A 56,564-nucleotide genomic window follows, 5' to 3' on the forward strand; every position below is an offset into this window, starting at 1 on the left:
GGAGCCGGCTTGCTGGTGATCGCGTTCTGCCGGTCGATGAAGATATTGCCGTAATGCCGCTATCGCCAGCAAGCCGGTCCCACATCAGCCCTGTATTTGCAGCGGGGGACTGAATCAACTCGATTCATGTGGGAGCCGCTGTTGTGGGTCTGATCCTTATTGTGGGACCGGCTTCAGCCGGGAAGGCGGCGGTGATTGCAACGGCCTATTCCCGGCTAAAGCCGGTCCCACAACATCCACTTCGGACTTATGGCCACCTGACAATAAAACTCGTGCCACCCTCGGCATTCGACACCACGCGCACATCGCCCTGATGCGCCTTGGCGATTTCCCGCACGATAAACAGCCCCAGCCCTACGCTACGAGCCTCGTCTTTGGCTTCGACGCCACGGACCATGGGCTCGAACAAACGGCCCAGTACAGGCTCGGGAATAGGTTCGCCCGAGTTGTGCACCGCCAGGCTGAAGCCGTTGTCGTCGATGGTTGAAGTCACCCGCACCACACCATCCGGCGCGCCATAGGCCATGGCATTGCCGACCAGGTTGCCCAGCAACTGGAACAGCCGGTCACTGTCGGCAATGCAGGGGCCCAGACCGCTGGCGGCATGGACGATCTGCCGGTCGGCGAAGGTCATGCGCAACTCGTCCAGGCACTGACCGACCAGAGCATGCAGGTCAATGGGCGCAGGGTTGACCGAAATACCGCTGCCGACCCGGGCCTGGGTGAAGTCCAGCAGGTCGGTGATCATGCGCTGAGCGCGCTCCGCAGACTTGGCGATATGGCCCAACAACCGGCTTTGCTGCGGCCCCGGGTTGTCCTCGTTCAGCAGGCCCGTGGCCATGCGAATTGCCGTCAACGGGTTGCGCAGGTCATGACTGACGATGCCCACCATCTGCTCGGCGAACGACGCCCTGACCTGTGCTTCGGCGTGGGCCACGCGCAGGCGGGTCTGGGCCATGGCCAGTTCTTTCTGCACCGCCAGTTGCTCGGCCAGGGCAGCCTCGGCCTGTTTGCGCGCCACCATCAGCTCGCGTTCGTACTTGTCACGGTCTTCGGCAATGAACAGCGACAGTTCGTGGAAAACGCCACCGGCATGCTCACGACGCAACACATTGAGGATCATCGGGATGCTGTGTCCATCACGGTGACGCAGGTCCAGCTTGACCTCGGCCACGGAGCCCTGGATCAACAGCAGGGGCGCCCAGTGAGTCTGATGGAAAATCTTGCCGCCCATGGTCAGCAGATCCTGGATGCGTCGCCCGAGCAGCGCCTCGCGCGCCATGCCCAGCCAGGTGCAGAACGTCTGGTTGACGCGCTTGATCTCGCCGCTGGGCAGGGTCAGCAACAGGCCGCAGGAAGCATGCTCGAACAGGCTTTCACTGTCCGGCAACTCTTGGGTGTCAGGCATCATGCCGGCCCGCTGCGAGGGTATCGAGAAACTCGTTCATCGCCTCGATACAGGCATAAGGGGCACTCATGTGCGGGCAATGGCCGACGTTGTCGATCAAGCGTAGCGTGCTGCCCGGCAAGGCCTGATGCAGGTAGTCGCCGACTGGCACAGGCGCGATCAGGTCGTCACTGCTCTGCAGAATCAGTGCCCGGCTATGGAAGTACGGCAGATCCCCACGGTTGTCGGAAAGAAAGGTAACCCGGGCAAACTGCTTGGCGATCTGTGGATCGGTGCGGCAAAAACTGTTGGTCAGTTCTTCGCTCAACTCCGGTTGCCCCGGCGCGCCCATGATCATCGGTGCCATGGCGCTGGACCAGCCCAAGTAGTTATTGGACAGGGTGTCGAGCAATGAATCGATATCGGCGCGACTGAAGCCGCCCTGATAGTCGCCGTCGTCGAGGTAACAGGGCGACGGACCGACCATGACATGCCCGACAAAGCGCCCAGGCATCCGACGCTCGGCCAGCACGCCGATCATGCTGCTCACCGAATGACCGACATAAATCACCGGGCCGGGCCCGGCGAACTCGTCGACTATCTCCAGCAGATCCGTGGCGTAGCCTTCCAGGGATTCGTACTTTTGCGGCGTATAAGCCGACAGATCGGACAGGCCATTACCGACCAGATCGAAGAGCACCAGGGTGCAGCGGTCCACAAAATGTGGCGCGATGAAACGCCACATATGCTGGTCACAACCAAAACCATGAGCAAATACCAGAGTCAGCGGACCCTTGCCCGAAACCTGGACGTTATTGCGCAATTGAACCGACATCCGTGCTCCCAAGACAGGTGCCCCCGTCCGGCACGGTGGTGCAGGCGAGAATCAATACAAACAGCGAGATTAGCATCGTTCGTGCAGCAACGTCCGTACAGGTGATCGGGGGCTTGCACGTCAGCGGCCATTGCCCCTCAAAATACGCATCGCCCTTGGACAGCCCGGGAACCCTGGCATGACTCAGATTTACGACGCACGCGGCAACCTCTACGCGGTCACCACACCTTCAGCCCTGCGCGAGCTGGGCATCGCCCTGCCGGAAAACGCCGCCGACGCCGCGGCAACCCGCAGGCAGTGGGCGCAAGCGGCCATCGAGGCGCTTTGCCTGTGGCCGGACAACCAACCACCTGCCGGGGCCAAGGCCCATCGCTCGGACGGTTTATTGATCGGACCGTTCCAGAACCAGGCACCGTACGACGTACTGATCGTCAACACCGACGGCACCCTGGCTGAACGCAGCGGCAACGGCCTGACGATCTTTTCGCAATTCCTCAAGGACAGCGGCGTGTTGCAAGAGCGAACCTTCGCCCTGCGCGTGCATCACAACAATGCCGAGTTGCCGAACCCGCTGCAGACGCTGGCCGAAAGCGCCAGGGTCGAGGGCATCAACGGTTTCTGGCTGGACCTGGGCACACCCTCGTTCGGCCCGGAAGCGGTGGGCGCGCAGGGCGTGGCCGGGGCCACTCTCAACGAACGCCCGGTCAGTCGGGTGACGCCATTGGTGCAGCTCGATCAGGCCTGGAATCACAGCCTGTTCGTACGCATCGGCAATCCGCACTGCGTCACCCTGGTAGGCAACGTCGGTGCACTGCCGTCGTTCGCCGCTCTACATGACGAACCGCTGCACACTGAGCTGACGCGCATCGCCTTTGCCGCTGGAGAGCTGGGCGCGGGCGATCCCTGTCCGGGCGGGGTCAACCTGCAATGGGCCTGCGCCGTGGCTTCGGATCAGATCCTGGCCCGGGTATTCGAGCGCGGCGAAGGTCCTACGGCGTCCTCGGGCACCAGTGCCAGTGCGGTGGCCAGTGCCTGTTGGCGCGCTGGCTGGATTCAGGCCGGGCGGGTCAAGGTGACCATGCCTGGCGGCACGGCGCCGGTGCGGTTGATCGAGCAGGACGGCTTGTTGCATCAGGTGCTGCTGTTCGGCGTGGCCGGACTGCAAAGAGCGGGCGATGGCATTACACCCGCTTGAAAGAGGCCGCCTGGCCCGTAGCACCGACTCCAGCCGAAGGGGCTGCGGGAGCGAATTCATTGGCGAAAGGGGTATTTGCAACGACGAAGATGCGTCGAATGTACCGACCTCTTCGCGAATGAATTCGCTCCCACAGTAGCGCGTGCATATCGTCGGATCTGTGTGCGGATTCATCCGCGAAGGGGCTGCTCCGGCTTTACAGCAAACATGGAATCTCCCACAAAGCTCGCTTGCCCCCTTCGAACCTTCAATTATCGAACGCTGCTATTCACCGATATCCTCGTTCCACAACTCAGGCTTGGCGGCGATAAAACCGCGCATCAGGTCGACGCAGGTCTGGTTGTGCACCACATCGACCTGCACGCCGCGCCCGCGCAGCAGTTCTTCCTCGCCCATGAAGGTTTCGTTTTCGCCGACGATCACCTTGCGGATGCCGTACAAAAGAATCGCGCCGCTGCACATCGCGCAGGGCGACAGGGTGGTGTAAAGGGTGGCTTCACGGTAGATGCGTGCGGGCTGGCGGCCGGCGTTTTCCAGGGCGTCCATTTCGCCGTGCTTGATGGCGCTGCCTTCCTGCACCCGGCGGTTGTGGCCGCGGCCGATGATCTTGCCGTCGTGAACGATCACCGAACCGATGGGAATGCCGCCCTCTTCCAGCCCCTTCTGAGCTTCGTCAATCGCTGCCTGCATGAATGGGTCCATGGTGCTGCCTCCTGTCAACGCGTAGCTGCCTGAAAGTGTGGGACCGGCTTTAGCCGGGAAGAGGACCTGACAGACGATAGAAATGTATCGATCCTGTCGACGGCTTCCCGGCTAAAGCCGGTCCCACGTGGCCGAATATAACCGCGTTTAGAGCGCCTTGCTCACTTTGTCGGCGACGTCGGCGGGCAGCCACTGCTTCCAGATTTCCGGGTGATTCTTGAGGAAGGACTGCGCGACCGCCTTGGGTTCCTCACGCTTTTCGCTCATCTCTGCCAGGGTGGTGTTGAGCAGGTCGATAGGGAAATCGACTTTCTGGAAGAAGGTCACCAGCTCCGGATACTGCTTGTGAAACGGTTCCGACACGCCAATGGCCAGATGCGCCGCCAGGGAGCGGGTACCACGCGGGTTCGGATTGCTGGCATCGGCCAGGGTTTTCCAGGCTTCAGCGTCAAATGGCGGCTCTTCCAGTTTGATCAGTTTGAAGCGGCCCAGTAGCGGGGTCGGTGCCCAGTAGTAGAACAGCACCGGCTTGCCACGCCGGATCGACGAACTGACCTCGGCATCCAGGGCCGCGCCGGAGCCGGTGCGGAAGTTGACGTAACTGTCGTTCAGGCCATACGCCTTGAGCTTCTGGGTGTTGACGATTTCCGAAGTCCAGCCGGACGGGCTGTTGAGGAAGCGACCTTTATCAGGGGACTCGGCGTCCTTGAACACGTCTTTGTACTTGGGCAGGTCGGCCACCGACTTGAGGTCCGGCGCCAATGGTTTGATGCCTTTGGCCGGATCGCCCTTGATCACGAACTCCGGCACCCACCAGCCTTCACTGGCGCCCTTGACGATATCGCCCAAGCCGAACACCTTGCCTTCGGCCTCGGCCTTGATCCACGCAGGGCTGCGCCCGGCCCACTCTTCGCCGATCACCTGAATGTCGTTCTTGGCCAGGGCCGCTTCCAGGCTGACGGTGCTGCCCGGCAGGGTATCGGTCGGGTAACCGTAGCCTTTCTCGACGATAGTGCGCAGCACCTCGGTGATCAGGCTGCCGCTTTCCCAAGTGATGTCACCGAAGTGAATCGTTGCCGGTTTTTCTGCTGCATGGGCTGACTGGGCGAGCATGCCCAAAGCCAGCAACGAGCCGCCCAATAGCTGTTTGATCTTGTTCATGGTCACCTCGGGGTTATCTCAGGGGTTAATCGACGCCAGCCCCAAGGCTTGCGCTTCGCGTTCATAGTCCAGTAACACGTGGTAGTCGGCCTCAGAGGCAGGCAGGACCTGCTCGATGGCCAATATTTCTGCGACTTCCGGCAAGGCCAGAAGTGCCGAGTTCATTGCCTGGCGAATCGGTTCAGGGTCGACGTCCCGGGCAGTGATATAGGGCAGGCAAGGACTCGCCGCACTCTCGATGAGAATGCGCAGGCCCGTGACCTCTTCGCTGTGATCCCGGGCCAGATAGTCGTAGGTCACGCTGTCGATGGCCGCCAGGTCGCCGCGCCTGGCCTTGAGCAGGCGCAGGCTGTCGCGATGGCCGCCGCTGAACGACACCTGGGCAAAGAATCGTCCGTCGCGCTGTAACGGTGCCAGGCGCTGGCGCAGCAGGTTCATGCCAGAGTTGGAGTCGGCGCTGTTGAGCAGGCCGTGGCTGCCGTAAAAATCGGCGAGGTTCTGCCGTGGATCGTCTTCGCGAACCAGCAGCAGGCTGCAGTGGTTGCCGTCTGCGCTATGGGGCAGGTGATACACCGGCCGGCCAACGACTTGTACCTTGCCTTGCAGGCGAGTCATCAACGGGTAGCCGCAGGTCTGGGTCAACAGCAGGTCCGGGGACAGCCAGAGCCGGGGCAGATCCAGGCCGTCAGCGCTCAAGCGCTCTGCGTTCAGGCGCCGCAGTATTTCCCGCAGCCACGTCTGCTGGGCCTCGCACACACGGGGTGGCGCAACGTACATCAGTAGTTCGGCAAGGCCATGGATCATGGGTGGTCTCTATGCAAGGCTGGCGAATCAGGCATGGGGGTGCCGTGGGCTGTCGATGGGTCTGAGGCTGTGGCGCCGGAAGAGTTCACCATAGCCGCGCACCAGAAAACCACCACTGCGTGCCAGCCATTGCTCACGCCGGGCCTTGTACACCCGTGGCAGGAAGTACCAGGCCAGGGCAATCAACGCCAGCGGCGCGCCGAGCAGAAGACGCCCAGGCAGGGTCTTGTCCAGCCAGCGCACGAGCCGCGTCCATGGGGTCACCCGTTGCCAGTGCCGCCGGCTCAGGTAGCGACTTTCGGGGTCGATGCCCGGCAGCGTCAGGTCTTCGTCGCGATGATGCAGCAGATGGCTGTCGCGATAGAGGGTGTAGGGATACCAGAGGGCAAACGGCGCATAGCCGAGGATCTAGTTCAACCAGTTCAGTCGCGTCGGATGGCCATGCAGCAGCTCATGCTGCACCGACAGCCACAGCACCACCAAGGGGATCATTAATAGCGTTGTCGGCCGAAGACCCAATGTCGGGCTGAGCAGAATCAGGGCAAACCAGCCGCCAAAAACGCTCAGCCACAGCAGCCACGTCGGCCATTCGGTATGACCGGTGAAGCTATGACGCAGGTGCAGCAGTTCTTCGCGGTGGGCCTCGTCGAGATAGTTGGGCATCGCATCTTCCACTTCATGGCGCATACCTGGATGTGCAACGGGACCTGGATTTCTTGCAGATCGTTTGGCTATATCCTTAGGTTCTAACGCTCTATGCAAGAACACAGCCCATCGTCACGCCCTGTATGATGCTGCCCTGCCATCGCCGACATGAGGTCACTGTGCGCAAGGACTATCTGGCATTTTTCCTGTCTTTGTTTCTCTCCCGACTGGCCGATCAGATCCTGCTGTTCATCGTGCCGCTGATCGTGTTCCAGACCACCCAGAGCGCATCGTGGGCCGGATTGGCGTTTTTCGCCGAATCCCTGCCCCGTTTTCTCGCATTTCCGTTCTGCGGCGCCCTGTGCGACAAGTTCTCGCCGACACGCATTCTGCATGTCAGCCAGCTGTGCCGGGCACTGGCCTGCGCGTTGGCGCTTGGCCTGGTGCTGACAGTGGGCGGGATTGTCTGGATCGTACTGCTGTCGGCGCTGTGCGGCGTGCTGACGACTCAGGGGATCATGGCGCGGGAAGTCCTGCTGCCACATGTCTTCAAGCACTACAGCTACACCAAAACCCTGTCCTATTCGCAGATCGCCGACCAGACCGGCCTGGTATTGGGACCATTGCTGGCGGCGCTGTTGCTCCACGCCATGGCGTGGCAGTGGGTGTTGTTGGCGATTGCCGTGCTGTTTGTGCTGGCGGACCTGGCCATGACTGTCTGGCAGCGCCACAGCACCATCGTCCTCGAGAGTTTCGAGCAGCATGAGGATATCTGGCTGCAACCACTGCGCATTGCCTTCGGCCATATCCGCGCACTGAGTGAACTGCGCAAGATCATCAGCCTGGCCGTTGGGGTCAATCTGCTGGTCGGCGTCACCCTCGCCACTTCAGCGGCCATGCTCATCGGTCAGTACGCCCGGCCCGAGGGCGACTATGCCGCGCTGCAAGCCGCCGGGGCCGTGACCACCATCGTTATCCTCTTGCTGTTAGCCCGGCTGACGCTGCCTGGACGTCTGCTCGGCGGCCTGGCGTACATCGCCATTTGCCTGGGCGCCCTGATCACCGCCCTGAGCCCGGGCGCAGCGGGCTATGTGACGGGTTTCCTGCTGATCGTCGGCTTCGACAAGATGTTCAATATCTACATCCGCACCACGCGCCAGCGGGTTATTCCGGTGCGGGACTTTGGCAAGACCGTGGGCGTGATCACCTTGCTGAACAATCTGTCGCAGCCATTGGCCGGGTTGCTGGTGGCGCTGTTGGCCGCGCCGTTGGGCACTCAAGGCGTAATCCTGTTGCTGGCGGGGGCCAGTGTATTGATCGGTGCGATGACTATCTGGGCGTTCCGCACAGCGCAGATGAAACCGGCATGAGCGGGGCCATCACCTTCGGTATCCTGCCCGATGCCCTGCTGCCCCTGGTCGACAAGTTCTACCGCAGTCATCGCTCGCCCATGCGCGCCGTCAAAGGGGCGACGGTCTGGGTGGCGAAACAGCCGGAGATTATCGGCGCCCTGAGCCTGAGCGCCGTGGCCGACGGACATTGGTTGACCGGCCTGCTTGTCGCGCCGCAATGGCGGGGGCAGGCGCTGGCCGGGCGTTTGCTGGCGGAGGTTTTACAGGCACGAACGGGGCCGGTCTGGCTGTTCTGTCATCCAGAGCTGGAAGGGTTTTATCAGCAGGCGGGGTTTGCCGAATGCGGGGATTTGCCTGGGGTGTTGGCGGATCGATTGCGACGATATGGGCGGACGAAGCCTTTGATTGCCATGCGTGCAGCCTGAGCTGCAATACGCCCTGGTAGGAGCTGCCGAAGGCTGCGAAAGCGGAGTGTCGTGTAAAACCCGTTCGCAGCCTTTGGCAGCTCCTACACGATCGCATTTCAATTCAGATGATCATGTATTCGCGCTTTCAATCATCCGCATTCGGATCAAGATCCGGAAACAGCACGTCGATAAAGCCGAACTTGCTGTAGTCGGTGATTCGCGAGGGATACAGCCGGCCAATCAAATGATCGCACTCATGCTGCACGACCCGGGCGTGAAAGCCATGGGCCACGCGCACGATGGCCTCGCCGTCCGGATCGAAGCCTTCATAGCGGATGCTCTGGTAACGGTCTACCGCACCACGCAGGCCCGGCACCGACAGGCAGCCTTCCCAGCCCTCCTCCATCAGCGGGCCAAGGGGCGTAATCAGCGGGTTAAGCAGGATGGTGCGGGGCACGGCTTCGGCATCGGGATAACGTTCGCTATGGGCAAAACCGAAGATCACCAGTTGCAGGTCGACACCAATCTGCGGTGCCGCCAGACCGACACCACCAACGCTTTCCATGGTTTCAAACATATCGGCAATCAACTGCTTCAACTCAGCGGAGCCGATCATTTCGGCAGGTACCGGTGGAGCGATACGTAGCAGCCGGGGATCACCCATTTTCAGAATTTCATAGATCATGGCATGGCCTTGTGAAGTCGACGCGATAGCCTATCGTGCCACAGCTGCCATCAATGTGGATGTACAGGTGTGGTCTGGTGCCCAAGCCCGGACACGTGCTGTTTTTCGTGCAAGTCGTTCTCGCCAGCAACTTTTTCACCGGGGTCCTTGCCCTCGCTGGACATATGCTCGATCACCGCGTTCATCTCTGCCCCCAGCAGCAGCACTGCCGCCGAGATATAGAAATACAGCAACAAAACGATGATCGCGCCGATGCTGCCGTACATGGCGTTGTAGTCGGCGAAGGTCTTGACGTAATAACCAAAGCCCAGCGACGCGATGATCCACACCACCACGGCCAGCACCGACCCCGGCGTGATAAAGCGAAATTCCTGCTTCACGTCGGGCATGACGTAATAGATCACCGCCACCGCGACCATCATCAGGATGATGATCAGCGGCCAACGCAGGATGGTCCACAAGGTGACGATGAACTCTTCCATGCCGATCTGCGAGGCCAGCCAGCTCATGACCTGCGGCCCGGTGACCATCAGCCCGGCAGCGGCCAGAAGCATAATGGCGATGCCAACGGTGTAGATGACTGACAGCGGAATGCGCTTCCATACCGGCCGGGCCTCAACCACGTCATAGGCCGCATTCATGGCGCTCATCATCAGGCGTACACCCGCCGAAGCGGTCCACAGAGCGATGACGATACCCACCGACAGCAAGCCGCCCTTGGATTGCTGCAACTGATCGATGACCGGGTTGACCTGGTCCAGCGCCTGGGGCGGCAGCACAAGAGAGGATTGCATGCGCAGCCAGGAGAAGAAGTCCGGCAAATGCAGAAAACCGATCAGGGCAATCAGGAACAGCAGGAAGGGGAACAACGAAAACAGCATCTGATAGGCCAGGGCCGACGCATAGGTAGACATTTCGTCGTCGAGAAACTCTTTCACGGTACGGACCAGGACCTTGCCCATGGGCAAGCGCTTCATCTGCGGGAAAATCATGGTCTCTCCTTGCGCAACATCACTCAAACATCCGGTTAACGACGGGGCGTGGCGTTCTACAGTAGCTCAGTGGACTTGACGACCGATAAAAGGTTTCAGTTTTTATCCCCATAGAAACAAAAACGGCCATCACTTGATGGCCGCAAAACGGCCATCACTTGATGGCCGCCTTGTCTACACGTCAGACGCTGAATCGAGCCGTATGATCAAGCCCGATCGACGGTTTTTTTCACCGCGTCTTTGGCTTTGCCCACAGCTTGCTGGGCTTCACCTTTGCGTTCCTGGACTTTGCCTTTGGTTTGCAGTTGTGCGTTATCGGTGGCCTTGCCGACGCCTTGTTTCACTTTGCCGACTGCTTCGTTGGCCATGCCTTTTGCTTTATCGCTCGTGCTGCTCATGTGATGTCTCCTGGGTCTAAGGACCGCAATGAAAATCAAATGTCATAACCTCGACATATAGGTTGACCGGGCCTTTTTGCCGAGAGTTTCAATTATTTCGTCAATGGTTTGTGCCGTTCGTCGGGGCGCGCGCATGAGATTCGCACGAACATTTCGTCATTCCCTGCAACTTTGGCTTTGCGTTTACGCGGCGAGCCTTGAGAATGCGCAACGCTGTCGCGCTGAATGAACCGATCCACAGGACTTATATGAAACTCGATAAAAAGCAGGCTATCGCCCGTCGTAACCAGGAACTGGGCGGCGCCGTGCTCGGGGTCAACAACACCCATTTCGCCGTGCTGAACAAGAACCGCAATATCTGGTGGTTCGACCTGCCCGTGACCCGCCTGCAAGTCGGCCAGTACGAGTGGATGCACCTGTTGCTGCACACCCCGGAAAGCGACGAGCTGCTGCATTTGAAGATCACCACGGTGTTCTTGCGCGACCATTTCGAAGGCGTGACGGTGCGTAATGCGGGCAAGCGCAAATCCACGGTCAGCCTGGAATTGAGCGCCGACAAGGACTCCTATCTCAAGGATATGCGTCCGACCGGCGCCAATCTGAGCTTCGCCGGCTTCCTTCAGAAGTAAGGCGCAGCAAGGGCGGGCGCGTTGCTACAACACCCTGCGCGCCGCCCAATAGCCGACGCTGGCGGCTACCGCCGAGGCAAAGCTGCCCCAAAGCATGTCGACAATCGCCATCTGCGCAGGCCAGCCTTGCAGCGTGGCCCAGTTGCTCAGGTCATAGGTGCCATAGGCCACCAGCCCCAGCAACACACCACGACTGGCCGCATGCCCGAGGCGATGACGGCGCAATGCAGGCAGCACGACAAACGCCACCAGGCCCCAGGCATACAGCAGATAGAAAATCAGCGCCGGGCCCCAGACGGGTTTATCGAGCATCAAGGGGCCGAGCCAGGCCCGATAGGTCGGCGCCATCAGCACACCGAGCCAGACAGCATCCAGAATCAGGAACGCCAGCAGCGTGCTGATGTAAGCGGTGAGGGTTTGTTTCATGAGGTGAGCCCTGAGGATGCCAAGTCTCTATGACCCGCAAGAGAGGCGAAAGGGTTCAGCCTTTCATCCGGTCGCTGAAACCGCGAAATTCATGTGAATACCCTGTGGGAGCGGATTCATCCGCGAAAGCGGCAGTCCGGACGACGGATCGTCTTTGGATGTACTGGCCTCTTCGCGAATGAATTCGCTCCCACAGGGTTTGCCCTCCACAGATCTACCTCATCAGACCAGTTCGATCCGGTCGGCATGAATGACGATCAGGCCCTGCTTGTACAGGCCGCCAATGGCTTTCTTGAAGTTGCCCTTGCTGACGCCGAACAGGTTGCTGATCACTTGCGGGTCGCTCTTGTCGCTGACCGGCAGCGAGCCGTTGTTGTCACGCAACTTGCCGAGGATCTTGTCGTTGAGGCTGTCGGCCGCCTGGGCGCCGACCGGTTGCAGGCTCAGGCTGATATTGCCATCGGCGCGGATTTCCTTGATGAAACCCTTCTCCTGCTTGCCCGCACGCAGGAACTTGAACACTTCGTTCTTGTGAATCAGGCCCCAGTGCTTGTTATTGATGATCGCCTTGAAGCCCATATCGGTGGCTTCGGCGACCAGCAGGTCGACTTCTTCGCCGACCTTGTAGTTGGCCGGGGACTTGTCCAGGTAGCGATCGAGACGTGCCGTGGCAGTGATGCGACGGGTGTGCTTGTCCAGATAGACGTGCACCACGCAGTAGTCACCGGCCTGCAGGGTGCGCTTCTCCTCGGAATACGGCAGCAGCAGGTCCTTGGGCAGGCCCCAGTCAAGGAAGACGCCGATGCTGTTGACCTCAACCACTTTGAGGCTGGCGAACTCGCCAACCTGGACCTTGGGTTTTTCCGTGGTAGCGATCAGTTTGTCATCGCTGTCCAGATAGACGAAGACATTGAGCCAATCCTCGTCCTCGCTGGGAATATCCTTGGGGATATAGCGATTGGGCAGCAGGATTTCGCCGTCCTGGGCGCCGTCCAGATACAACCCGAAGTTAGTGTGCTTGACCACTTGCAAGCTGTTGTAGCGCCCGACTAAAGCCATTTCCAGATACCCTCATAACGAGGGCGGCATTCTACCCGAGTTTGCCCGCTTCGGTGGCCAGGCATGCCCAACCAATGGCGCCATTCGTCAATCGCCCAGGGTTTGCAGGGATATTTACCAAGCAATTATGGGGTCAATCCTATACACTGGCAGGCCGTATCAATTTTTATAGGTCTATGACTGCCATGCGTATCAAAGCATCCCACTCCAAGCCGAAACCTGCTCCAGCCGTTGAGACGAGCGATTCGATCAACGCCCAGATCGCAGCTTTCCTGAAGTCCGGCGGTGAGATCCAGCAGATCGAGAAAGGCGTCAGCGGCCAGACCTTCGCACCGTCGCGCCAGATCACTCTGGGCAAGAAGTAAGCCTGCGAACGAGTATTGCCCCGCAACATCGGTCGATCATCCAGCGCTTTGACCTTCAAAGCGCTCGACCTCCCCTGAACCACCCGCCCTCGCCCTTGTCCTACTCCCGCTAGCGCCACACCTGCTAGGCTCGTTGAAGAGCGACATGACCTTGGGCATGATGTGCCCGAAAGCCAGCCCTATCGCGGAATCCACAATGAAGAACTGGATGCTTCTCGGCGCAATGATCTACCTGGGCGGCTGCGCCTCCCACGGTTGCAACGATTCTTTCAACGAAAGCCACCTGACCGACAGCAAATGCCGGGCGGATCATCTGCTGTATCAGAACGACATGCTTCAGGCCAAGCTGCTGCTCAGCGAGAACGATCGCAAGCATGACGAGCTGACCATGGCCCTGTTGCAACGGGCGGCCAAACAGGATGCCTCCGGCGAAGCCGAGTTCTACCAAGCAGTGCTGCTGATTCGTCAGCACGGCGACCAACAGAAGATCGTTGACCTGTTGCAGGACGCCGCCGACCGTAAACACCCCCTGGCCATCGCCCTGCTCACCCAGCAATTGAGCATGACCGACCAGAAGAAATCGGCCCGTTATCGCGCCGAATATGACCAGCTGGATGTTGCCAAGAGCGGTTATCCGTCCTTCGAACAGGCGGTGGAAGTGCTCAACGAGCTGATCGCCCCAGCCTCGTAAAATTCTCCGAAGTTCAACCAATGTGCTGCGGATCGACCAACGGTCCGCCATGCTGCGCTATCGCCGGTATGCTTGCGAGGCTCTGATTCGCGGTTTTCAGCCGCAACCCCCGATATTTTTCACGTGATGTCTGCCGATCACACTCCTCTGCTACCCCAGGAGTGAGCCATGCTCAAGACCCTCTTGCCCTTTGGCCTGCTATTGGCTAGCCAGTGCACCTGCGCCCAGACCCTGGAACGGGAACTGGGCGCGTTCGATCTGAAACTCGCCACCACCCCTACCCGCAGCATGGCCCAGGGCCTGGTCAGCCCCAGCGGTACGGGCTCTTTCCACGGCGGCCTGGACCTGAGCCACGACAGCGGTTTCTACTTCGGCCAATGGGCGCCGAGCATGGGCACCACGTCCAGCACGGCCCTGGAAGTAGACTCCTACATGGGCTTCAAGAAACCCTTCGATAAAACCCTGGGCTACGAAGTCGGCATGATTCGCTACAGCTACCCCGACACCAGCCAGCTCGACACCCACGAGCTATATGCCGGCCTGCGCCTGCGCCAGAGCCGGATTGGCGCGGCGTTCAGCAACGATGTCGGCCGCCGTGACAGCACCCTGTTCGTCGACTTCGGTGCTGTCGAGGAAATCGGGCTCGGGGTGCGTGTGCAATATGCCACTCACCAGTTCGACCGCCCCCAGGAAGTCACCGACGGCGGCATGATCAGCGCATTCAATGACTGGTCACTGAACCTGTCACGTCCCTGGCTGGGCATCGACATGAACCTGATCTACAGCGGCTCAAGCCTGACCGGCAGCGATTGCAGCGTCTACAGCGGGCATAACCCGCAATGCGAAGGCATGGTGACGCTCAAGGCCGTGCGGTCGTTTTTCTGAACTCCGGCTGTTCTGCTGACTCTTTGAAATGGAATGCGGTTCTGTAGGAGCTGCCGAAGGCTGCGAAAGGATTCAAGATCTGTTCGCAGCCTTGCAGCTCCCAAGAACCCGATGTTTGCCTGGGGACACTGCTATCCTCCAAGGCCAACGCAAGCCATTCGAGGAGTTGACATGCGTGCCCTGCTTAAAGCCTTCATGGTGTCGTTGCTGGCTTTATCAATGCTGTCCGGCTGCACGCGCATGGACCTGGCGTACCGCAATCTGGACCTGATCATTCCCTGGTCGCTCAATGACTATCTGGGCCTCAACTCAGCGCAAAAAGACTGGCTCAACACCCGCCTCAAACAGCATCTGAGCTGGCATTGCAGCACCCAGTTGCCGGGCTACCTCGGTTGGCTGGATCGCCTGCAGCAGATGGTCGAAACCCGTCAGGTCACCCAGGCCGAGCTGCAGTTGCGCACCAACGAAGCCAAGGACGCCATCAGCCAGATTTCCCGGCAGATCACCCCCTCCGCCGTAGAGCTGCTGGCACAACTGGATGACAAACAGGTGCAGGAGATGCAGGAAGCCTTCGCCAAGGACATGCGCAAGCATCAGAAGGAATTCCTCGAGGAACCCCTGACCACCCAGATCGACGAACGCGCCGAACGCATGGAAAAACGTATTACGCCGTGGGTCGGCAAGCTCAGCCCGGTGCAACTGGCCCGGGTGAAGAGTTGGTCGCAGTCACTGGGCGAGCAGAACCGTGACTGGCTGGATAACCGCGCGCACTGGCAGGCGTTATTCGTCAAGACCGTACAGGAACGTCACTCGCCCGACTTCGCCGAGCGCATCGGCAAGCTGCTGCAAGACCGCCACACCTTCTGGACCCCGCAATACCGCGTCGCCTATGAACGCACCGAGCAGGCAACCATCGCCCTGCTGGTGGACGTCGTCGCGACCAATACACCGGAACAGCAGCAACGTCTGCTGAAGAAGATCGCCGATATGCGCGAAGACTTCACCAACCTGCATTGCCTGAAAACCGCGCTGGGCGGCAGTTGAACTTTTGTCGGCGCCCATGGCTCCACTTTCATATCCTCTATGAAAGTGAGGTCATTATGAAAACGCTACTCGGGCTGACCGCAGCTCTGACCCTGTTCTGCACGCTACCGGCCTGGGCAGAATGCAGCGCCGAAGATGCCGTGCACAAACGCGGCGAACTGGCTCAGGAGGTGAAAAAGGACACGCAACAGGACCCGGCCAAAGCCAAAGAGATCAACAAGGAGATGAAAGGCATGGACCTGAAGACCGACACCAAGGAGACGGCGACCGATCCTTGTGAGCGCGTTGATCAGCGGATCAAGGAAGTGGATAAGGCCACTCAGAAAACACAATAATGACTCGAGTCTGATGCTGAGTCGTGGTCTTTGTGGGAGCGAATTCATTCGCGAAAGCGTTAATACAGACGATACGATCGTGTCGAATGTACTGGCCTATTCGCGAATGAATTCGCTCCCACTGAATTCGCTCCTGCAACTCAAGCATCAAAGCTAAAGATTACTCAGCCGCCGGCGCCGGGGTCTTGCGCTTCTTCAGCGGTGCCAGACCATCCTGGCTGACCAGAGCGTCAGGCTTGGGGCGGTTGGCGCTCTTGCGGCGGGTCGGGGCCTTGGCGACGGCTTTTTTCTTGTCGCCCTTGGCATCGGTTTTCTTTTTCTTCACGCCCACGGCCTTGCCGGAGGCCTTGACCTTCTTCGGTCCGCCGTAAGTGCCTTTGACTTCCTTGATCACCCGGCGCTCGAACTTCTGCTTGAGATAGCGCTCGATGCTCGACATCAGGTTCCAGTCGCCATGGCAGATCAGGGAGATCGCCAGACCTTCGGCACCGGCACGACCGGTACGGCCGACACGGTGCACATAGTCGTCGCCACTGCGCGGCATATCGAAGTTGATGACCATGTCCAGGCCATCGACGTCCAGGCCGCGAGCGGCTACGTCAGTGGCCACGAGAATCTTCACGCCGCCCTGCTTCAGACGGTCGATGGCGGCCTTGCGGTCCTTCTGGTCCTTGTCGCCGTGGAGGACGAACGCCTTGTACTCCTGCGCGACCAGACGGCCATAGAGACGGTCGGCCATGGCCTTGGTATTGGTGAAGATAATGGCTTTCTGATAGGTCTCGTTGGCCAGCAGCCAGTTGAGGACCTGTTCCTTGTGCACGTTGTGGTCGGCAGTGATGATCTGCTGACGCGTGCCCGAGGCCAGTTCGCTGACGCTGTTGAGTTGCAGGTGCTGCGGGTCCTTGAGCACCTTGGCGATCATGTCGCGCAGGCCCGCGCCGCCGGTGGTGGCGGAGAACAGCATGGTCTGCTCACGGTTCGGGCATTCACCGACCAGACGCTCGACATCCTCGGAGAACCCCATGTCGAGCATGCGGTCGGCTTCGTCCAATACCAGCACTTCGACCTTTTTCAGATCCAGATTGCCCGCATTGAGCTGTTCCAGCAGGCGGCCCGGCGTGCCGATCAGCACATCCGGTACCTTGCGCAGCATGGCGGCCTGGACCTTGAAATCCTCGCCGCCGGTGATCAGGCCGGACTTGATGAAGGTGAACTGCGAGAACCGTTCGAATTCCTTGAGGGTCTGCTGCGCCAGCTCACGGGTCGGCAGCAGGATCACCGCACGGATATCGACCCGTACCTGTGCCGGGCCCATCAGGCGGTTGAGGATCGGCAGGACGAACGCAGCGGTCTTGCCGCTACCGGTTTGTGCCGTTACCCGCAGGTCACGCCCTTGCAAGGCCAATGGAATGGCCGCCGCCTGCACAGGAGTCGGCTCGACAAATTTAAGCTCGGCCACAGCTTTAAGCAGGCGTTCATGCAGGGCGAATTGGGAAAACACGGGTGCTACCTCGATGAAATACAAAAATACAGTCGCATAGCGTAACGGTTTCCGACGCCGGGGCCGAATTTCTTTACGTCAACGGGCGAATTTTGCGCAAGAAAAAGCCCGATGACCGCCCATGTGGGGGTCTATCGGGCTGTGCACCCAGGAGCAGGAAGGTGCCAAGGGAAGAGCAAAAATGCTGGGGCAAAGAGGGTCAGGCCACCGCGGCCAGCTTGGCGATCGCCTGGTTGATGCCTTTTTCCACGAAATCGCCGCCCATGTTCAGGCCTTCGGCGTGGATAAAGCTGACATCGTGAATCCCGATAAAGCCCAGTACCTGGCGCAGGTAGGGCTCCTGATGATCCAGGCTGCTACCCGCATAGATACCGCCACGGGCGGTCAGGACAAAGGCGCGCTTGCCGACCAACAGGCCCTGGGGACCGGTTTCGCCGTACTTGAACGTCACCCCGGCCCGCAGCACATGGTCGAACCAGGCCTTGAGGGTGCTGGGGATGGCGAAGTTGTACATCGGTGCAGCCAGGACCACGACGTCCGCGGCGACCAGTTCCTCGGTGAGGACATTGGAGCGTTCGAGGGCAGCCTGTTCGGCCGGGGTGCGTTGCTCGTCGGGCTTCATCCAGCCGCCGAGCAGGGTCGAGTCCAGATGAGGCACCGGCTCGCTGGCCAGGTCTCGCACAGTAATCTGATCGGCCGGATGCGCCGCTTGCCATTGGCTGATGAACTGGCGGGTCAGTTGGCGGGAAACCGAATCTTGCTGACGGGCGCTGCTTTCAATGATCAGTACGCGGGACATGGATATTGCCTCCATCGAAGGGTGTCTTGAGTCGATGGAGTGAAGCTTAAACAGGGATATATCGATTAAAAAGCTGAAAAATTTGCTTCTATCAATCGAATAATTTGTTTTATCAAAGTAAGCGCACTAATCTTCAACAACAAATTCGAATTGGAATGATTCTGTAGGAGCTGCCGAAGGCTGCGAACAGGATTTGACTGATACACCGCCTTCGCAGCCTTCGGCAGCTCCTGCAAAAATATGCGCGCCAGCAGCTATTTCGGCTCGCAACTCACATCAATGCGCAGCTTGATGATGCTGCGATTGAACTTGGCCGAAACGTCGGTGCTGCTTTTGGCGGCGACGGTGACATGACGATTGCGCGGAGATTCCGGGCCGTTGCGGAACACCAGGCTGCATTGCGCGTCGACGCTGCCGTAGTTGTTCAGGGTAATAGAGCCGGTGTCGTAGAAAGTGTCATGGCTGGTGTAGTCGACCTCGACGCCCTTGACCTGTTTCGTCACATCGATGGGATAGGCCCAGGCCCCCAGGGGCAGCAGCGCCAGCAGCACACAAAAGATTCTTTTCATTGGGCAGTCTCTTTGTTTTTTTAAGACTGCCAGAGTAGTTCAAACAGCCACTATGGAGCCATAGATGAAAGCCCCCCGCGTGACCCTCGATCAGTGGCGCACCCTGCAGGCGGTGGTCGACCATGGCGGTTTCGCCCAGGCCGCCGAAATCCTCCACCGTTCGCAGTCTTCGGTGAGCTACACCGTGGCGCGCATGCAGGATCAGCTTGGCGTGCCCTTGCTGCGTATCGACGGGCGTAAAGCCGTGCTGACCGAAGCCGGTGAAGTGCTGCTGCGCCGCTCGCGACAACTGGTCAAGTCGGCCAGTCAACTGGAAGACCTGGCCCATCATATGGAGCAGGGCTGGGAAGCCGAGGTGCGCCTGGTGGTGGACGCCGCCTATCCCAACGCCCGCCTGGTCCGGGCCCTGACCGCCTTCATGCCGCAAAGCCGCGGCTGCCGGGTACGTCTGCGTGAAGAGGTCTTGTCCGGCGTTGAAGAAGTACTGCTCGAAGGCGTGGCCGACCTGGCCATCAGCGGTTTCAGCATTCCCGGCTATCTGGGCACGGAGATGAGTTCGGTGGAGTTCGTCGCCGTCGCTCACCCGGAACACCCGCTGCATCAGTTGCACCGCGAACTGAATTTCCAGGATCTGGAAAGCCAGCTGCAAGTGGTGATCCGCGACTCCGGCCGCCAGCAGCCTCGGGACGTCGGCTGGCTCGGCGCTGAACAACGCTGGACCGTCGGCAGCCTGGCCACCGCCGCGACCTTTATCAGCAGCGGCCTGGGTTTTGGCTGGTTGCCGCGACATATGATCGAGCGGGAAATCTGCGAAGGCGTGCTCAAGCCCCTGCCTATGGACAAGGGCGGCAGCCGTAATCCGCAGTTCTATCTGTATTCGAGCAAGGACAAACCCCTGGGCCCGGCGACGCAGATTCTGATCGAGCTGATCCGTAATTTCGATACGGCGCCCTTGAGTGCGCCGTTTGCCGCACCGCAACAGGCCTGAGCACCGCACTTGCCGGTCCCACAGGGATTAACCCCAATAAGTCAGACAAGGACGCTGCCATGGCTTTTTTCGAACATGAAGACTGTTCACTGCACTACGAGGAATATGGTCAAGGCGAGCCGCTGCTGCTGGTTCATGGCCTGGGTTCCAGCAGCCGTGACTGGGAGCACCAGATCCCGGTGTTTGCCGCCCGCTATCGGGTGATCGTGGTCGATGTGCGTGGCCATGGCCGTTCCGACAAGCCTCGCGAGCGCTACAGCATCGCCGGATTCAGCCGTGATATCGAAGCGCTCATCGAGCACCTGGACCTGGGGCCGGTGCATCTGTTGGGCCTGTCCATGGGCGGCATGATCGGCTTCCAGCTGGCGGTGGATCAGCCCCGGCTCTTGCGCAGCCTGTGCATCGTCAACAGCGCCCCCGAGGTCAAGGTACGCTCGCGCAATGATGTCTGGCAGTACGGCAAGCGCTGGGTTCTGTCCAGAGTGCTGAGCATGGGCACCCTGGGCAAGGCCATTGGCCAGAACCTCTTCCCCCGCCCTGAACAGGGCGAGCTGCGACGCAAGGCCGCCGAACGCTGGGCACAGAACGACAAGCGCGCCTACCTGGCCAGCTTCGACGCCATTATCGGCTGGGGCGTGCAGGAGCGCCTGGGACGCATCAGTTGCCCGACCCTGATCATCAGCGCTGATCGTGACTACACCCCGGTGGCGTTAAAGCAGGCCTACGTCAAACTGATCCCCGATGCGCGCCTGGTGGTGATCGAACACTCCCGCCATGCCACGCCGCTGGATCAGCCGGAGGTGTTCAATCGCACGGTGTTGGAGTTTCTCTCACAGCACAATAATTAGAAATGAGGCCGCTCAGACTCAGGCTCACAGATACCCGTTGGAGCCGGGCTTGCCCGCGAAAAGGTTAGCGAGGTCCAACAGACAGTCCGCGTCGCGGCCTTCGCGGGCAAGCCCGGCTCCAACGAGACAAATCGAGTCAGCCTGAAGATTGCTTCACAGGCCAGGCATCGCCGCTCGAACAGTGGGCAAAAAATGCCAAACGTGGTTACCTTGCCCGCGCAAGCGCAACCCCCGCTCCGTGAATGGGTTGCAGTCGAATACATCACTCAGGATCAACCGAACATGTTGAAGAAAATCGCCCTTGCCGCCTGCTCCATGCTGTTCGCTGCCCAGCTGTTGGCGGCTGATGTCAAGCCGACCCACGTGGTGCTGAGCACCAGTTTCGGCGAAGTCGAACTGGAACTGGCCGATGCCAAGGCACCGATCAGCACCAAAAACTTCCTCGGCTACGTCGACAGCGGCTTCTACAACAACACCATCTTCCACCGCGTCATTCCCGGCTTCATGGCCCAGGGCGGCGGTTTCACCGCGCAGATGATGCAAAAGCAGACCAAGGACCCGATCAAGAACGAAGCCGACAACGGCCTGCATAACGTGCGTGGCACCATTGCCATGGCTCGTACTTCCGACGTGAATTCGGCCACCAGCCAGTTCTTCATCAACGTCGCCGACAACGCCATGCTCGACCACGGCAACCGCGATTTCGGCTACGCCGTGTTCGGTAAAGTGGTGCGCGGCATGGATGTGGTCGACCAGATTGTCAATGTCCAGGCCGGCAACAAAGGCGGTATGCAGAACGTACCGCTGGACCCTATTCTGATCAAATCGGCCAAGCGCCTGCCTTAACCGGCCAGGGTCCCCATGAAACATGGCTTGAACACTAGCGGGTTTCATGGGGTCTGACCCGGTGAGTTTTAATCGTCAGGAGAGCCCTCTAGTCGTGGGCGTCATAACCAATGTTCTATCGCCGTTTTGAAAAGCTGATCGACATCTTCCGTGACGCGCCCACCGCCGCGCCCCCCAAGCAAGTCCTGTCCTTCTACATTTACTATCTGCGCCAGGTCTGGCCCAGTTTCGTCGCACTGCTGATCGTCGGCCTGATCGGCGCGCTGATCGAAGTGGCGTTGTTCAGCTACCTGAGCCGCATCATCGACCTGACCCAGGCCACCCCGGCCAAGGATTTTTTCAGCCTGCACGGCAGCGAGCTGATCTGGATGACCGTGGTCGCCCTGCTGCTGCGCCCGATCTTCGTTGGCCTTCATGACCTGCTGGTGCACCAGACCATCAGCCCCGGCATGACCAGCATGATTCGCTGGCAGAACCATAACTACGTGCTCAAGCAGAGCCTGAATTTCTTCCAGAACGACTTCGCCGGGCGCATCGCCCAGCGCATCATGCAGACCGGCAACTCCCTGCGCGACTCCGCTGTGCAGGCGGTGGACGCCCTCTGGCATGTGCTGATCTATGCCATCAGCTCCCTGGTGCTGTTCGCCGAAGCGGACTGGCGCCTGATGATCCCGCTGCTGTGCTGGATCGCCGCCTACATTCTGTCGCTGTGCTACTTCGTGCCACGGGTCAAGGAGCGTTCGGTGGTGTCATCGGATGCCCGCTCCAAGCTCATGGGCCGCATCGTCGACGGCTACACCAATATCACCACGCTCAAGCTGTTTGCCCATACCAACTACGAACAGCAGTACGCCCGTGAAGCCATCAGTGAATCGAACGAAAAGACCCAACTGGCCGGGCGCGTGGTCACGGCCATGGACACCGTGATCACCAGCATGAACGGCCTGCTGATCGTCAGCAGCACGGGCCTGGCCCTGTGGCTGTGGTCGCAGTCGCTGATTTCCGTGGGGGCCATTGCTCTGGCGACGGGCCTGGCGATTCGTATCGTCAACATGTCCGGCTGGATCATGTGGGTGGTCAACGGCATTTTCGAAAATATCGGCATGGTCCAGGACGGCCTGGAGACCATCTCCCAGCCGGTCAGCGTCACCGACCGCCAGACCGCGCCGCGCCTGCTGGTGGACAAGGGCGGGGTGAAATTCGACAACGTCGAATTCCATTATCCGAACAAGTCCGGCAAGGGCGCCAGCGTGATCCAGAAGCTCAATCTGGATATCAAACCGGGTGAGAAGATCGGCCTGATCGGGCCTTCCGGTGCGGGCAAATCCACCTTGGTCAATCTGCTCCTGCGCATGTATGACGTGCAGGGCGGCAGCATCCTGATCGACAACCAGGACATTTCCCACGTCACTCAGGAAAGCCTGCGCGAGCGCATCGGCATGATCACCCAGGACACCTCGCTGCTGCACCGTTCGATCCGCGACAACCTGCTGTATGGCCGCCCCGACGCCAGCGACGCCCAGCTCTGGGATGCCGTGCGCAAGGCCCGGGCCGACGAGTTCATCCCGCTGCTGTCCGACGCCGAAGGCCGTACCGGCTTCGAAGCCCAGGTCGGTGAGCGCGGTGTGAAACTGTCCGGCGGCCAGCGCCAGCGCATCGCCATTGCCCGGGTACTGCTCAAGGACGCGCCGATCCTGATCATGGACGAGGCCACCTCCGCCCTGGATTCGGAAGTGGAAGCGGCGATTCAGGAAAGTCTGGAAACCCTGATGCGAGGCAAGACCGTGATCGCCATCGCCCACCGCCTGTCGACCATCGCCCGCATGGACCGCCTCGTGGTGCTGGAGAACGGCCAGATCGCCGAGATGGGTACCCATGCCGAACTGCTGGCCCATGGCGGGCTCTATGCGCGCTTGTGGCAGCACCAGACGGGTGGGTTTGTCGGGATCGACTGAGCCGTCAAAGCTATTACCCAAATACCGTGAGAGTGAGTTGTAGGGACGAACGTTGTGGGAGCGAATTCATTCGCGAAAGCATTATCTGCGACGATGGATATAGGGCGCGTGTACCGGCCTCTTCGCGAATGAATTCGCTCCCACAGAATCGCTCACACCGTGTTTGGGGTCCCATTGAATCAATGGCTGGGGTCTGCATCACTCTTGCCGATACGGCAACGCCGTCCGTGCATCCTCGGCATACGCCAGCACCCCGACCCGCTCCTGTTCAAGAAACTCGCTGACGGCATTCTTCAGCCCCGGATGGGACAGGTAATGCCACGAGCGGGTAATCACCGGTTCGAAGCCGCGAACCAGCTTGTGCTCGCCCTGGGCGCCAGCGTCGAAGCGCTTGAGGCCCCGGGCGATGGCGAAGTCCATGCCCTGATAAAAACAGGTCTCGAAGTGCAAGCGGTCAAACTCCGCCAGACAGCCCCAGTAGCGTCCGTAGAAACTGTCGCCGCCAATCAGGCTGAAGGCCATGGCCACTGGCCGTGAACCCTGGCGGGCCAGGACCACGCGAATGGCTTCAGGCATACGTTCGGCTATGAGACTGAAGAACTCCCGCGTCAGGTAAGGCGATTGCCCACGGACCTCATAGGTATTTGAATAGCAGGCGTAGACGAAATCCCACAACACCTCGCTGAGCTGATGACCCTCCAACCATTCGAACTCGATTCCCTGCCCCGCCACCTGCTCACGTTCCTTGCGCATCTGCTTGCGCTTGCGCGAGCTGAGCGCATCGAGGAAATCCTGGAAATCCCTATAGTCGCGGTTGCGCCAATGAAACTGGCAGCCATAGCGCTGCATCCAGGCAGGTTCTTCGGCGAGCAGGCTGTCGGCGAAGGCATCGGTGAAATTGACGTGCACACTCGACAGCTGCTCGCGCTCGGCATACTCCGGCAGAACGCTCAGCAGCTCCCGCCCGACCTGTGGCGTCGCCGCGAGAATCCGCGCACCGCCTACCGGGCTGAACGGTACGGCCGCCAGCAGTTTCGGGTAATAAGCGATGCCGGCACGGCGGCAGGCATCGGCCCAGGCATGATCGAACACGTATTCGCCGTATGAATGCCACTTGCGATAGGCCGGCATGGCCGCGATCAAGCGCTCGTCTTCCACCAGCAGCAGATGTTCAGGCCGCCAGCCGGAGCGCGGGCCGAGGCTGCCGCTGTCTTCCAGGGCACTGAGGAAGGCGTGACGCAGGAACGGCTGGTCATCCGGCAGGAGGGCATCCCATTGCGAAGGCGCAATCCTGCTCAGGCTGTCGGTGGTCTGTACGGGCATGCGGGGCTCCCCAGAAGCTGCGGACGTGCCCGCGAGTATCCCTTATTGCCGGTGATTGTTCACGGTCGCCCGGCGCATCTTCATGGAGTTTGTGTCGGCGATGCTCATATAGCCCCTCGAACGGCGGCGTGGAGGTGGCATGTACCTGAATCAGCGACTCGACATCGGACGAGCCCGCACCAGAGAGGCGTTCGTTGAGCCGGACGAAAAACTCCGGGCTTTGGTCATCCCGGATAAACCGCTGGAAATAGACCTGATAGCGCCGGTCCAGCAGCTTGGCCGCGAGCCGTTCGACAAACCGGCCAAGGCAGGGATATTCCCTCAGGGGATGCTCGGGCTCGCCAGGCATATAGACCAGACACGCCTGATTATCGGCATCGACGCGGTCCTGCTGCACCAACAGGACGCCGTGCAACAGGCTGCCGGAAAAGGCATAAGTGTCGAGCATACGCAGTTGCCGATAGCGCACGCCGTGTTCGTCCCAGCGTGGCGTACGCTCGGGCTTGAGCATATCCATCAGCATGGCATGGGCCGCTTCGCCGATATGGGCTTTCATCAGCGCAATATGCGCCAGGGTATCGACTATATCGCGCTCGTAGTTCATGCACGCCCTGGCGATGGGTTGCCCCGGCGCGGTGGATATCGACGGGTTGAAGGCCTGCGACGCCAGCATGCGCAGGGAAAACAGGCTGCATCTATGACTGTCACGCAGGCGTTTACGCAACGGCTCGGGAGCGGCCAGGTACCATTCAGGCAGCGGTTGCTCCAGCCATTGCGCATCGGGCCCGGCCATGCCGAAGAATCTGGCAGCGGGATGGGCTGACGTGCAAAGGGACGGCAGGGACGCGACGACCATCTGCGTGGATGTCTCTGACATAAGGGACCTCGAATACTGGATGAGAAGCATTCAAGGTACTGCCCGGACAGCCCGCAGATGATATAGCCGGTTATCGCCCTATGAGGATTGGATCCATTTATTTCGTAGGAAGCGCCTTCACTCAGCGCTTGCGCAGGATCACGCTACCAATGGAATAACCGGCACCGAACGAGCTGAGCACACCCAACGAGCCTTTTGGCAAGTCATCCTGATAGGTATGGAAGGCAATGACCGAACCGGCTGAACTGGTGTTGGCATAGGTGTCGAGAATCACCGGCGCCTCTTCGACGCTGGCTTCGCGGCCCAGCAGTTTCTTGACGATCAGGTGGTTCATGCTCAGGTTGGCCTGGTGCAGCCAGAAGCGCTGTACGTCGCTGACGTTAAGGCCGGTTTCCTCGATGTGCTTGCCCACCAGCTCCGCGACCATCGGGCAGACTTCGCGGAACACTTTGCGGCCTTCCTGGACAAAGAGCTTGTCCGGCGCGCCGATGCCCTCTTCCGCCGCGCGATTGAGGAAGCCGAAATTATTGCGAATGCTGTTGGAGAAATGAGTCAGCAGCTTGGTGCCAAGGATGTCGAACTGGTAAGGCGAAGTGGCCAGATCGGCACGCTCCACGACAACGGCGGTGGCAGCGTCGCCGAAGATAAAGTGGCTGTCGCGGTCGCGGAAATTCAGGTGGCCGGTGCAGATTTCCGGGCTGATCACCAGTACCGCACGGGCCTGGCCCAGCTGCACGCTGTTGCTGGCGGCCTGAATGCCGAAGGTCGCCGAGGAGCACGCGACGTTCATGTCGAAACCGAAACCCTGAACGCCCAGAGCGGCCTGGATCTCGATGGAAATGGCCGGGTAAGCCCGTTGCAGGTTGGAGCAGGCGACGATCACGCCGTCGATATCGGCGGCGGTCTTGCCCGCGCGTTGCAGCGCTTGTTCGGCAGCGGCGGCGCCCATCTGGCAGAGGATCGACCATTCGTCGTTGGAGCGCTCCGGCAGACGCGGCTTCATGCGCTGTGGATCGAGAATGCCGTCCTTGTCCATGACGAAACGGCTCTTGATACCCGAAGCCTTTTCGATGAACGCAGCGCTGGACTCAGTCAGCGCCTGGACTTCGCCGCTCTCAATGGCGGCGGCGTTTTCGCTGTTGAACTGGGCAACGTAAGTGTTGAAAGACTGCACCAGCTCTTCGTTGGAAATGCTGTTGGCCGGGGTATACAGCCCGGTGCCGCTGATGACGACGTTGTGCACGGTCGTTCCTCTCTTGTTTGATCAATGCAGGTAACGACCTGCCCAGGTACGGCACGTAAAATGGAACATACGTGCCAACACAAAATTCAAGAACCGCGAATGCGCGGTATTTAAGCGGCGAAGTGTGCCATAACGGCGGGGGTTTGGCGCTATCCGGGCGGCTGGAAATCACAGGATCAAGCAGGAAACACAGGGCTGTGTGGGACCGGCTTCAGCCGGGAAGACGATGGAACAAGCGCAGTAGATGCATCGGCAGTGCCAGCCCCTTCCCGGCTAAAGCCGGTCCCACAGCTGTCCTCAGCCCTCGACGACGCTCCACTGCTTGCTCAAGCGCTTGTCGGACACCGGCATTTTCGTCCCCAACTGCTGGGCGAACAGCGACACGCGGTATTCCTCCAGCCACCAGCGATAGGTGGTCAGTTCCGGGTCACGCTTGCCTTCCTGGGCATGTTTACTGGCGCGGGCCTGGTATTGCGCCCACAGGCCGCTCAGTTCGATGCTCCAGACCCGATCCTTCTGCACCTGGCCCGGCAGTTTTTCCAGGCGCAGTTCAACGGCTTTGAGATATCGGGGCAGCTCCTTGAACCACTGCGCCGGGGTCTCACGCACGAAGCCCGGGTAGACCAGATTGCCCAGTTGCGCCTTGATATCGTTGAGGGCCACGGCCTGTTGCAGGTCGATCTTGCCCTTGAAGCGCTTCTGCAGGCCGTGCCAGAGCTTGAGGGTTTCCAGGGTCAGGCGTGCCAGACGCTCGGCGTGCTCGGTCCAGTTGCCACGCTTGCGCTCGGCCAGGGACAGCAGCCCGGCGCCGTCGCGCGGCAGGTTGTCTTCGCCTTCGAGAATGCAGCTGTCGAGGCTGGCCAGGAGAATATCCTCTATCAGCGCATCGACCCGGCCCAGCTCGCGATGGAGCAAGGCCAGCTCGGTCTGGCCGGGCAATTTGCCACGCAGGAACTTGGCCGGCTCGGCAAGCTGTTGCAGCAACAGGCGCTGCAAGGCACGACGATGCTGGTATTCGGCCTCGGCCTGGGTCGAGAAGCGGCCTTCCTTGACCGCGCCGCCCTCTTCCACCAATGCCGGGTACACCGTCATCGACAGCCCGGCAATGTTCTGCTGGGTTTTCTCGGCCACGGCGGCGAAGACCTTGGCTTCCACCGGCTGCTGGCTTTTCGCAGTCTGCGGTACGGCAAGGGCAGCCTGACTCGCTTCAGCGAAGCGCGCGGTCAACTCGTCCAGATCACGCCCTTCGCCGAGGAACTTGCCCTCGCCGTCGACAATTTCCAGATTCATCTTCAGGTGGCTTTCCACCTGCTGCGCCGCCTCGGCCCAGGCTTCGTCGCTGACCCGCGCACCGGTCATGCGCAGCAGTTCCCGGCCCAGGGCCTGGGGCAGCGAGCCTTCGCCGAAGGTGATGCGTTGCAGGGCCGCCTTGATGAAGTCCGGCACCGGCACGAAGTTCTTGCGGATCGCCTTGGGCAGGTTGCGCACCAGGGCAATGCATTTGGTTTCCAGCAGACCCGGCACCAGCCACTCCAGACGCTCGGCGGGCAACGACAAGAGCAACGGCGCCGGCACCCGCAGGGTCACGCCATCGCGGGGATGGTTCGGCTCGAAATGGTAGGTCAGGGCCAGGGACAGCTCACCCAGGCGCAGAGTGTCCGGGTAATGGGCGGCGGTGACTTCGTTGGCCTCACGGGCCAGCACATCTTCCTCGCGCATGATCAGCAGCTGCGGGTCTTTCTGGCTGCCCATCTTGTACCAGCTGTCGAAGGTCGCGGTCTGATGGATCTCGGCAGGGATTCGCGCCTCGTAGAAGGCGTACAGCGTGTCTTCGTCGGCCAGGATGTCGCGACGACGGGCCTTGGCTTCCAGCTCGTCGAGTTGTTCAAGCAGACGGGTATTGGCCGTCAGGCACTTGGCCCGGGACTGGATCTCGCCGCGCACCAAAGCTTCGCGGATAAACAATTCGCGGGACACCACCGGATCGATCGGACCGAAGTGCACCGGACGACGACCTACCACGATCAGGCCGAACAGCGTGATCTGCTCGTAGGCCACGACCTGCCCGCGCTTCTTCTCCCAGTGCGGCTCAAAGTGGTTCTTCTTGATCAGGTGCCCGGCCAGCGGCTCGATCCAGTCGGAATCGATCTTGGCCACCATGCGCGCATAGAGCTTGGTGGTCTCCACCAGTTCAGCCGCCATCAGCCATTGCGGACGCTTCTTGCCCAGGCCCGACGACGGGTGGATCCAGAAGCGCCGTTGACGGGCACCAAGGTAGTCGCCGTCTTCGGTTTTCTGACCGATCTGGCTGAGCAGCCCGGACAACACGGCCTTGTGGAACTTGCCGTAGTCGGCCGGTTCCTTGTTGAGGGTCAGTTGCAGGTCGCGGCAGATGAGGCTCAACTGGCGATGGGAGTCGCGCCATTCACGCAGACGCAAATAGTTGAGGAAGTTCTTGCGACACCAGTTGCGCAGCGGACTGGCGGTGAGGTTCTGCCGCTGTTCTTCAAAACCACGCCATAGATTGACCAGGCCGGCGAAGTCGGAATCGGCGTCCTTCCACTGCGCATGAGCCTGATCGGCGGCCTGCTGGCGCTCCGGCGGGCGCTCGCGCACGTCCTGCACGGACATGGCACTGGCGACGATCAGCACTTCCTGCAGGCTGCCCTGTTTGGCCGCTTCCAGCAGCATGCGACCCATGCGCGGGTCCACCGGCAGGCGCGCCAACTGTCGGCCCAGAGGCGTCAGCTGATTCTCGCGGTTGACCGCCGAGAGCTCCTGCAACAGGTTGAAACCGTCACTGATGGCCTTGCCATCCGGCGGCTCGATAAACGGGAATGCGGTGATCTCCCCCAGGCGCAGGTGCAGCATCTGCAGGATCACCGCTGCCAGGTTGGTACGCAGGATTTCCGGATCGGTAAAGGCCGGGCGACTGTTGAAGTCTTCCTCGCTGTACAGACGCACGCACAGACCCGGCTCGACCCGACCGCAACGGCCCTTGCGCTGGTTGGCGCTGGCCTGGGAAATCGCCTCGATGGGCAGGCGCTGGACCTTGGCCCGGTAGCTGTAGCGACTGATCCGCGCAGTACCGGTGTCGATCACATAACGAATGCCCGGCACCGTCAGGGAGGTTTCCGCGACGTTGGTTGCGAGAACGACTCGACGCCCCGGATGGGACTGGAAAATCCGCTGCTGCTCGGCCGGCGACAGGCGCGCGTACAGCGGCAGGATCTCGGTGTGCTTGAGCTGAGCCTTGCGCAGCAGCTCTGCCGCGTCACGGATTTCCCGCTCGCCGGGGAGGAACACCAGCACATCGCCGGGGCTCTTGCGTTCGCTGCGTTCGAAGGCGGCCAGTTCGTCGAGGGTGGCGAGAATCGCCTGATCCACGGTCAGATCGTCCTCGACACTGTTGCCCTCCTCGTCCTGCTCACTGGTCAGGGGCCGGTACCAGGTATCCACCGGGAAGGTACGCCCGGACACTTCGATGATCGGTGCCTTGTCAAAGTGCTCGGAGAAGCGCTCCAGGTCGATGGTCGCCGAGGTGATGATCACCTTCAGGTCCGGGCGCCGCGGCAGCAGGGTCTTCAGATAGCCAAGCAGGAAGTCGATGTTCAGGCTGCGTTCGTGGGCTTCGTCGACAATGATGGTGTCGTAGCGCTCGAGAAAACGGTCGTGCTGGGTTTCCGCCAGCAGGATGCCGTCGGTCATCAGCTTGATCAGGGTATTGCTGTCGCTCTGATCCTCAAAGCGCACCTGATAGCCGACCAGCGCGCCCAACGGCGTGCCCAGTTCCTCGGCAACCCGGCTGGCAACGCTGCGCGCGGCAATCCGCCGGGGCTGGGTATGGCCGATAAGACCATGCTGGCCGCGACCGATTTCCAGGCAGATCTTCGGCAACTGGGTGGTCTTGCCCGAGCCCGTCTCGCCGGCAATGATCAACACCTGATGCTTGAGCAGCGCCGCCTTGATCTCATCGCGCTTGGCGGCGATGGGCAGGTTGTCGTCATAGCGAATCACCGGCAGGCTGGCCCGCCGCGCCGTGACCTGGGCGCACGAAGCCTGCACCCGCTCCACCCACTGAGCCAGACGAACTTCGTCGGGCTTCTTGCGCAGATCGTGCAACTGGCGACGCAGACGATGCCGCTCGCTGATCATCGCGTGGTCGAGGTTTTTCAGGAGTTGGTCGATAGAGGGCGATTCGTCGGTCATCTGGCGCGCAGGGTCTTCTTGGAATGCAAAGGCGGGGATTGTCGCAGATTGGGGCGGGTCGTGACGACTGTGTATCAACAGAGCCAAGAGGGAGCCCAAACCAATGTGGGAGCGAATTCATTCGCGAAGACAGCGTTACAGACGATGAAGATATATCGAATGTACCACCGCCTTCGCGAATGACTTCGCTCCCACAGTTCGATCTCACAGAATTCATGCTCAGCAACCCGGCCCAATATAAATGGCTGGGAGCCAGCAGGCGTTACTTCTTCAAACCCAGCTTCTTCAACTCTTCATCGCGCAACTCGCGGCGCAGGATCTTGCCGACGTTGGTGGTCGGCAGGGAGTCGCGGAACTCGATGCTGCGCGGCACTTTGTAAGCGGTGAGGTTGGCGCGCATGTGGTCCTTGACCTGGTCCTTGGTCAGGGTCAGGCCCGGCTTGACCACCACGAACACCTTGATCGCTTCACCCGACTTCTCGTCCGGCACGCCGATGGCCGCGCATTGCAGCACGCCCGGCAAGGTGGCGAGAACGTCTTCCAGTTCGTTGGGGTACACGTTGAAGCCGGAGATCAGAATCATGTCTTTCTTGCGATCGACAATGCGCATGAAGCCATCGGGCTGGATCAGCGCGATATCACCGGTCTTGAGCCAGCCATCGGCATCGAGGATCTCGGCAGTGGCGTCCGGACGCTGCCAGTAGCCTTTCATCACTTGCGGGCCCTTGATGCACAACTCGCCGATTTCTCCCAGGGCCAGTTCATTGCCAGCGTCATCGATCACCTTGCACAGGGTCGACGGCACCGGAATGCCGATGGTACCCATCTGGTTGGTTTCCATCGGGTTGACCGTGGCTACCGGGCTGGTTTCGGTCATGCCGTAGCCTTCGCAGATGCCGCAGCCGGTGACCTGCTTCCAGCGCTCGGCCGCCGCCTGCTGCAGGGCCATACCGCCCGACAGGGTGACTTTCAGGGCCGAGAAATCGAGGTTGCGGAAGTTGGCGTCATTGCACAGGGCAACGAACAGGGTGTTGAGGCCGACGAAGCCGCTGAACTTCCACTTTGACAACTCCTTGACCATGGAAGGCAGGTCGCGGGGGTTGCTGATGAGGATGTTGTGGTTGCCCATCAGCATCATCGACATGCAGTGAAAGGTGAAGGCGTAGATGTGGTACAGCGGCAGCGGCGTGATCAGGATTTCACAACCGTCATGCAGGTTGGAGCCCATCAGCGCCTTGCTTTGCAGCATGTTGGCCAGCAGGTTGCGGTGAGTCAGCATCGCCCCTTTGGCAACGCCCGTGGTGCCGCCGGTGTATTGCAGGACAGCGACGTCGCTGCTGGCCGGATTGGCTTCCTTGACGGCCTTGCCACGGCCCTTGGCCAGTACGTCATTGAACTTGATGGCCTGAGGCAGGTGATAGGCCGGGACCATTTTCTTCACGTACTTGATGACGCTGTTGATCAGCAGGCGCTTGAGCGGCGGCAGCAGGTCGGCGACTTCAGTGACGATGACATGCTTGACCTGGGTCTTGGGCACCACCTTCTCGGCAAGATGCGCCATGTTCGCCAGACAGACCAGGGCCTTGGCCCCGGAATCGTTGAACTGGTGTTCCATTTCCCGCGCGGTGTACAGCGGGTTGGTATTGACTACAATCAGCCCGGCACGAATGGCACCGAATACCGCGACCGGATATTGCAGAACGTTGGGCAACTGCACGGCAATGCGGTCGCCGGGTTGCAGGTCGGTGTGTTGCTGCAGCCAGGCGGCGAAAGCGCCCGACAGCTCGTACATTTCACCGTAGGTGAGGGTCTTGCCGAGATTGCTGAAGGCCGGCTTGCTCGCGAAACGCTCGCAAGACAATTTCAACACCGACTGAATGTTTGGGTACTCGTCAGGGTTGATCTCGGCAGCGATACCGGACGGGTACTTGTCCTTCCAGAAATTTCCGATCATGGAAGCCGACTCCTCAGCGACAGCGAATTCTTCACACTGCTGGATGCAGTGATTTTTTTGTGTTTTTGGAATTGCTTTTTGCAGAGAGACCGGTCAAAAAGCGGGCCGAGAGTAGCAGCTTTGCCACGGGTCGCATAGAGCCAAAATCGGCCTGTATAGTTATAAAATGACTGTTAAATATTATCAGGTCACTTTTAGAGCAAAGATTCTATTTACCGATTTACAAGGCCTTATGCGAGCAAGGCTTGCCCGTGAAAACGTTGGTACATGCGACAGACCTGCTGAGGCTAAACCATTGCTTTCGCGGGCGAGCCTCGCTCCCACAGAACAAAGCGACCCTTACTATTTATGCAATATCGCGCAACTCCCGCCGCAGGATCTTGCCCACCGGCGTCATTGGCAATGACTCACGCAACACGATGTGCTTGGGCACCTTGTAGGCTGTGAAGTTGTCCTTGCAGTAGGCCTTGAGCTCATCAACGCTGACCCCCGCCGCCCGTGGCACCACGAACAGCTTCACCGCTTCCCCGGACCGCTCGTCCGGCACGCCGATGGCGGCGCAACTGGCTACGCACGGGTGAGCCATGACCACGTCCTCGATCTCGTTGGGGTAGACGTTGAAACCGGAGACGATGATCAGGTCCTTCTTGCGGTCGACGATGCGGACAAAGCCGTCGGCATCGATCACGGCGATATCGCCGGTCTTCAGCCAACCTTCGCCATCCAGGGCTTCGGCGGAAGCGTCCGGACGCTGCCAGTAGCCCAACATCACCTGCGGCCCCTTGATGCACAGCTCGCCGCGCTCGCCCAGAGGCTGCTCGATACCCTCGTCATCGACCACTTTCATCGACGTGCCCGGCACGGGCATGCCCACCGTACCCAGGCGCGCCTTGTCGCCATAGGGGTTGGTGCTGGCAACTGGCGAGGTTTCGGTCAGGCCATAACCTTCCACCACCCGGCAGCCGGTGATTTCTTCCCAGCGCTCGGCCGTGGCCTTGACCAGGGCCGTGCCGCCGGAGTTGGTCACTTTGAGGCTGGAGAAATCCAGGGTCTTGAAGTCGGGGTGATTCATCAGCGCGACGAACAGGGTGTTGAGCCCGATCATGGCCGAGAAACGCCACTTTTTCAGCTCCTTGATAAAGCCCCCGATATCTCGCGGATTGGTAATCAGGATGTTGTGATTGCCACTGACCATCATGCACATGCAGTTCGCGGTGAAGGCATAGATATGGTAGAGCGGCAGCGGCGCCACCATGATTTCCTTGCCCTCCTGGAACATCGCTGCGCCATCCGGGCCGTGTTGCAGCATGCAGGCGTAGACCTGCTGCATATTGGCTACCAGGTTGCCATGGCTGAGCATGGCGCCCTTGGCCAGGCCGGTGGTGCCGCCGGTGTATTGCAACACGGCGATGTCGCCAAGGCTGGCCGGGACCGGCTTGTGCTGCTGTTGGCTGCCCAGGTGCAGGGCGCGCTTGAAACCTATGGCCTGGGGCAGGTCATAGTCCGGCACCATCTTCTTGACCTTGTCGACCACGGTATTGATCAGCCAGCCCTTGGCGGCGGACTGCATGTCACCCATTTTAACTTCGATCAGATACTGAATCTCGGTGTCAGGCAGCACTTCCTGGACCAGCTTGCCGAACAGGTTAAGGTAGACCAGAGCGCGGGCACCGGAATCCTTGAACTGATGGCGCATTTCACGAGCGGTGTACAGCGGATTGGTGTTGACCACGATCAGCCCCGCGCGCATGGCACCGAACACGGCAATCGGGTATTGCAGCAGGTTGGGCATCTGCACGGCAATGCGATCGCCCGGCTTGAGCTCAGTGTGTTGCTGCAAATAACTGGCAAACGCAGCGGACTGACGTTCCAGTTCGGCATAGGTCAGGGTCACGCCCATATTGCTGAAGGCGGGCCGGTCAGCGAACCTCTTGCACGAACGCTCGAACACTTCGATAACGGATTTGTAAGCCTGTAGATCCAGCTCAGGGAGTACACCAGCGGGGCGTTTGTCATTCCAGAAATCAGGTTGCATTGTTTTTGTCCTCTTACCTGAGAGTATCTGGCCCGCTAAAGCGGGTCTTGCCCGACGTTAGCAGGGAACACAGGGAAGGCAAATAGCAGGCATAGTGTCATCAGCGGCGTGAATCTAGAGCCTGTGGGGAAAGTCGGCGAGCGAAGTTCAGGCAAGGCAAAAACAGACAAGCAAGCGGAATTTGTCCACAAAGAGTGGCGGCTGTTGGAGCGGGGCTCGCCCGTGAAATGGTCGTGATAGCTGAAACATTTTGCGGCTAAAAACTGCTTTCGCGGGTCAGCCTCGCTCCAACGCAGGGAATCTGACTCGGTTGCAGCTGCCCACCCGCTCTACACTTGTCATACACGCCACCTCCGGCACTGGGACGTCTACATGAAACACGAAGTTTTCTGGCTCGATACAAGTGATCACAGCCGCCTGTTCGTCAATGCCTGGCTGCCCGATCTCCCCTCCCGTGCCGTGGTCATGCTGTCCCATGGCATGGCCGAACACAGCGGCCGTTATGCCCGGCTCGGCGCGGCGCTCTGTGCTGCCGGTATTGCGTTGTATGCCCACGACCAGCGCGGCCACGGCAAGACCGCCGCACAGGGCGTGCTCGGGCATTTCGCCCACGAGAACGGCTGGAGCAAGGTGGTGGACGACCTGGCCAGCCTGAGCCAGTCAATCAGCCAAAAGCATCCGGACCTGCCGATATTCCTGCTGGGCCACAGCATGGGGAGCTATATCGCCCAGGCCTATGTGATGTACCACGGCGCCAGTTTGCAGGGCGCGATTCTCAGCGGCTCCAACTATCAGCCGGTCTCGCTGTACCGCAGCGCCCGGCAGATTGCCCGCCTGGAACGCTGGCGCCAAGGGCCGACCGGGCGCAGTGCGCTGATCGAATGGCTGTCGTTTGGTAACTTCAACAAGGCCTTCAAGCCCGCCCGCACGCGTTTCGACTGGCTCAGCCGCGATCCCCGGGAGGTCGATCTGTATATCAGCGACCCGCTGTGCGGCTTTCGTTGCACCAATCAGTTCTGGATCGATCTGCTCGGCGGCTTGCAACAGATCAGCAAGCCCGCCAACCTCAAACAGATAGATGGCAGCCTGCCTTTACTGATCATTGGCGGCGAATGTGATCCGGTGAGCCAAGGCAAGCGTCTCAAGGATCTTGCCGATGCACTGGGCGAGGCAGGTCATCAATCCGTACAGCTGAAGATCTACCCGCAGGCACGGCATGAGCTGTTCAATGAGAGCAATCGCGACGAGGTCACCCGCGATGTCATCGACTGGCTCGATCACACGCTGGAACAACCCAGGCCACGTCGGTCAGAATAGTCATATGTAGTTACACAATTCCCTTATTCAGGATCACCCATGACCGAAGTCACCAACACGCCGTACGAAGCCCTGGAAGTCGGCCAGACCGCCAGCTTCAGCAAAACCGTCGAAGAGCGCGATATCCAGTTGTTCGCCGCCATGTCCGGCGACCACAACCCGGTTCACCTGGACGCCGAATATGCCTCCAAGACCATGTTCAAGGAGCGCATTGCCCACGGCATGTTCAGTGGCGCCCTGATCAGTGCGGCAGTGGCTTGTGAGTTGCCTGGCCCGGGCACCATCTACATCGGTCAACAGATGAGCTTCCAGAAACCGGTGAAACTGGGCGATACCCTGACCGTACGCCTGGAAATCCTGGAAAAACTGCCGAAATTCCGCGTACGCATTGCCACCCGCGTGTTCAACCAGAACGATGAATTGGTAGTCGATGGCGAAGCCGAGATTCTTGCACCGCGCAAGCAGCAGACTGTGACCCTGACAACGCTGCCTGCTATCAGCATTGGCTGAATCTGCCCAAACCTGTGGGAGCGTGGCTTGCCCGCGAATAACGATAACGCGGTGCACCAGGAAAATTGAGATGATGCTTTCGCGGGCAAGCCTCGCTCCCACAGTAAGCACCTGAATTTCAGGCAAAAAAAAGGGCGACCGAAGTCGCCCAAAATGCCTTGCGTGCTCTTGTTTTAGAAAGACTCAATCCGGCTTGCGCTTGTGCGAGTCCTTCCAGATGAAAATGCCCAGGCCTGCGAAAAACAGCACCATCAGGCCGACGGTAACAACTCCGGCGACAACCACATTGTCGAGAAACATAACTGCGCCTCCTTCCCTGTCCGTACGTTCGATGGAGCAAGATTACCCAGCGACGCGCCGAAGGAAATTGACCCACGTCAATAGCGCCACGGACTCGGGCTACGAGCGCATGGCGAACTGACGTGGGTCAACAGAAATGGGGTAAAGACAGAGGTTTCAGCGTTTTTTAGGCTTGTTTTTCGGCTTTTTCTTGCCTTTCATCGGCATGGCTTGCTCGAAGGCGTTGCGCACCTCGTTCAAGCGCTTGTCGTTCAGATCGTGCACCCGCTTGGCACGCTCGGCACTCAGGTCGATCAGTTTCTCGTCTTCGCTCATGGCTTACAGTTCTCGAACAGCGGGACCAGAGGTAATAATGCGCAATCGCATCGGCCATGACCAGTGGCTGGGCCTTCTTTCATCAGGACGCTTTTGACAGGACGACCCTCTTGGAGCCACTGCCGCCCCTGCACGCCGATCTCCCGCCCCTGCTCAGCCTGCGCGCCTTCGAGGCGGTAGCCCGGCACCTGAGTTTCATCAAGGCCGGGCAGGAACTGTCGGTGACCCAAAGCGCCCTCAGCCATCAGGTGCAGAAACTCGAACAGCATCTGGACTGCCGCCTGTTCATTCGCCGCACCCGCGCTATCGCGCTGACCGAGGTGGGCGAGCACTATTACCCACAAGTGCGCCAGGCCCTGGAAACCATCGCCGCCGCCACCCGATCCTTGCGCAGCCACACGGCCCAGCCGCGTACTTTGCGTATCGGCCTGCTGGCATCCTTCGCCACTCTGTGGCTGGCACCGCGGCTGTCCGGCTTTCTGCTGGCCAATCCGGATATACAGGTCGAGCTGCTGCCGTCCTGGCAACTGGCGGATGTTGCCGGGGAGGAAGTGGAGCTGGCGATACGCTATGGCAAGGGTGGCTGGGCCAACGTCAACGCGGAGCTGTTGATGAGCGAGCGCCTGGCGCCGGTGTGCAGCCCGGCTTTCAAGGTTCAATGGCTGGCCGCTCAAAAAAACCGCAAGCGCCCGGACCTCAACCCCGGCCCCCTGCTCACCTCGCAATCAGCGGTTGCCGCCCACAGCCAGTTCGAATGGCTGGACTGGGCGAAGAAGCACCGTCTGGATATCAGCACGGTGCCGAGCCTGATGCTGCACGACTACAACATCGTGGTCGAAGCCGCGATCTCCGGCCAGGGCATCGCCATGGGCCGCCAGCGCCTGATCAGCCGGCGCTTGCAGGACGGCTCCCTGGTAGAGCTGCTGGACGACATGCCTTATGAAAGCAACATTGGTTACTGGCTGGTCAGCCAAGGCGGGCCCATGAGCGATGCGGCGCGACGCTTTTCGGACTGGCTGCTGAGCGAATGCCTTGAACATGGATGAGAGTTTTAGATACGTCGACTGAAATCTATCCGTTTGTCGTCCAGTCGGCCGACTTCCATTGTGGGTGTATCCCTCATTGGAGTACGCCGCCATGGTCCGTCTGTCCGAACGCCTGCAACACCTCGACCTGCAACTGTCCGCGCCAAGCAGCCCGGTCGCCAATTACGTCAGTACCGTGCGCAGCCAGAACATGCTGTATATCTCGGGGCAGATTCCCATGCGCGATGGCGCACCTGCCTATCAGGGGCGTCTGGGCGAATCGCTCAGCGAGGAGGATGGCATCGCCGCTGCGGAACTGGCCGCCCTGGGTCTGCTCGCGCATCTGGCCGACGTTCTTGATGACGACTTATCGAAACTGGTCCGTATCGTGCGCCTGGGTGTGTTCGTTGCCTGCACGCCTGACTTTCAGCGTCAGGGCGTCGTCGCCAACGGCGCCTCGAACCTGTTGGTCAATGCCCTTGGCGAGGCCGGTCGGCATGTACGCACCGCCGTCGGCGTCGCCGCCCTGCCTCAGGGCGTAGCCGTAGAGGTGGACGCCGTCTTCGAGTTGCAGCCATGAGCGGCATCGATGAAGAGGAAGTCCGCAGCCTGCGCGCCGCCACCCCCGGTTGCAGCCAGGTCATCCACTTCAACCACTCCGGCGCCTCCCTGCCCAGCCAGGCCACCCTTGATGCAATCATCGGCCAATTGCAGCGCGAGGCCCTGAGCGGTCCGATGGAAGCCGCCGCCCAGGGTGCCGCGCTGCAGGAAAGTGCCCGACAACGTGCGGCTCGATTGATCAATGCAGCAACGGCCTCGGTGGCGTTCAGCAGCAGCGGCTCGGCGGCCTGGGGCATGGCGTTCGCCGGGCTGGGGCCGTGGCGCGCAGGCGATCGCATTCTGGTCGGGCGCCAGGAATGGGGCGGCAACCTGGCTTGCATGGCTCAAGCGGTGGCGGCGGGTGCGAGTGTCGAAACGATTCCGTGCAACGCCTCGGGTGCCGTTTCGGTGGAGGCTCTGCAAGCCATGATCGATGAGCGGGTGCGACTGATTTCCCTGACCTGGCTGCCTGCCAACGGCGGGCTGATCAATCCAGCCGCGGCCATTGGCGCCGTTGCCCGGCGTCACGGCATCGCCTATTTCATCGATGCCGGACAGGCGCTTGGACAGATCGAGGTCGATGTCCATGCGCTGAACTGCGATGTACTCAAGGGCGCTTGCCGCAAGTATCTGCGCGGGCCGCGGGGCACTGCCCTGCTGTATATCCGCGAAGGTTTCATCGAGCGGCTGCAACCGCCGTTTCTCGACGTGTTGTCGGCACCGCAGAACGGCGAGCACTTCCACCCGCGCGGCGATGCCCGGCGCTTCGAGACCAGCGAAGTGTCCCTGGCGCTGATGGCCGGGCTTGATAACGCATTGGCTGAGGCTCTGGAGCTGGGAATTGCGCGCATCCGCCAGCGTGTTACGCATCTGGCTGCGTTCGCCCGTGAGCAACTGGCGTCGGTCGACGGGCTGACCCTGCATGACCTTGGCGAGCCGGGGCAGCAATCGGGCCTGATCGCCCTGAACCTGCAGGGCTGGGACGCCAACGCCCTAAAGGAGAATCTCGCCCGGCACGGCATCAATATCGGCGCCAATGGCGTGGCCTACACACCGCTGGACATGCAGGCGCGGGGGCTGGGATCTATTGCCAGGGTGTCGGTGAGTTATCTGAATACTGAGGAGGAGATCGAGGAGTTGGTGCAGGCATTGCGAATGATTGGAAGCTGAATGCGCTGTTTATCTGTGGGACCGGTTTTAGCCGGAAATACCTCTTCCCGGCTGAAGCCGGTCCCACAGGCCAATCCAGAGAATTTCAGACTTCAACGTCTACCCACATCCCCTGTCGCGGCTCGTTATCGATCAGCGGCACCACAGGCACTGTGTTATCGGCATTGAGCGAGTGCCCCGGCAATGCCAGGTGCTCAACCACCGGTTCGCCGTTTTCTTCCTGTTGTTTTTGCTTCTGCTGGCGCTGCTGCTCTTCGTACAGATACAGTGCCTCGCGCTCGGCTTCTTCCTTGCGCATGTCTATGGTCACCTCGGCAGAGCTGGGCTGCACCGGGGCGACCGGAGGAATCTCGGGTAATTGCCGGGCGGGGTCCAGTTGCGAGGTAATGGGCACCGCACTCAACGGAAGCGTCGGTTGCAACATGATTTCGATCTCCTATTGAGTAGCTGTCGGCCAATTGTTTGCCGACTTGAGGCTGTTGGTTAGAAAGATCCGACTATGTTTTAACCAACAAGTGCCCTGAAGCGGCCTAATTGTCGGCATCCGCCGACGAATGCGCGGTTTTTCTCAATGCGCCTTTGGCCTGGAGGGCTGCATCCGTTAACATAGTCGGCTTTTTCAGGCGGAGACAGGCAGCATGGCGCAGCAGTATCAACCGGGGCAACGCTGGATTAGTGACAGCGAAGCCGAGCTGGGTTTAGGCACCGTTCTGGCACAGGACGGCCGCTTGTTGACCGTGCTCTATCCGGCCACTGGCGACACGCGCCAGTACGCGCTGCGCAACGCGCCGCTGACGCGGGTGCGTTTCTCGCCGGGCGACGTGATCACGCACTTCGAGAACTGGAAGATGACCGTGCGCGAAGTCGAGGATATCGACGGCCTGCTGGTCTATCACGGCCTCAACGCGCAGAACCAGCCGGTGACCCTGCCGGAGACGCAACTGTCGAATTTCATCCAGTTCCGTCTGGCCACCGACCGCCTGTTCGCCGGGCAGATCGACCCCCTGGCCTGGTTCTCGCTGCGCTACAACACCCTGGAACACACCAGCCGCCAGCTGCAATCGTCGCTATGGGGCCTGGGTGGCGTGCGTGCTCAACCTATCGCCCACCAATTGCACATTGCCCGTGAAGTCGCCGACCGCATCGCGCCGCGGGTTCTGCTGGCGGACGAAGTCGGCCTGGGCAAAACCATCGAAGCCGGTCTGGTGATCCATCGCCAACTGCTGTCAGGCCGCGCCAATCGCGTACTGATACTGGTTCCGGAGAACCTGCAGCACCAGTGGCTGGTGGAAATGCGCCGACGTTTCAACCTGCAGGTAGCGCTGTTCGACTCCGAACGCTTCATCGAGAGCGACGCCAGCAACCCGTTCGAAGACACCCAACTGGCCCTGGTCGCCCTGGAATGGCTGGTCGAAGACGGGAAAGCCCAGGACGCCCTGTTCGCCGCGGGCTGGGATCTGCTGGTGGTAGACGAGGCCCATCACCTGGTCTGGCACGAGGATCAGGTCAGTCCTGAATACGCCCTGGTCGAACAGCTTGCTGAAGTCATTCCCGGCGTGTTGCTGCTGACCGCGACCCCGGAACAGCTGGGGCAGGACAGCCACTTCGCCCGTCTGCGCCTGCTCGACCCCAACCGTTTCCACGACCTGAAAGCCTTCCGCGCCGAGAGCGAGAACTATCGCCCGGTGGCCGAAGCCGTGCAGGAGCTGCTGGACCAGGGTCGCCTGTCGCCCAAGGCGCACAAGACCATTCAGAACTTCCTCGGCAGCGAGGGCGAGGCCCTGCTCACCGCCATCAATGATGGCGACAAGGAAGCAGGCCCGCGCCTGATTCGCGAGCTGCTCGACCGCCACGGCACCGGCCGCGTGCTGTTCCGCAACACCCGCGCCGCCGTGCAGGGTTTCCCGGAGCGCAAGCTGCACCCATACCCGCTGCCCTGCCCGGCTGAATACCTGGAGTTGCCAGTGGGCGAGCATGCCGACCTGTACCCGGAAGTCAGCTTCCAGGCCCAGCCCGACGTCGAGGACGATCAGCGCTGGTGGCGCTTCGACCCGCGCGTCGACTGGCTGATCGATACCCTGAAGATGCTCAAGCGGGTCAAGGTCCTAGTCATCTGTGCCCACGCCGAAACCGCCATGGACCTGGAAGACGCCCTGCGCGTGCGCTCCGGCATCCCGGCCACGGTGTTCCATGAGGGCATGAACATCCTCGAACGCGACCGCGCCGCCGCTTACTTCGCTGACGAAGAATTCGGCGCCCAGGTACTGATCTGCTCGGAAATCGGCAGTGAAGGCCGCAACTTCCAGTTCTCCCATCACCTGGTGCTGTTCGACCTGCCTGCGCACCCGGACCTGCTGGAACAGCGCATTGGCCGTCTGGACCGGATCGGCCAGAAACACATCATCGAATTGCACGTGCCTTACCTGGAAACCAGCCCGCAAGAGCGTCTGTTCCAGTGGTATCACCAGGCGCTGAACGCCTTCCTCAATACCTGCCCGACCGGCAACGCCCTGCAGCATCAGTTCGGCCCGCGCCTGCTGCCGCTGCTCGAAGGCGGCGATGACGATGACTGGAACGTCCTGATCGACGAAGCACGCAGCGAGCGCGAGCGCCTGGAAAGCGAACTGCATACCGGTCGCGACCGCCTGCTGGAACTCAACTCCGGCGGTGCCGGTGAGGGTGAAGCGTTGGTGGAGGCGATTCTCGAGCAGGACGACCAGTTCACCCTGCCGATCTACATGGAAACCCTGTTCGACGCCTTCGGCATCGACAGCGAGGACCATTCGGAAAACGCCCTGATCCTCAAGCCAAGCGAGAAGATGCTCGATGCCAGCTTCCCCCTGGGCGACGACGAAGGCGTGACCATCACCTACGACCGCAACCAAGCACTGACCCGCGAAGACATGCAGTTCATCACCTGGGAGCACCCAATGGTCCAGGGCGGCATGGATCTGGTGCTGTCGGGCTCCATGGGCAACACCGCCGTGGCGCTGATCAAGAACAAGGCCCTCAAGCCCGGTACCGTTTTGCTGGAGCTGCTCTACGTCAGCGAAGTGGTTGCCCCGCGCGCCCTGCAACTGGGCCGCTACCTGCCGCCGGCGGCCCTGCGCTGCCTGCTCGATGCCAATGGCAACGATCTGTCTTCCCGTGTCTCGTTCGCCACCTTGAACGACCAGCTGGAAAGCGTGCCACGGGCCAGCGCCAACAAGTTCATCCAGGCCCAGCGTGATGTGCTGACGCCGAAGATCAACGCCGGTGAAGCCAAGATCGCGCCCAGGCACGCCGAGCGTGTCGCCGAAGCCCAGCGTCGCCTGGCCGCCGACACCGAAGAAGAACTGGCGCGCCTGACCGCCCTGCAAGCGGTCAACCCGACCGTACGTGACAGCGAACTGAGCGCCTTGCGCGCCCAACGCGAACAAGGCCTGGCCATGCTGGAAAAGGCCGCGTTGCGTCTGGAAGCGATTCGGGTGCTGGTCGCTGGTTGACTGAGACCTTCGACAAACCCTGTGGGAGCGAATTCATTCGCGAAGAGGCCGGTACATTCGATGCAATACTGTCGTCTGGAATGCCATCTTCGCGGATGAATCCGCTCCCACAATTGCGTCAGTCCCCTGTTAGTACAGCGCCCACATCGCTTTGCGCAACCGGCGCATCCGCCACCATCCCCGCCCTCATCCGCTCGGCATCGCGACTGAAACACCGTGAAGCCTGCAGCAGAAACAGCAAACACATAAATATCGCCACCGGGATCAGGTACATGGCGTCGTGCAGGCCCACGGCCTTGAACGCCTCGGTCATCTGCTCGGCACCGGCAGCCGCCATCGCCGCATGGGCGAAGTGATCCGACAGCAGACCAACCACCACCGGCCCTAACCCGCCCCCCAGCAGATACAACCCGGCAAAGAACAGCGCCATGGCCGTGGCCCGCAGGCGCGGCTGCACGACGTCCTGAATGGCGGTGTAGACACAGGTATAGAAGTTGTAAGAGAACAGCCAGCCGATGCTGAACACACCGACGAATACGCCGATTTCGATACGCCCGGCATGCAGGGCATAGCCGGTGGTCAGGGTGGCGATCAGCATGCTGAACGCGGCCAGCAGCAGACGGCCATTGGCCCGGCGCTGATGCACCTTGTCCGCGACCCAGCCGCCCAGGGTCAAACCGACCAGACCGGTCACCCCGACAATCAGCCCGGTAGCCATGGCAGCATTCTGCAATGACAACAGAAAGTAGCGCTGCAACATCGGCACCATGAATGAGTTAGTGGCGTAGGTGGCGAAATTGAAGGCCAGACCGGCCAGTACCAGCCAGCCAAAGGTCGGTACCGACAGCACCTTGCGGATCGGCCGATCGATTTTCTCCACCGACATCTGCACGCTCTCGGCAGCGCCGCGCCTGGGCTCGCGAATGAAGAACATGAACACCGCCAGCACCAGGCCCGGCACCGCTGCAATAAAGAACGGCGCGCGCCAACTGTCGAACGCCTTGACCATGGCGCCGATGGTGAAATAGGCCAAAAGCAGCCCCAGCGGCAGACCCAACATGAAGATGCCCATGGCCCGGGAGCGCTTGTGCGCCGGGAATAGATCGCCGATCAGCGAGTTGGCGGCGGGCGCGTAGCTGGCCTCACCGACGCCGACACCCATGCGCACGATCAGGAAGCTCCAGAAGCTGGTCATCAGACCATTGATCGCCGTCAACCCGCTCCATACCGCAAGGCCCCAACCCATCAGGGCCCGACGGGAACCGTTATCGGCAATACGCCCAAGGGGTAAGCCGGCGATGGCATAGACCAGGGTAAAAGCCGTACCGATGATACCGAGCTGAAAGTCGCTCAGGTGCCACTCCATGCGGATCGGCTCAATGATGATGGCCGGGATGGTGCGGTCAAAGAAGTTGAACAGGTTGGCGAGAAACAACAGAAACAGCACGCGCCAGGCGTTGTCTGCCTGGGTGGCTTGATCCGCGAGAGGACTGGGCATGGGAGGCAATCTCATTTTTATTGTTATTGCGCAGCCTAGGAGGCTCTGGCCGGATTGTCTGTAAACATTCGTAAAGCCATGGAGCAGGTATCAGATCGAGCAATAAATACGGCGGCACGACTTAAGCCGCCCGGGAATGGACAGCCTTGCAGCCACTGCGAAATCATTGAATTCAACGGATCATCAGGTTTGACCCATCTCAGCGCTGCCTCCAGCAGCGGCGGTTGCGAGTAGATGCAAGGCTATCTGTTCAGCAAACCCATGCCGATGGAGCGACTGTGCCCACTGATGCAGGAGCTCAATCAACGCAAACCGGTCATTACCGAAGCGCTGCCACAGCAGGTGTCAGACGGCGAAAATACTGACACAAATCATGTTTCTCCCCCCTGGTCAATTCACAGGCAAACCATTCATCGGTTAAAAGATTAAAGATTGTCGGCCCCAAGCCGATCTGCCATCAGACGACTGGGGAAAAAGCCTTAGTCATGAGTAGGGCAAAGCCCTATCGCCCAAGCAAAAAGCGCACTGTAAAGTCGTAATTTCTTTTTCTGTGATGGCTCGGTGACATGCACTGGAACCGCCATCCTTCCAGGTATATGGCGCACGATGACCAATAAAAACACAGCAACTGATTCGGATTCCGAAACCCAGGTCGGCGTTACGACAGAAAAGGCCGTGGCCCCGCAAGCCTACTATCGTGCTCAACCCATTCCGATGCAGCAGTACATCCCGGCCCAGCCGTACATGTATTTCACCGAGACGGACACCGACCGCATCCTCGATAACCTCGACGGCCTGCGCGATATTGTGTTCCCACCGTCACCGGCGCATATCGAAGATGATCAGATGCGTCGTGATCAGCAATTTCCGTCGGTGTGCCTGATCGGCCTCGGCCGTTGCGGGTCGAACATTGCGCTGGATGTTGCCGAACTGGTGTACAACGCGCGCAAGTTCTATCTGAATCAGTTCAATAACGAAGACCGCCTGGCCGCTGACAAGAGCTACAGCCCGGCCAACTGGATCCGCAACAACCTGCGCCTGGTGCAGAGCAAGGCCGCCAAGCCGGTGTTCCTGGTCGAGCCTCTGGTGATGCTGGGCGACCTGGACAAGGACATTGCCGGACGTATCCGCTTCTCACGCAAAGGCGAGAAAAGCGGCTTCATCAACGACTACAGCAAAATGAAGATCATGGACCTGTCCGAGGTCCATGCCGGTGGTGCGGGTAACGCGCCGATCCTGGGTCAGTACCTGGCCAAGATCATCCTCAACAAGGACACCCAGAACTTCTCCAGCGCCGACTGGAAACTGATCCACTCGTACCTGATCGACTCCTGCGGCATCAAAGCCAACCAGTCGCGCCTGTACTTCTATATCTTCAGCGCCGGTGGCGGTACCGGTTCGGGCATGGCCTCGGAATTCGGCCTGGCGCAGCAGTACTCGTACATGAACAAGACGTTCGATACCAAACCGGCCAGCGAGAACGACAGCAAGCGCGGTCGCTCGTTTGTTTTCGAACCGATCTTCACCAGTGGCATTTGCGTACTGCCGAATATTTCCGACCATCGCAGCGAAATGTCGGAAGCCCTGCACATCAACGCCGGTCGACTGCTCTGCAAATATCTGGCTGAAGAATGGGACTTCTCCTACAACTTCGAAAACGAAGACAGCAGCGAAGCCAGTGTCATGGGTCGTATCCGCCCATGGAACGCCATGATGCTGATCTCCAACGACATCATGCGTTACGCCGAACAGAGCGATGACAGCGGCATCGAGAATATCGACGTCAACGCCATGGAGCGTCACGCTAACCAATACATCTCGCAACAGATTTTCAACATTCTGACAGCCCAGGCCGTCACCACCGACTACGACCAGAATTATTTCCGTCGTGCCGGTATCGACATCGGCGAGACGATTCGCCTGGATGCCAACGACCTGTTCATGAGCCTGGCCGGCCCGGTGGCCTGCGCCTACGCCGAATCCGTGGTGCCGGAACAACCGGCACCGGGTTCGGACAAGTTCAAGGTATTCGAGAAGGAACCGCCGCGCCTGAATATCGACGATCTGTTCTTCCGCTCCATCGACCTGCCGCACTTCAACAAGGTCACCCAGGCCATCGAAGGCATCAGCCTGCTGCCGATCGAGTCCAAGCGCTACCGCGCCGCTCTGGATCAGTACAAGACCTCCGGCTATGACGCCGCAGCCCTGCACGACCTGCACTTCTTCAAGAACTGCTCGTCGGTGGTCTCCATCGTCTCGCTGCCCAAGGACTACAAGCTGTCCTACATGGACCTGAACCGGCTCAAGACCCACCTCAACAGCCTGTTCCCCAACACCACGCTCAAGCGCTATGCACTGGTGATCGGCGCCTCGGCGAACCTGTCCCTGACCACCCTGATCGCCAAGAGCCCTTGCCTGTCGGACGATTTCCTGACGCTGATCGTAGCCTTCATCAAGCGCTGCTTCGCCCGCAATCAGTTCCGCTTCGACGACACGCTGGACAACGCCATCCTCGATTTCATCGTCAGCGATGAATTCGACGAAGGCCGTATCGACGAGCTGCTCAACGAATACGAAAACCCGGCCAAGATCCTCGATACCAACTGGTACGCGATCAAACCGATGTATGAGAAGAAATACCGCGAGCTGATAGAGGACAAATCCAAGTTCGTCTCGATCAACGATATCCGTATCTCCCGCGACAGCGTGAAGAAGGCTATCAAGTACCTGCGCGAGATCTATCGTCACCGCATTGGCAAGACCCGGGTCATTTCGCTGAATAACCATACGGGCAAGACGGCGTACTAATCGCGATTTTCTGCGAACCACCTGTGGGACCGACTTTTGCCGGGAAGGCGCCTTCCCGGCTAAAGCCGGTCCCACAGTCATGACAGGATCATGCTTCGGTGTGGGGTTTTTCTCTACGACAGAAATCCGACGGTTACCGACCTACTCACTCGACCGACCTCGGCGCACCAAAAAAGAGCAATAAGTCAGACCTTCGCCCTATCCTGGACCAGCACCCAAGGTGCCACTACTACCGCCCAGAGCGACTGATTGCGTTCTACCAGCTCCACAGCCCTCGACTCAGCCACCTTGCCGAGTTCACCACTGGCCATCCACGTCGCCACCTTATCCGCCTCATTTTGCGCGATGGCGTGCGCTACGGCGACCAGATCCAGGGACTCCTCGACCCACAACAGGGCACCCTTGGCAAAGAATGGTTGCAATTCTGTCCAGGGGATAGAGGCGGTCTCACCGAGCAGTTTGGCATAGAGGGTGCTAGGTTCTTGCGTCATGGGTTTCACCAAAAAGAAAATCGGCGCAATGATAGCGCCGCGCTTTCTTCAGACAAACCCAGATTCAAATGAATGATTGCAGGGAAGTTTCGGACAGGCAGGGAGATTTGAGGACTGAGTTCATCGATCAATCGACTTGATTCTGTAACTTTCTTTCAATTAAGCGACATCGATAGGTTTGCCCCCCCGCAGCCAGCTTTCCAAGCGCCGGACCGGCACTCTAAACTGTGCCGGTACAGTTGCAGGTGGGGTATGACCTGGATTACTCAATCCGGTCCTGCAGCTTTTTGGCCGTCAGGATTATAAAAACTACAACGCAAGAGTGGAGCATCATGACTAAGGGTTCTAAGCAGATTTCCAAGTTGTTTGCCGCACTGGTTCTGGCGGGGGTTGCCAGCCATTCGTTCGCAGCAGACACCATCAAGATCGGCATCGCCGGCCCTAAAACCGGCGCAGTTGCCCAGTACGGCGACATGCAGTTCAGTGGCGCGAAAATGGCCATCGAGCAAATCAACGCCAAAGGCGGCGTGGATGGCAAGAAACTCGAAGCCGTTGAATACGACGACGCCTGCGATCCGAAACAAGCGGTAGCGGTCGCCAACAAAGTGGTCAACGACGGCGTCAAGTTTGTGGTCGGCCACCTGTGCTCCAGCTCCACCCAACCGGCTTCCGACATTTACGAAGACGAAAAAGTCATCATGGTGACCCCGGCTGCCACCAGCCCGGAAATCACCGCTCGTGGCTACAAGATGGTGTTCCGCACCATCGGCCTGGACAGCGCCCAGGGCCCGGCTGCTGGCAACTACATTGCCAAACAAGTCAAACCGAAAATCGTTGCCGTTATCCACGACAAACAGCAGTACGGTGAAGGCATCGCCACCGCCGTCAAGCAGACCCTGGAAAAAGACGGCGTAAAAGTCGCCCTGTTTGAAGGCATCAACGCCGGCGACAAGGACTTCTCCTCGCTGATCACCAAAATGAAACAGGCCGGGGTCGACTTCGTCTACTACGGCGGCTACCACCCGGAGCTGGGCCTGATCCTGCGTCAAGCCAAGGAAAAAGGCCTGACCGCTGGTTTCATGGGTCCAGAAGGCGTGGGTAACGCCTCCATCTCGCAGATTGCCCAGGATGCTTCCGAAGGCCTGCTGGTAACCCTGCCTGCCTCGTTCGACCAGGAACCAGAGAACAAAGCTCTGGTAGATGCATTCAAAGCGAAGAAAGAAGACCCGAGCGGTCCGTTCGTGTTCCCGGCCTACGCTGCGGTTGAAGTCATCGCCGACGCCATCAAGACTGCGAAGTCCGAAGACACCACCAAAGTGTCTGACGCTATCCGCGCCGGTACCTTCAAGACCCCGACTGGCAACCTGTCGTTTGACGCCAAGGGTGACCTGAAAGACTTCAAATTCGTCGTCTACACCTGGCACAAAGATGGCACCAAGACTGAAGCGCCTGTGAAGTAATCACACGCCTCGCGTTGAACCCAAAGCCCACTGCAACCGCAGTGGGCTTTGTTTTACGAGGCTGGCGGGTTTCACAAGAATCCATGAGCCTTTGAACATCTTGAAACCGTTACCAGTGAATCACTGGGCTCGTGTCAAACGTGGACACAGATCACGGCACGCGAGCAGAAACGACTTCACCAGTGAAACACCGAGCAGGTTTTTAGGAGCGCTGTAATGCCCGAGATAGACATCTATCACTTTTTCCAACAACTGGTTAACGGATTGACCATCGGCAGTACCTATGCCCTGATCGCCATTGGCTACACCATGGTCTACGGCATCATCGGCATGATCAACTTCGCCCACGGCGAGGTGTACATGATCGGTTCCTACGTGGCGTTCATCGCCCTGGCGGGGCTGAGCATGATGGGCCTCGACAATCTGCCGCTACTGATTACCGCTGCTTTCGTCGCCAGTATCGTGGTGACCAGCGCCTACGGTTATGCCATCGAACGCGTGGCCTACCGTCCGCTGCGTGGCAGCAACCGCCTGATCCCACTGATTTCCGCCATCGGCATGTCGATCTTCCTGCAGAACAGCGTCTTGCTGGCGCAGGACTCCAAGGACAAGTCGATTCCCAACCTGATTCCCGGCAGCTTCGTGTTCGGTCCAGGCAGTACCCATGAAGTCGTGATCTCCTACATGCAGATCCTGATCTTCATCGTCACCCTGGTCGCCATGCTCGGCCTGACCTGGTTCATCTCCCGTTCTCGTCTGGGTCGCGCCTGCCGCGCCTGTGCCGAAGACATCAAGATGGCCAACCTGCTGGGTATCAACACCAACAACATCATTGCCCTGACCTTCGTCATCGGTGCCGCCCTCGCGGCCGTGGCTGCGGTATTGCTGAGCATGCAATACGGGGTGATCAACCCCAATGCCGGCTTCCTGGTCGGTATCAAGGCCTTCACCGCCGCAGTACTGGGTGGTATCGGCAGTATTCCGGGGGCGATGCTTGGCGGTCTGGTACTGGGTGTAGCCGAAGCCTTCGGCGCCGACGTGTTCGGTGACCAGTACAAGGACGTGGTTGCGTTTGGCCTGCTCGTATTGGTGTTGTTGTTCCGGCCGACCGGCCTGCTTGGCCGCCCGGAGGTTGAAAAAGTATGACCAAGAAACTCAAATCGGCGTTTTTCAGCGCCCTGCTGGTGCTGGCCGTGGCCTACCCGATCTTCGGCCTGAAACTGGAGATTGTCGGCGTCAAACTGGCCGTTCTCGGCGCCAGCCAGACCACCATGAGCATCATTTTTGCCTGTGCGGCAGCGATGTTCATTCGTGTGCTGTTCCACGATGAAATCAGCGGCCTGTGGCGCAACAAGAGCAGCGGACCTCTGATCCCGGCCAAGGCCAGTAACTTCCTGACCCTGCCGAGCACCCAGCGCTGGATTATCCTGGCACTGATCATGGTCGCCCTGGTCTGGCCATTCTTTGGCTCCCGCGGCGCGGTGGACATCGCCACCCTGGTGTTGATCTACGTGATGCTCGGACTGGGCCTGAACATTGTGGTCGGCCTGGCAGGCCTGCTGGACCTGGGTTATGTCGGCTTCTACGCGGTTGGCGCCTACAGCTACGCCCTGCTCTCGCACTACTACGGCCTGGGCTTCTGGATCTGCCTGCCCATCGCCGGCCTGATGGCAGCGCTGTTCGGCTTCCTGCTGGGCTTCCCGGTGCTGCGCCTGCGCGGCGACTATCTGGCCATCGTGACCCTGGGTTTCGGTGAAATCATTCGCCTGCTGCTGCGCAACATGACCGACCTCACCGGCGGTCCCAATGGCATCAGCAACATCGAGAAACCGACCCTGTTCGGCCTGTCGTTCGAACGCAAGGCTGCCGAAGGGATGCGCACCTTCCACGAGTTCTTCGGCCTCGAATACAACTCGATCAACAAGGTGATCTTCCTTTACCTGGTGGCCCTGCTGCTGGCCCTGGCCGCACTGTTCGTGATCAACCGCCTGCTGCGCATGCCGATCGGGCGTGCCTGGGAAGCGCTGCGGGAAGACGAAATTGCCTGCCGCGCCCTGGGCCTGAATCCGACCGTAATCAAGCTGTCGGCCTTCACCCTGGGGGCTGCGTTCGCCGGTTTCGCCGGTAGCTTCTTCGCCGCCCGCCAGGGTCTGGTGACGCCGGAGTCCTTCACCTTCATCGAGTCGGCGATCATCCTCGCCATCGTCGTGCTGGGTGGCATGGGCTCGCAGTTGGGCGTCATTCTCGCTGCCGTGGTGATGATCCTGCTGCCTGAATTGATGCGTGATTTCAGTGAATACCGCATGTTGATGTTCGGTGCCCTGATGGTGCTGATGATGATCTGGCGTCCTCAAGGTCTGCTGCCTATGCAACGCCCCCACATGGAGCTGCGCAAATGAGCCGCCCACTTCTGCAAGCCACAGGCTTGAGCATGCGCTTCGGCGGCCTGCTGGCCGTCAACGGTGTCGGTCTGACCGTCAACGAGAAACAGGTGGTGTCCATGATCGGCCCCAACGGCGCCGGCAAGACCACCGTTTTCAACTGCCTGACCGGTTTCTACAAGCCAACGGCAGGCACCATCCTGCTCGACGGCGAGCCGATCCAGGGTCTGGCCGGGCACGAAATCGCCCGTAAAGGTGTGGTCCGCACCTTCCAGAACGTGCGCCTGTTCAAGGAAATGACCGCAGTGGAAAACCTGCTGGTCGCCCAACACCGGCACCTGAACACCAACTTCCTGGCAGGTCTGTTCAAGACGCCGGCGTTCCGTCGCAGCGAGCGCGAGGCCATGGATTACGCCGAGCACTGGCTCGAAGCGGTCAATCTCAAGGAATTCGCCAACCGTCCAGCCGGTACCCTGGCCTACGGTCAGCAGCGCCGCCTGGAAATCGCCCGTTGCATGATGACGCGCCCGCGCATCCTCATGCTCGACGAACCGGCTGCCGGTCTGAACCCACGGGAAACCGAGGACCTCAAGGCCCTGATTGGCGTGTTGCGCAACGAGCACAACGCAACCGTTCTGCTGATCGAGCACGACATGAAACTGGTCATGAGCATTTCCGACCACATCGTCGTGATCAACCAGGGCACGCCCCTGGCCGACGGTACGCCGGAACAGATCCGCGACAATCCTGAAGTGATCAAAGCCTACCTGGGGGAAGCGTAAATGCTGCAATTCGAAAACGTTTCCACCTTCTATGGCAAGATCCAGGCGCTGCACAGCGTCAACGTCGATGTCCGTCAGGGTGAGATCGTCACCCTGATCGGCGCCAACGGTGCAGGCAAATCTACCCTGCTGATGACCCTGTGCGGCTCGCCAAGGGCGCACAGCGGCAGCATTCGCTACATGGGCGAAGAACTCGTGGGGCAGGAGTCATCGGTGATCATGCGCAAGAGCATCGCGGTCGTGCCGGAAGGCCGCCGGGTGTTCGCTCGCCTGACCGTGGAAGAAAACCTGGCAATGGGTGGCTTTTTCACGGAAAAAGGTGATTATCAGGAACAAATGGACAAAGTCCTGCAACTGTTCCCTCGCCTCAAGGAACGCTTCACGCAACGCGGCGGCACTATGTCCGGCGGTGAACAGCAGATGCTTGCCATTGGCAGGGCGCTGATGAGCAAGCCCAAGCTATTGCTGCTGGACGAGCCCTCGCTGGGCTTGGCGCCGATCATCATTCAGCAGATCTTCGAGATCGTCGAACAGCTGCGGCGTGATGGAGTGACGGTGTTCCTTGTAGAGCAAAACGCCAATCAGGCCCTGAAAATCGCCGATCGCGCCTACGTCCTGGAAAACGGTCGCGTGGTCATGCAAGGCACCGGGGAAGAACTGTTGGTGGACCCGAAAGTACGCGACGCCTATCTGGGCGGTTGAAGCGTAGGGGGGAATGGCACCTTGATTGGGTGCCAGTGGAAAAACGGCCTACGGGCCGTTTTTTTTGCCTGAATTTTCGAGTCGTTCAAGTGCCGCGCCGCTGCGCTCAAACCAGCGGCACAGATAGTCGATCAACACCTGCATGCGCTTGGGCAGTTCGTTTTCATAGGGGTGTACCAGCAACAGCGGCGTGACACTGGTGTGATAGTCGCGCAACAACCAGTGCAGGCGCCCGTCGGTGATTTCGCGATGGACCATATAGGATGGCAGGCGAGCAATCCCGGCGCCGACCAGCGCCGCTTTCTTCAGCAAACCATAGTGATTACTGGCAAAGGTGCCATTGACCTGCACCCGGGTCAGTTCGTGCTGTTGGTGATAAAGCCACTGATGACGGCCACTGTAATGGCTGTTGAGCAGGCAGCGATGGCTGACCAGTTCCTGTGGCGTCTGCGGCCAGCCATGGGCATCCAGATAGCCCGTACTGGCACAGGTCAGTTCCTGCATCGCCAGCAATGGCCGCGACACCAGGCGCTCATCACTGGCCACATGTGAACGGATGGCCATGTCGAAGCCATCACGGCGCAGATCATGGAAATTATTGCTCAGCTCCAGCTCAACACTGACCTGCGGGTACTCCTCGGCAAACTCACTCAACAAACCGTCGAAAAAGGTTTCGCCCAGAGACACCGGCACCGTCAGGCGCACCTGTCCGACCATTTCATCGCGCATCAGAGCGACGATATCCCGTGCCCGCTCAAGGTTGGCCAAAAGCGCCTGCGCCTGGGGCAACAGCGCCGCGCCGGCCGCAGTCAGGTTAAGGCTGCGGGTACTGCGGTGCAGCAGCAACACCGAGTAAACCTGCTCCAAGTGACTGATGCGCTTGGACAGGCTGCCCTTGCTGCACCCCAGCCGGGCTGCCGCAGCGGTGAAACTGCCGGACTCGATCAACACCGCGAAAGCGGCAAGATCCTCGATCTCGCTCATCGACTGTTTCCTTTAGAGAACCAAAGGTTACCTATTAGCACCTTTATCGACGGTAAAAAAGCGCCCTAAACTCCTCCCACGTTCTTTCTTTGCACAGGAGCACAATATGAAGATTCTATTGATCGGCGCTGGCGGCACCATCGGTTCGGCAGTCGCCAGCGAACTGGCCAAGCGTCACGACGTGGTCCGCATTGGTCGCACCAGCGGCGATTTTCACGTCGATATCAGCGATCGCGACTCGATCCGCAAACTGTTCGAACAGACCGGCAAATTCGATGCCCTGGTCTGCGCCGCCGGCAACGTGACCTTCAAGGCTCTGGGCGAAATGAACAGTGCCGATTTTGACCTGGGCTTGCAGGACAAGCTGATGGGTCAGGTCAATCTGCTGCTGATCGGTCGCGAGTTCGCCAACGATGGCGCTTCATTCACCTTCACGACCGGCGTGCTCGCCCACGACCCGATCCGTAGCGGGACCTCGGCCAGCCTGGTCAACGGCGCCATCGACGCCTTTGTCCGTGCTGCCGCCATCGAACTGCCACGGGGCCTGCGCGTCAACTCCATCAGCCCCACCGTATTGGTCGAGGCCATGGACAGCTACGCGCCTTATTTCCGCGGCTTCAAGCCGGTACCTGCGGCAGACGTTGCCCTGGCTTACGCCAAGAGCGTCGAAGGGCTGCAGACCGGCCAGACTTACCGCGTCGGTTAACGCCTCCTGTGGGACCGGCTTGAGCCGGGAAGAGGTCGGTGCATTCATTACATATATATCGTTTGCAACGCAGCTTTCCCGGCTAGAGCCGGTCCCACACAGCCGCACAATCCCGGTTTACCCCTTGTGATGGCACGACAGCCTGAGTAACGTGGCGGCACTTGTCTGGAGACCGCCACATGTTTGCTCCCCGTTCCGTCCTGTTGTTTGCCCTGCTGCCGCTGTTCACCGGCTGCCAGATGCTGGCCAGCTCATCCTCTTCCGACACCCCGACCGTTTCCAAGGCCGGCATGATCCGTATGCAGGGTGCGTTGAGCGGCGAAGGTGGCAAACTGATCTTCCAGCCCTGCGGTGAGCAGCGCCGTTATGTGGTGCAGGACAGCGGCAATACGGGCGTCCTGCAGGAAGGCGCGAGCCTGGCCAATAACCAGAACACCTTGTTCGCCGACCTGCGCGGCAACTTCGTCGCTGGCAAGGCCGCTGGCAGCGATGGCCAGTTGAGCCTGTATCAGCTGTATCGCGTAGAGCGTGCCGACCCGGCCGCCTGCGCCGATCCCAACTTCAAGTTCCTGACCCTGCACGTCAACGGTAATTCGCCAAAGTGGACCATCAGCGTCAGCAACAAGGGCATGGTCCTGGAGCGCCCGGGCAAAGCCCCCCTGGCCCTTCCTTATGTGGAAGAGCAACTGCCTGAAGGCCGCTTCAGTGTCAGCAGCGAAGCCAATGAGCAGCGCATCGAGTTGTGGGTCGCACCACAGCGCTGCGTCGATACGGCTGACGGATCTGTGCAGCACCTGACCGCCGAGCTGCGCATCAATAGTCAGGTCATGCGTGGCTGCGGCTACTACGGCGGCATGCGCAACGATTAAACCCGGCGCAATTCGGG

The 56,564-nt window shown here is 60.1% G+C and carries 53 protein-coding genes and 1 pseudogene; 28 read left to right on the top strand and 26 right to left on the bottom strand.

What is annotated here, in order from left to right; genetic code table 11:
* Positions 1–247 precede the first annotated feature (247 nt).
* Positions 248–1,411 carry an ATP-binding protein gene (locus ACCD02_RS12615; protein ID WP_413301888.1) on the bottom strand — a complete coding sequence of 388 codons (1,164 nt, stop codon included), beginning with the start codon at positions 1,409–1,411 and terminating at the stop codon, positions 248–250.
* The gene (locus ACCD02_RS12620) at positions 1,401–2,222 is read right to left on the bottom strand and encodes an alpha/beta fold hydrolase (RefSeq protein WP_413301891.1); all 822 of its coding nucleotides are present in this window, start codon (positions 2,220–2,222) and stop codon (positions 1,401–1,403) included. The genes ACCD02_RS12615 and ACCD02_RS12620 overlap by 11 nt, the downstream gene beginning before the upstream one ends.
* Before the next feature lie 178 nt (positions 2,223–2,400).
* On the opposite strand from ACCD02_RS12620, the gene ACCD02_RS12625 reads away from it, so the two are divergent.
* Positions 2,401–3,417, top strand: coding sequence for a diaminopimelate epimerase (locus tag ACCD02_RS12625; RefSeq protein WP_413301893.1), 1,017 nt, complete (start codon positions 2,401–2,403; stop codon positions 3,415–3,417).
* A gap of 264 nt (positions 3,418–3,681) precedes the next feature.
* Here ACCD02_RS12625 and ACCD02_RS12630 read toward each other — a convergent pair whose 3' ends face one another.
* The 4 genes and pseudogenes from ACCD02_RS12630 to ACCD02_RS12645 all read right to left on the bottom strand — a co-directional run bounded on the left by ACCD02_RS12630 (position 3,682) and on the right by ACCD02_RS12645 (position 6,747).
* Complete coding sequence (locus tag ACCD02_RS12630; protein WP_413301896.1) at positions 3,682–4,119, bottom strand: nucleoside deaminase; 438 nt, start codon at positions 4,117–4,119, stop codon at positions 3,682–3,684.
* A 147-nt stretch (positions 4,120–4,266) separates the two neighbouring features.
* A complete protein-coding gene (locus ACCD02_RS12635; RefSeq protein WP_413301899.1) occupies positions 4,267–5,280 on the bottom strand; it encodes an ABC transporter substrate-binding protein in 1,014 nt (337 codons plus the stop codon).
* 18 nt (positions 5,281–5,298) lie between these two features.
* Complete coding sequence (locus ACCD02_RS12640) at positions 5,299–6,084, bottom strand: phosphate/phosphite/phosphonate ABC transporter substrate-binding protein (RefSeq protein WP_413301902.1); 786 nt, start codon at positions 6,082–6,084, stop codon at positions 5,299–5,301.
* Between the two features lie 27 nt (positions 6,085–6,111).
* Positions 6,112–6,747, bottom strand: a pseudogene (locus tag ACCD02_RS12645) (hypothetical protein).
* Positions 6,748–6,908: 161 nt separating this feature from the next.
* Here ACCD02_RS12645 and ACCD02_RS12650 point away from each other — a divergent pair.
* Together ACCD02_RS12650 and ACCD02_RS12655 are read left to right on the top strand one after the other, a co-directional pair.
* Positions 6,909–8,099, top strand: coding sequence for an MFS transporter (locus ACCD02_RS12650; RefSeq protein ID WP_413301905.1), 1,191 nt, complete (start codon positions 6,909–6,911; stop codon positions 8,097–8,099).
* Positions 8,096–8,506: a GNAT family N-acetyltransferase gene (locus ACCD02_RS12655; protein ID WP_413301907.1), complete on the top strand. Its 411-nt coding sequence runs from the start codon at positions 8,096–8,098 to the stop codon at positions 8,504–8,506. The genes ACCD02_RS12650 and ACCD02_RS12655 overlap by 4 nt, the downstream gene beginning before the upstream one ends.
* 127 nt (positions 8,507–8,633) lie before the next feature.
* Here ACCD02_RS12655 and def read toward each other — a convergent pair whose 3' ends face one another.
* From def to ACCD02_RS12670, 3 genes are all read right to left on the bottom strand, one after another.
* Complete coding sequence (gene def, locus ACCD02_RS12660; RefSeq protein ID WP_413301910.1) at positions 8,634–9,173, bottom strand: peptide deformylase; 540 nt, start codon at positions 9,171–9,173, stop codon at positions 8,634–8,636.
* Positions 9,174–9,223: 50 nt separating this feature from the next.
* Positions 9,224–10,165 (bottom strand): YihY/virulence factor BrkB family protein, encoded by a 942-nt coding sequence (locus ACCD02_RS12665; RefSeq protein WP_413301913.1) that lies wholly within the window; start codon positions 10,163–10,165, stop codon positions 9,224–9,226.
* A gap of 206 nt (positions 10,166–10,371) precedes the next feature.
* Positions 10,372–10,563 carry a CsbD family protein gene (locus tag ACCD02_RS12670; RefSeq protein WP_259099077.1) on the bottom strand — a complete coding sequence of 64 codons (192 nt, stop codon included), beginning with the start codon at positions 10,561–10,563 and terminating at the stop codon, positions 10,372–10,374.
* A 248-nt stretch (positions 10,564–10,811) separates the two neighbouring features.
* On the opposite strand from ACCD02_RS12670, the gene ACCD02_RS12675 reads away from it, so the two are divergent.
* Positions 10,812–11,192, top strand: coding sequence for a hypothetical protein (locus ACCD02_RS12675; protein ID WP_413301916.1), 381 nt, complete (start codon positions 10,812–10,814; stop codon positions 11,190–11,192).
* Positions 11,193–11,216: 24 nt separating this feature from the next.
* Here ACCD02_RS12675 and ACCD02_RS12680 read toward each other — a convergent pair whose 3' ends face one another.
* Positions 11,217–11,618 (bottom strand): DUF2177 family protein, encoded by a 402-nt coding sequence (locus tag ACCD02_RS12680; protein WP_413301919.1) that lies wholly within the window; start codon positions 11,616–11,618, stop codon positions 11,217–11,219.
* A 222-nt stretch (positions 11,619–11,840) separates the two neighbouring features.
* Positions 11,841–12,677, bottom strand: a complete 837-nt coding sequence (locus ACCD02_RS12685; RefSeq protein WP_413301921.1) for a S1 RNA-binding domain-containing protein — start codon at positions 12,675–12,677, stop codon at positions 11,841–11,843.
* Between the two features lie 176 nt (positions 12,678–12,853).
* Between ACCD02_RS12685 and ACCD02_RS12690 the strand changes: the two genes are divergently transcribed.
* The 5 genes from ACCD02_RS12690 to ACCD02_RS12710 all read left to right on the top strand — a co-directional run bounded on the left by ACCD02_RS12690 (position 12,854) and on the right by ACCD02_RS12710 (position 15,997).
* Entirely contained in the window at positions 12,854–13,042 is a 189-nt protein-coding gene (locus ACCD02_RS12690; protein ID WP_259099868.1) for a hypothetical protein, read from the top strand.
* Positions 13,043–13,238: 196 nt separating this feature from the next.
* On the top strand, positions 13,239–13,733 hold the full coding sequence (locus ACCD02_RS12695) for a hypothetical protein (RefSeq protein ID WP_413301925.1): 495 nt from the start codon (positions 13,239–13,241) through the stop codon (positions 13,731–13,733).
* Positions 13,734–13,901: 168 nt separating this feature from the next.
* A complete protein-coding gene (locus ACCD02_RS12700) occupies positions 13,902–14,618 on the top strand; it encodes a TorF family putative porin (RefSeq protein WP_413301927.1) in 717 nt (238 codons plus the stop codon).
* 171 nt (positions 14,619–14,789) lie between these two features.
* Positions 14,790–15,662: a DUF6279 family lipoprotein gene (locus ACCD02_RS12705; protein WP_413301930.1), complete on the top strand. Its 873-nt coding sequence runs from the start codon at positions 14,790–14,792 to the stop codon at positions 15,660–15,662.
* Positions 15,663–15,718: 56 nt separating this feature from the next.
* Complete coding sequence (locus tag ACCD02_RS12710; protein WP_413301933.1) at positions 15,719–15,997, top strand: hypothetical protein; 279 nt, start codon at positions 15,719–15,721, stop codon at positions 15,995–15,997.
* A gap of 160 nt (positions 15,998–16,157) precedes the next feature.
* On the opposite strand, the gene ACCD02_RS12715 is transcribed toward ACCD02_RS12710, so the two are convergent.
* From ACCD02_RS12715 to ACCD02_RS12725, 3 genes are all read right to left on the bottom strand, one after another.
* Positions 16,158–17,498 carry a DEAD/DEAH box helicase gene (locus ACCD02_RS12715; RefSeq protein ID WP_413301936.1) on the bottom strand — a complete coding sequence of 447 codons (1,341 nt, stop codon included), beginning with the start codon at positions 17,496–17,498 and terminating at the stop codon, positions 16,158–16,160.
* Positions 17,499–17,697: 199 nt separating this feature from the next.
* Positions 17,698–18,297 carry an FMN-dependent NADH-azoreductase gene (locus ACCD02_RS12720; protein ID WP_413301939.1) on the bottom strand — a complete coding sequence of 200 codons (600 nt, stop codon included), beginning with the start codon at positions 18,295–18,297 and terminating at the stop codon, positions 17,698–17,700.
* Between the two features lie 254 nt (positions 18,298–18,551).
* On the bottom strand, positions 18,552–18,866 hold the full coding sequence (locus ACCD02_RS12725) for a 3-phosphoglycerate kinase (RefSeq protein WP_413301941.1): 315 nt from the start codon (positions 18,864–18,866) through the stop codon (positions 18,552–18,554).
* 64 nt (positions 18,867–18,930) lie between these two features.
* On the opposite strand from ACCD02_RS12725, the gene ACCD02_RS12730 reads away from it, so the two are divergent.
* The 4 genes from ACCD02_RS12730 to ACCD02_RS12745 all read left to right on the top strand — a co-directional run bounded on the left by ACCD02_RS12730 (position 18,931) and on the right by ACCD02_RS12745 (position 23,503).
* On the top strand, positions 18,931–19,854 hold the full coding sequence (locus tag ACCD02_RS12730; protein ID WP_259099052.1) for a LysR family transcriptional regulator: 924 nt from the start codon (positions 18,931–18,933) through the stop codon (positions 19,852–19,854).
* Positions 19,855–19,913: 59 nt separating this feature from the next.
* Positions 19,914–20,702 carry an alpha/beta fold hydrolase gene (locus ACCD02_RS12735; RefSeq protein WP_413301945.1) on the top strand — a complete coding sequence of 263 codons (789 nt, stop codon included), beginning with the start codon at positions 19,914–19,916 and terminating at the stop codon, positions 20,700–20,702.
* Between the two features lie 282 nt (positions 20,703–20,984).
* A complete protein-coding gene (locus ACCD02_RS12740; RefSeq protein ID WP_413301947.1) occupies positions 20,985–21,548 on the top strand; it encodes a peptidylprolyl isomerase in 564 nt (187 codons plus the stop codon).
* Positions 21,549–21,658: 110 nt separating this feature from the next.
* Positions 21,659–23,503, top strand: a complete 1,845-nt coding sequence (locus ACCD02_RS12745; RefSeq protein ID WP_413301950.1) for an ABC transporter ATP-binding protein — start codon at positions 21,659–21,661, stop codon at positions 23,501–23,503.
* Between the two features lie 198 nt (positions 23,504–23,701).
* Here ACCD02_RS12745 and ACCD02_RS12750 read toward each other — a convergent pair whose 3' ends face one another.
* From ACCD02_RS12750 to fadD2, 6 genes are all read right to left on the bottom strand, one after another.
* Positions 23,702–24,826: a GNAT family N-acetyltransferase gene (locus tag ACCD02_RS12750; protein WP_413301953.1), complete on the bottom strand. Its 1,125-nt coding sequence runs from the start codon at positions 24,824–24,826 to the stop codon at positions 23,702–23,704.
* Positions 24,756–25,703, bottom strand: a complete 948-nt coding sequence (locus ACCD02_RS12755; RefSeq protein WP_413301956.1) for a dermonecrotic toxin domain-containing protein — start codon at positions 25,701–25,703, stop codon at positions 24,756–24,758. The genes ACCD02_RS12750 and ACCD02_RS12755 overlap by 71 nt, the downstream gene beginning before the upstream one ends.
* Positions 25,704–25,824: 121 nt before the next feature.
* Positions 25,825–26,946: a beta-ketoacyl-ACP synthase III gene (locus ACCD02_RS12760; protein ID WP_413301959.1), complete on the bottom strand. Its 1,122-nt coding sequence runs from the start codon at positions 26,944–26,946 to the stop codon at positions 25,825–25,827.
* 297 nt (positions 26,947–27,243) lie between these two features.
* On the bottom strand, positions 27,244–31,155 hold the full coding sequence (gene hrpA / locus ACCD02_RS12765; protein ID WP_413301961.1) for an ATP-dependent RNA helicase HrpA: 3,912 nt from the start codon (positions 31,153–31,155) through the stop codon (positions 27,244–27,246).
* A gap of 262 nt (positions 31,156–31,417) precedes the next feature.
* The gene (gene fadD1, locus ACCD02_RS12770; protein WP_413301963.1) at positions 31,418–33,109 is read right to left on the bottom strand and encodes a long-chain-fatty-acid--CoA ligase FadD1; all 1,692 of its coding nucleotides are present in this window, start codon (positions 33,107–33,109) and stop codon (positions 31,418–31,420) included.
* Positions 33,110–33,455: 346 nt separating this feature from the next.
* Positions 33,456–35,144, bottom strand: a complete 1,689-nt coding sequence (gene fadD2, locus ACCD02_RS12775; protein ID WP_413301966.1) for a long-chain-fatty-acid--CoA ligase FadD2 — start codon at positions 35,142–35,144, stop codon at positions 33,456–33,458.
* Positions 35,145–35,516: 372 nt separating this feature from the next.
* On the opposite strand from fadD2, the gene ACCD02_RS12780 reads away from it, so the two are divergent.
* Both ACCD02_RS12780 and ACCD02_RS12785 read left to right on the top strand, forming a co-directional pair.
* Positions 35,517–36,461: an alpha/beta hydrolase gene (locus ACCD02_RS12780; RefSeq protein WP_413301969.1), complete on the top strand. Its 945-nt coding sequence runs from the start codon at positions 35,517–35,519 to the stop codon at positions 36,459–36,461.
* A gap of 39 nt (positions 36,462–36,500) precedes the next feature.
* The gene (locus tag ACCD02_RS12785) at positions 36,501–36,971 is read left to right on the top strand and encodes a MaoC family dehydratase (protein ID WP_413301970.1); all 471 of its coding nucleotides are present in this window, start codon (positions 36,501–36,503) and stop codon (positions 36,969–36,971) included.
* Positions 36,972–37,154: 183 nt separating this feature from the next.
* Here ACCD02_RS12785 and ccoM read toward each other — a convergent pair whose 3' ends face one another.
* Complete coding sequence (ccoM, locus tag ACCD02_RS12790) at positions 37,155–37,271, bottom strand: cytochrome c oxidase subunit CcoM (protein ID WP_413301973.1); 117 nt, start codon at positions 37,269–37,271, stop codon at positions 37,155–37,157.
* 156 nt (positions 37,272–37,427) lie between these two features.
* Positions 37,428–37,586 carry a hypothetical protein gene (locus tag ACCD02_RS12795; RefSeq protein ID WP_259099029.1) on the bottom strand — a complete coding sequence of 53 codons (159 nt, stop codon included), beginning with the start codon at positions 37,584–37,586 and terminating at the stop codon, positions 37,428–37,430.
* A gap of 110 nt (positions 37,587–37,696) precedes the next feature.
* Between ACCD02_RS12795 and ACCD02_RS12800 the strand changes: the two genes are divergently transcribed.
* From ACCD02_RS12800 to ACCD02_RS12810, 3 genes are all read left to right on the top strand, one after another.
* A complete protein-coding gene (locus ACCD02_RS12800) occupies positions 37,697–38,632 on the top strand; it encodes a LysR substrate-binding domain-containing protein (protein ID WP_413301976.1) in 936 nt (311 codons plus the stop codon).
* Between the two features lie 91 nt (positions 38,633–38,723).
* Complete coding sequence (locus ACCD02_RS12805; RefSeq protein WP_413301979.1) at positions 38,724–39,191, top strand: RidA family protein; 468 nt, start codon at positions 38,724–38,726, stop codon at positions 39,189–39,191.
* On the top strand, positions 39,188–40,381 hold the full coding sequence (locus ACCD02_RS12810) for an aminotransferase class V-fold PLP-dependent enzyme (protein ID WP_413301982.1): 1,194 nt from the start codon (positions 39,188–39,190) through the stop codon (positions 40,379–40,381). The genes ACCD02_RS12805 and ACCD02_RS12810 overlap by 4 nt, the downstream gene beginning before the upstream one ends.
* Before the next feature lie 85 nt (positions 40,382–40,466).
* On the opposite strand, the gene ACCD02_RS12815 is transcribed toward ACCD02_RS12810, so the two are convergent.
* Positions 40,467–40,805 carry an aspartate-semialdehyde dehydrogenase gene (locus ACCD02_RS12815; protein WP_413301985.1) on the bottom strand — a complete coding sequence of 113 codons (339 nt, stop codon included), beginning with the start codon at positions 40,803–40,805 and terminating at the stop codon, positions 40,467–40,469.
* 214 nt (positions 40,806–41,019) lie between these two features.
* On the opposite strand from ACCD02_RS12815, the gene rapA reads away from it, so the two are divergent.
* Positions 41,020–43,866, top strand: a complete 2,847-nt coding sequence (gene rapA, locus ACCD02_RS12820; protein WP_413301987.1) for an RNA polymerase-associated protein RapA — start codon at positions 41,020–41,022, stop codon at positions 43,864–43,866.
* A 118-nt stretch (positions 43,867–43,984) separates the two neighbouring features.
* On the opposite strand, the gene ACCD02_RS12825 is transcribed toward rapA, so the two are convergent.
* The gene (locus tag ACCD02_RS12825) at positions 43,985–45,364 is read right to left on the bottom strand and encodes a spinster family MFS transporter (RefSeq protein ID WP_413301989.1); all 1,380 of its coding nucleotides are present in this window, start codon (positions 45,362–45,364) and stop codon (positions 43,985–43,987) included.
* A gap of 234 nt (positions 45,365–45,598) precedes the next feature.
* On the opposite strand from ACCD02_RS12825, the gene ACCD02_RS12830 reads away from it, so the two are divergent.
* Positions 45,599–45,793 carry a hypothetical protein gene (locus ACCD02_RS12830; RefSeq protein ID WP_413301992.1) on the top strand — a complete coding sequence of 65 codons (195 nt, stop codon included), beginning with the start codon at positions 45,599–45,601 and terminating at the stop codon, positions 45,791–45,793.
* Positions 45,794–46,078: 285 nt separating this feature from the next.
* The gene (locus ACCD02_RS12835; RefSeq protein WP_413302457.1) at positions 46,079–48,172 is read left to right on the top strand and encodes a hypothetical protein; all 2,094 of its coding nucleotides are present in this window, start codon (positions 46,079–46,081) and stop codon (positions 48,170–48,172) included.
* A 185-nt stretch (positions 48,173–48,357) separates the two neighbouring features.
* Here ACCD02_RS12835 and ACCD02_RS12840 read toward each other — a convergent pair whose 3' ends face one another.
* Positions 48,358–48,663, bottom strand: coding sequence for a DUF2288 domain-containing protein (locus ACCD02_RS12840; RefSeq protein WP_413301995.1), 306 nt, complete (start codon positions 48,661–48,663; stop codon positions 48,358–48,360).
* A 332-nt stretch (positions 48,664–48,995) separates the two neighbouring features.
* Between ACCD02_RS12840 and ACCD02_RS12845 the strand changes: the two genes are divergently transcribed.
* The 5 genes from ACCD02_RS12845 to ACCD02_RS12865 all read left to right on the top strand — a co-directional run bounded on the left by ACCD02_RS12845 (position 48,996) and on the right by ACCD02_RS12865 (position 53,988).
* Positions 48,996–50,123, top strand: coding sequence for a branched-chain amino acid ABC transporter substrate-binding protein (locus ACCD02_RS12845; RefSeq protein WP_413301998.1), 1,128 nt, complete (start codon positions 48,996–48,998; stop codon positions 50,121–50,123).
* A 216-nt stretch (positions 50,124–50,339) separates the two neighbouring features.
* Positions 50,340–51,269, top strand: coding sequence for a high-affinity branched-chain amino acid ABC transporter permease LivH (gene livH / locus ACCD02_RS12850; protein ID WP_413302000.1), 930 nt, complete (start codon positions 50,340–50,342; stop codon positions 51,267–51,269).
* Positions 51,266–52,522, top strand: coding sequence for a high-affinity branched-chain amino acid ABC transporter permease LivM (locus ACCD02_RS12855; protein ID WP_413302003.1), 1,257 nt, complete (start codon positions 51,266–51,268; stop codon positions 52,520–52,522). The genes livH and ACCD02_RS12855 overlap by 4 nt, the downstream gene beginning before the upstream one ends.
* On the top strand, positions 52,519–53,286 hold the full coding sequence (gene livG / locus ACCD02_RS12860; RefSeq protein ID WP_413302006.1) for a high-affinity branched-chain amino acid ABC transporter ATP-binding protein LivG: 768 nt from the start codon (positions 52,519–52,521) through the stop codon (positions 53,284–53,286). Before ACCD02_RS12855 ends, livG begins: the two co-directional genes overlap by 4 nt.
* Positions 53,287–53,988: an ABC transporter ATP-binding protein gene (locus ACCD02_RS12865; RefSeq protein WP_259098998.1), complete on the top strand. Its 702-nt coding sequence runs from the start codon at positions 53,287–53,289 to the stop codon at positions 53,986–53,988.
* A gap of 48 nt (positions 53,989–54,036) precedes the next feature.
* Here ACCD02_RS12865 and ACCD02_RS12870 read toward each other — a convergent pair whose 3' ends face one another.
* Positions 54,037–54,972 (bottom strand): LysR family transcriptional regulator, encoded by a 936-nt coding sequence (locus ACCD02_RS12870; protein ID WP_413302009.1) that lies wholly within the window; start codon positions 54,970–54,972, stop codon positions 54,037–54,039.
* Between the two features lie 106 nt (positions 54,973–55,078).
* Here ACCD02_RS12870 and ACCD02_RS12875 point away from each other — a divergent pair, with 106 nt between their 5' ends.
* Both ACCD02_RS12875 and ACCD02_RS12880 read left to right on the top strand, forming a co-directional pair.
* Positions 55,079–55,678 (top strand): short chain dehydrogenase, encoded by a 600-nt coding sequence (locus ACCD02_RS12875; protein ID WP_413302012.1) that lies wholly within the window; start codon positions 55,079–55,081, stop codon positions 55,676–55,678.
* 179 nt (positions 55,679–55,857) lie between these two features.
* Complete coding sequence (locus tag ACCD02_RS12880; RefSeq protein WP_413302015.1) at positions 55,858–56,547, top strand: COG3650 family protein; 690 nt, start codon at positions 55,858–55,860, stop codon at positions 56,545–56,547.
* Positions 56,548–56,564 lie beyond the last annotated feature (17 nt).

Source organism: Pseudomonas sp. Pseusp88 (assembly GCF_047303955.1).
GTDB lineage: Bacteria > Pseudomonadota > Gammaproteobacteria > Pseudomonadales > Pseudomonadaceae > Aquipseudomonas.

Coding starts and splice junctions, on each gene's coding strand:
- ACCD02_RS12795 (WP_259099029.1), bottom strand. CDS start 37,586: ATGAGCGAAGACGAGAAACTGATCGACCTGAGTGCCGAGCGTGCCAAG.
- ACCD02_RS12675 (WP_413301916.1), top strand. CDS start 10,812: ATGAAACTCGATAAAAAGCAGGCTATCGCCCGTCGTAACCAGGAACTG.
- ACCD02_RS12685 (WP_413301921.1), bottom strand. CDS start 12,677: ATGGCTTTAGTCGGGCGCTACAACAGCTTGCAAGTGGTCAAGCACACT.
- ACCD02_RS12620 (WP_413301891.1), bottom strand. CDS start 2,222: ATGTCGGTTCAATTGCGCAATAACGTCCAGGTTTCGGGCAAGGGTCCG.
- ACCD02_RS12815 (WP_413301985.1), bottom strand. CDS start 40,805: ATGTTGCAACCGACGCTTCCGTTGAGTGCGGTGCCCATTACCTCGCAA.
- ACCD02_RS12625 (WP_413301893.1), top strand. CDS start 2,401: ATGACTCAGATTTACGACGCACGCGGCAACCTCTACGCGGTCACCACA.
- rapA (WP_413301987.1), top strand. CDS start 41,020: ATGGCGCAGCAGTATCAACCGGGGCAACGCTGGATTAGTGACAGCGAA.
- ACCD02_RS12745 (WP_413301950.1), top strand. CDS start 21,659: ATGTTCTATCGCCGTTTTGAAAAGCTGATCGACATCTTCCGTGACGCG.
- ACCD02_RS12740 (WP_413301947.1), top strand. CDS start 20,985: ATGTTGAAGAAAATCGCCCTTGCCGCCTGCTCCATGCTGTTCGCTGCC.
- ACCD02_RS12805 (WP_413301979.1), top strand. CDS start 38,724: ATGGTCCGTCTGTCCGAACGCCTGCAACACCTCGACCTGCAACTGTCC.
- ACCD02_RS12615 (WP_413301888.1), bottom strand. CDS start 1,411: ATGATGCCTGACACCCAAGAGTTGCCGGACAGTGAAAGCCTGTTCGAG.
- ACCD02_RS12750 (WP_413301953.1), bottom strand. CDS start 24,826: ATGCCCGTACAGACCACCGACAGCCTGAGCAGGATTGCGCCTTCGCAA.
- ACCD02_RS12780 (WP_413301969.1), top strand. CDS start 35,517: ATGAAACACGAAGTTTTCTGGCTCGATACAAGTGATCACAGCCGCCTG.
- ACCD02_RS12690 (WP_259099868.1), top strand. CDS start 12,854: ATGACTGCCATGCGTATCAAAGCATCCCACTCCAAGCCGAAACCTGCT.
- livH (WP_413302000.1), top strand. CDS start 50,340: ATGCCCGAGATAGACATCTATCACTTTTTCCAACAACTGGTTAACGGA.
- ACCD02_RS12720 (WP_413301939.1), bottom strand. CDS start 18,297: ATGTCCCGCGTACTGATCATTGAAAGCAGCGCCCGTCAGCAAGATTCG.
- ACCD02_RS12710 (WP_413301933.1), top strand. CDS start 15,719: ATGAAAACGCTACTCGGGCTGACCGCAGCTCTGACCCTGTTCTGCACG.
- ACCD02_RS12810 (WP_413301982.1), top strand. CDS start 39,188: ATGAGCGGCATCGATGAAGAGGAAGTCCGCAGCCTGCGCGCCGCCACC.
- ACCD02_RS12880 (WP_413302015.1), top strand. CDS start 55,858: ATGTTTGCTCCCCGTTCCGTCCTGTTGTTTGCCCTGCTGCCGCTGTTC.
- ACCD02_RS12695 (WP_413301925.1), top strand. CDS start 13,239: ATGAAGAACTGGATGCTTCTCGGCGCAATGATCTACCTGGGCGGCTGC.
- ACCD02_RS12640 (WP_413301902.1), bottom strand. CDS start 6,084: ATGATCCATGGCCTTGCCGAACTACTGATGTACGTTGCGCCACCCCGT.
- ACCD02_RS12875 (WP_413302012.1), top strand. CDS start 55,079: ATGAAGATTCTATTGATCGGCGCTGGCGGCACCATCGGTTCGGCAGTC.
- ACCD02_RS12870 (WP_413302009.1), bottom strand. CDS start 54,972: ATGAGCGAGATCGAGGATCTTGCCGCTTTCGCGGTGTTGATCGAGTCC.
- ACCD02_RS12665 (WP_413301913.1), bottom strand. CDS start 10,165: ATGATTTTCCCGCAGATGAAGCGCTTGCCCATGGGCAAGGTCCTGGTC.
- ACCD02_RS12655 (WP_413301907.1), top strand. CDS start 8,096: ATGAGCGGGGCCATCACCTTCGGTATCCTGCCCGATGCCCTGCTGCCC.
- ACCD02_RS12865 (WP_259098998.1), top strand. CDS start 53,287: ATGCTGCAATTCGAAAACGTTTCCACCTTCTATGGCAAGATCCAGGCG.
- ACCD02_RS12840 (WP_413301995.1), bottom strand. CDS start 48,663: ATGACGCAAGAACCTAGCACCCTCTATGCCAAACTGCTCGGTGAGACC.
- hrpA (WP_413301961.1), bottom strand. CDS start 31,155: ATGACCGACGAATCGCCCTCTATCGACCAACTCCTGAAAAACCTCGAC.
- ACCD02_RS12830 (WP_413301992.1), top strand. CDS start 45,599: ATGCAAGGCTATCTGTTCAGCAAACCCATGCCGATGGAGCGACTGTGC.
- ACCD02_RS12725 (WP_413301941.1), bottom strand. CDS start 18,866: ATGAAAAGAATCTTTTGTGTGCTGCTGGCGCTGCTGCCCCTGGGGGCC.
- ACCD02_RS12635 (WP_413301899.1), bottom strand. CDS start 5,280: ATGAACAAGATCAAACAGCTATTGGGCGGCTCGTTGCTGGCTTTGGGC.
- ACCD02_RS12835 (WP_413302457.1), top strand. CDS start 46,079: ATGCAGCAGTACATCCCGGCCCAGCCGTACATGTATTTCACCGAGACG.
- ACCD02_RS12680 (WP_413301919.1), bottom strand. CDS start 11,618: ATGAAACAAACCCTCACCGCTTACATCAGCACGCTGCTGGCGTTCCTG.
- ACCD02_RS12825 (WP_413301989.1), bottom strand. CDS start 45,364: ATGCCCAGTCCTCTCGCGGATCAAGCCACCCAGGCAGACAACGCCTGG.
- fadD2 (WP_413301966.1), bottom strand. CDS start 35,144: ATGCAACCTGATTTCTGGAATGACAAACGCCCCGCTGGTGTACTCCCT.
- ACCD02_RS12670 (WP_259099077.1), bottom strand. CDS start 10,563: ATGAGCAGCACGAGCGATAAAGCAAAAGGCATGGCCAACGAAGCAGTC.
- ACCD02_RS12755 (WP_413301956.1), bottom strand. CDS start 25,703: ATGTCAGAGACATCCACGCAGATGGTCGTCGCGTCCCTGCCGTCCCTT.
- ACCD02_RS12705 (WP_413301930.1), top strand. CDS start 14,790: ATGCGTGCCCTGCTTAAAGCCTTCATGGTGTCGTTGCTGGCTTTATCA.
- ACCD02_RS12845 (WP_413301998.1), top strand. CDS start 48,996: ATGACTAAGGGTTCTAAGCAGATTTCCAAGTTGTTTGCCGCACTGGTT.
- ACCD02_RS12785 (WP_413301970.1), top strand. CDS start 36,501: ATGACCGAAGTCACCAACACGCCGTACGAAGCCCTGGAAGTCGGCCAG.
- ACCD02_RS12735 (WP_413301945.1), top strand. CDS start 19,914: ATGGCTTTTTTCGAACATGAAGACTGTTCACTGCACTACGAGGAATAT.
- def (WP_413301910.1), bottom strand. CDS start 9,173: ATGATCTATGAAATTCTGAAAATGGGTGATCCCCGGCTGCTACGTATC.
- ACCD02_RS12730 (WP_259099052.1), top strand. CDS start 18,931: ATGAAAGCCCCCCGCGTGACCCTCGATCAGTGGCGCACCCTGCAGGCG.
- ACCD02_RS12855 (WP_413302003.1), top strand. CDS start 51,266: ATGACCAAGAAACTCAAATCGGCGTTTTTCAGCGCCCTGCTGGTGCTG.
- ACCD02_RS12630 (WP_413301896.1), bottom strand. CDS start 4,119: ATGGACCCATTCATGCAGGCAGCGATTGACGAAGCTCAGAAGGGGCTG.
- ACCD02_RS12700 (WP_413301927.1), top strand. CDS start 13,902: ATGCTCAAGACCCTCTTGCCCTTTGGCCTGCTATTGGCTAGCCAGTGC.
- livG (WP_413302006.1), top strand. CDS start 52,519: ATGAGCCGCCCACTTCTGCAAGCCACAGGCTTGAGCATGCGCTTCGGC.
- fadD1 (WP_413301963.1), bottom strand. CDS start 33,109: ATGATCGGAAATTTCTGGAAGGACAAGTACCCGTCCGGTATCGCTGCC.
- ccoM (WP_413301973.1), bottom strand. CDS start 37,271: ATGTTTCTCGACAATGTGGTTGTCGCCGGAGTTGTTACCGTCGGCCTG.